45 protein-coding genes (2 of these 45 cut by a window edge) are annotated in these 57,671 nt (G+C 57.2%); 14 read left to right on the top strand and 31 right to left on the bottom strand.

The window, feature by feature from the left end; genetic code table 11:
* The 4 genes in view from pqiB to rlmKL are tightly spaced (at most 14 nt apart) and all read right to left on the bottom strand, a layout consistent with a single transcriptional unit that may run on beyond the window.
* Positions 1-569, bottom strand: the start of a protein-coding gene (pqiB, locus tag BHE81_RS20880) for an intermembrane transport protein PqiB (RefSeq protein WP_002898390.1). 1,069 nt of this gene lie to the left of the window's left edge; 569 of the gene's 1,638 nt are visible here — the first part of the coding sequence; its start codon is at positions 567-569; the stop codon falls past the left edge of the window.
* Positions 559-1,827, bottom strand: a complete 1,269-nt coding sequence (pqiA, locus tag BHE81_RS20875; protein ID WP_023302116.1) for a membrane integrity-associated transporter subunit PqiA — start codon at positions 1,825-1,827, stop codon at positions 559-561. Before pqiA ends, pqiB begins: the two co-directional genes overlap by 11 nt.
* Positions 1,828-1,841: 14 nt before the next feature.
* Positions 1,842-3,749, bottom strand: coding sequence for an ABC transporter ATP-binding protein (locus BHE81_RS20870; protein WP_004147848.1), 1,908 nt, complete (start codon positions 3,747-3,749; stop codon positions 1,842-1,844).
* A 12-nt stretch (positions 3,750-3,761) separates the two neighbouring features.
* Positions 3,762-5,867, bottom strand: coding sequence for a bifunctional 23S rRNA (guanine(2069)-N(7))-methyltransferase RlmK/23S rRNA (guanine(2445)-N(2))-methyltransferase RlmL (gene rlmKL / locus BHE81_RS20865; RefSeq protein WP_004147847.1), 2,106 nt, complete (start codon positions 5,865-5,867; stop codon positions 3,762-3,764).
* A 99-nt stretch (positions 5,868-5,966) separates the two neighbouring features.
* On the opposite strand from rlmKL, the gene BHE81_RS20860 reads away from it, so the two are divergent.
* Positions 5,967-7,076, top strand: a complete 1,110-nt coding sequence (locus BHE81_RS20860) for a YcbX family protein (RefSeq protein ID WP_002898310.1) — start codon at positions 5,967-5,969, stop codon at positions 7,074-7,076.
* Here the strand turns inward: BHE81_RS20860 and zapC are convergent.
* Together zapC and pyrD are read right to left on the bottom strand one after the other, a co-directional pair.
* Positions 7,073-7,615: a cell division protein ZapC gene (zapC, locus tag BHE81_RS20855; RefSeq protein ID WP_002898308.1), complete on the bottom strand. Its 543-nt coding sequence runs from the start codon at positions 7,613-7,615 to the stop codon at positions 7,073-7,075. The genes BHE81_RS20860 and zapC overlap by 4 nt on opposite strands.
* Before the next feature lie 169 nt (positions 7,616-7,784).
* Complete coding sequence (gene pyrD, locus BHE81_RS20850) at positions 7,785-8,795, bottom strand: quinone-dependent dihydroorotate dehydrogenase (protein WP_002898303.1); 1,011 nt, start codon at positions 8,793-8,795, stop codon at positions 7,785-7,787.
* 249 nt (positions 8,796-9,044) lie between these two features.
* On the opposite strand from pyrD, the gene ssuE reads away from it, so the two are divergent.
* The 5 genes from ssuE to ssuB are packed head-to-tail and all read left to right on the top strand — an operon-like array spanning position 9,045 to position 13,289.
* A complete protein-coding gene (gene ssuE, locus BHE81_RS20845) occupies positions 9,045-9,620 on the top strand; it encodes an NADPH-dependent FMN reductase (RefSeq protein ID WP_002898296.1) in 576 nt (191 codons plus the stop codon).
* Positions 9,613-10,575: a sulfonate ABC transporter substrate-binding protein gene (locus BHE81_RS20840; protein WP_004141753.1), complete on the top strand. Its 963-nt coding sequence runs from the start codon at positions 9,613-9,615 to the stop codon at positions 10,573-10,575. Before ssuE ends, BHE81_RS20840 begins: the two co-directional genes overlap by 8 nt.
* Positions 10,572-11,717, top strand: a complete 1,146-nt coding sequence (ssuD, locus tag BHE81_RS20835) for an FMNH2-dependent alkanesulfonate monooxygenase (protein ID WP_002898293.1) — start codon at positions 10,572-10,574, stop codon at positions 11,715-11,717. The genes BHE81_RS20840 and ssuD overlap by 4 nt, the downstream gene beginning before the upstream one ends.
* A 10-nt stretch (positions 11,718-11,727) precedes the next feature.
* Positions 11,728-12,519 carry an aliphatic sulfonate ABC transporter permease SsuC gene (ssuC, locus tag BHE81_RS20830; protein WP_004141755.1) on the top strand — a complete coding sequence of 264 codons (792 nt, stop codon included), beginning with the start codon at positions 11,728-11,730 and terminating at the stop codon, positions 12,517-12,519.
* Positions 12,516-13,289, top strand: coding sequence for an aliphatic sulfonates ABC transporter ATP-binding protein (gene ssuB, locus BHE81_RS20825; RefSeq protein WP_004150838.1), 774 nt, complete (start codon positions 12,516-12,518; stop codon positions 13,287-13,289). Before ssuC ends, ssuB begins: the two co-directional genes overlap by 4 nt.
* Before the next feature lie 204 nt (positions 13,290-13,493).
* Here ssuB and pepN read toward each other — a convergent pair whose 3' ends face one another.
* Entirely contained in the window at positions 13,494-16,109 is a 2,616-nt protein-coding gene (gene pepN, locus BHE81_RS20820) for an aminopeptidase N (RefSeq protein WP_002898220.1), read from the bottom strand.
* A gap of 326 nt (positions 16,110-16,435) precedes the next feature.
* On the opposite strand from pepN, the gene pncB reads away from it, so the two are divergent.
* Positions 16,436-17,638 (top strand): nicotinate phosphoribosyltransferase, encoded by a 1,203-nt coding sequence (pncB, locus tag BHE81_RS20815; RefSeq protein WP_002898217.1) that lies wholly within the window; start codon positions 16,436-16,438, stop codon positions 17,636-17,638.
* Between the two features lie 42 nt (positions 17,639-17,680).
* Here the strand turns inward: pncB and BHE81_RS20810 are convergent, their stop codons facing one another.
* The 4 genes from BHE81_RS20810 to dpaL form a co-directional block, all read right to left on the bottom strand.
* On the bottom strand, positions 17,681-18,847 hold the full coding sequence (locus BHE81_RS20810; RefSeq protein WP_004147828.1) for a M20 aminoacylase family protein: 1,167 nt from the start codon (positions 18,845-18,847) through the stop codon (positions 17,681-17,683).
* Positions 18,848-18,865: 18 nt separating this feature from the next.
* Complete coding sequence (locus BHE81_RS20805; RefSeq protein WP_004141764.1) at positions 18,866-20,104, bottom strand: Zn-dependent hydrolase; 1,239 nt, start codon at positions 20,102-20,104, stop codon at positions 18,866-18,868.
* 24 nt (positions 20,105-20,128) lie between these two features.
* Positions 20,129-21,418, bottom strand: coding sequence for an aromatic amino acid transport family protein (locus BHE81_RS20800; RefSeq protein ID WP_004176676.1), 1,290 nt, complete (start codon positions 21,416-21,418; stop codon positions 20,129-20,131).
* Positions 21,419-21,540: 122 nt separating this feature from the next.
* Positions 21,541-22,752 (bottom strand): diaminopropionate ammonia-lyase, encoded by a 1,212-nt coding sequence (gene dpaL / locus BHE81_RS20795; RefSeq protein WP_023302117.1) that lies wholly within the window; start codon positions 22,750-22,752, stop codon positions 21,541-21,543.
* Between the two features lie 311 nt (positions 22,753-23,063).
* Here dpaL and BHE81_RS20790 point away from each other — a divergent pair, with 311 nt between their 5' ends.
* From BHE81_RS20790 to BHE81_RS20775, 4 genes are all read left to right on the top strand, one after another.
* Positions 23,064-23,525: an Lrp/AsnC family transcriptional regulator gene (locus BHE81_RS20790; protein WP_002898209.1), complete on the top strand. Its 462-nt coding sequence runs from the start codon at positions 23,064-23,066 to the stop codon at positions 23,523-23,525.
* Positions 23,526-23,700: 175 nt separating this feature from the next.
* Entirely contained in the window at positions 23,701-25,101 is a 1,401-nt protein-coding gene (gene asnS, locus BHE81_RS20785; RefSeq protein ID WP_002898206.1) for an asparagine--tRNA ligase, read from the top strand.
* Between the two features lie 591 nt (positions 25,102-25,692).
* Positions 25,693-26,772, top strand: coding sequence for a porin OmpK35 (gene ompK35, locus BHE81_RS20780; protein ID WP_004141771.1), 1,080 nt, complete (start codon positions 25,693-25,695; stop codon positions 26,770-26,772).
* 187 nt (positions 26,773-26,959) lie between these two features.
* On the top strand, positions 26,960-28,150 hold the full coding sequence (locus tag BHE81_RS20775; protein WP_002898202.1) for an amino acid aminotransferase: 1,191 nt from the start codon (positions 26,960-26,962) through the stop codon (positions 28,148-28,150).
* Between the two features lie 68 nt (positions 28,151-28,218).
* Here BHE81_RS20775 and BHE81_RS20770 read toward each other — a convergent pair whose 3' ends face one another.
* The 7 genes from BHE81_RS20770 to cmoM all read right to left on the bottom strand — a co-directional run bounded on the left by BHE81_RS20770 (position 28,219) and on the right by cmoM (position 38,977).
* Positions 28,219-28,866 (bottom strand): MBL fold metallo-hydrolase, encoded by a 648-nt coding sequence (locus BHE81_RS20770; RefSeq protein ID WP_002898200.1) that lies wholly within the window; start codon positions 28,864-28,866, stop codon positions 28,219-28,221.
* 13 nt (positions 28,867-28,879) lie between these two features.
* Positions 28,880-29,431, bottom strand: coding sequence for a YcbK family protein (locus tag BHE81_RS20765; protein ID WP_002898198.1), 552 nt, complete (start codon positions 29,429-29,431; stop codon positions 28,880-28,882).
* A gap of 302 nt (positions 29,432-29,733) precedes the next feature.
* A complete protein-coding gene (gene ldtD / locus BHE81_RS20760; RefSeq protein ID WP_004211429.1) occupies positions 29,734-31,524 on the bottom strand; it encodes a L,D-transpeptidase in 1,791 nt (596 codons plus the stop codon).
* A 200-nt stretch (positions 31,525-31,724) separates the two neighbouring features.
* On the bottom strand, positions 31,725-36,173 hold the full coding sequence (mukB, locus tag BHE81_RS20755; protein WP_023302118.1) for a chromosome partition protein MukB: 4,449 nt from the start codon (positions 36,171-36,173) through the stop codon (positions 31,725-31,727).
* Positions 36,173-36,877, bottom strand: a complete 705-nt coding sequence (gene mukE / locus BHE81_RS20750; protein WP_004150840.1) for a chromosome partition protein MukE — start codon at positions 36,875-36,877, stop codon at positions 36,173-36,175. The genes mukB and mukE overlap by 1 nt, the downstream gene beginning before the upstream one ends.
* On the bottom strand, positions 36,858-38,180 hold the full coding sequence (gene mukF / locus BHE81_RS20745) for a chromosome partition protein MukF (protein WP_002898189.1): 1,323 nt from the start codon (positions 38,178-38,180) through the stop codon (positions 36,858-36,860). Before mukF ends, mukE begins: the two co-directional genes overlap by 20 nt.
* Positions 38,177-38,977: a tRNA uridine 5-oxyacetic acid(34) methyltransferase CmoM gene (cmoM, locus tag BHE81_RS20740; RefSeq protein ID WP_002898187.1), complete on the bottom strand. Its 801-nt coding sequence runs from the start codon at positions 38,975-38,977 to the stop codon at positions 38,177-38,179. The genes mukF and cmoM overlap by 4 nt, the downstream gene beginning before the upstream one ends.
* A 121-nt stretch (positions 38,978-39,098) precedes the next feature.
* On the opposite strand from cmoM, the gene elyC reads away from it, so the two are divergent.
* On the top strand, positions 39,099-39,878 hold the full coding sequence (elyC, locus tag BHE81_RS20735; RefSeq protein WP_004141786.1) for an envelope biogenesis factor ElyC: 780 nt from the start codon (positions 39,099-39,101) through the stop codon (positions 39,876-39,878).
* On the opposite strand, the gene BHE81_RS20730 is transcribed toward elyC, so the two are convergent.
* The 13 genes from BHE81_RS20730 to BHE81_RS20670 form a co-directional block, all read right to left on the bottom strand.
* Entirely contained in the window at positions 39,855-40,748 is an 894-nt protein-coding gene (locus tag BHE81_RS20730; protein ID WP_004176684.1) for a YcbJ family phosphotransferase, read from the bottom strand. The two genes, elyC and BHE81_RS20730, sit on opposite strands and share 24 nt — an antisense overlap.
* A gap of 137 nt (positions 40,749-40,885) precedes the next feature.
* Entirely contained in the window at positions 40,886-41,632 is a 747-nt protein-coding gene (kdsB, locus tag BHE81_RS20725) for a 3-deoxy-manno-octulosonate cytidylyltransferase (protein WP_002898180.1), read from the bottom strand.
* Positions 41,629-41,811 carry a protein YcaR gene (gene ycaR / locus BHE81_RS20720; RefSeq protein WP_002898177.1) on the bottom strand — a complete coding sequence of 61 codons (183 nt, stop codon included), beginning with the start codon at positions 41,809-41,811 and terminating at the stop codon, positions 41,629-41,631. Before ycaR ends, kdsB begins: the two co-directional genes overlap by 4 nt.
* A gap of 63 nt (positions 41,812-41,874) precedes the next feature.
* The gene (locus BHE81_RS20715; RefSeq protein ID WP_004147814.1) at positions 41,875-43,104 is read right to left on the bottom strand and encodes a winged helix-turn-helix domain-containing protein; all 1,230 of its coding nucleotides are present in this window, start codon (positions 43,102-43,104) and stop codon (positions 41,875-41,877) included.
* 54 nt (positions 43,105-43,158) lie between these two features.
* The gene (gene lpxK, locus BHE81_RS20710) at positions 43,159-44,139 is read right to left on the bottom strand and encodes a tetraacyldisaccharide 4'-kinase (RefSeq protein WP_002898174.1); all 981 of its coding nucleotides are present in this window, start codon (positions 44,137-44,139) and stop codon (positions 43,159-43,161) included.
* On the bottom strand, positions 44,136-45,884 hold the full coding sequence (msbA, locus tag BHE81_RS20705; RefSeq protein ID WP_002898170.1) for a lipid A ABC transporter ATP-binding protein/permease MsbA: 1,749 nt from the start codon (positions 45,882-45,884) through the stop codon (positions 44,136-44,138). The genes lpxK and msbA overlap by 4 nt, the downstream gene beginning before the upstream one ends.
* 36 nt (positions 45,885-45,920) lie before the next feature.
* On the bottom strand, positions 45,921-48,185 hold the full coding sequence (locus tag BHE81_RS20700) for a ComEC family protein (protein ID WP_023302119.1): 2,265 nt from the start codon (positions 48,183-48,185) through the stop codon (positions 45,921-45,923).
* A 205-nt stretch (positions 48,186-48,390) separates the two neighbouring features.
* Positions 48,391-48,678: an integration host factor subunit beta gene (ihfB, locus tag BHE81_RS20695; protein WP_002898165.1), complete on the bottom strand. Its 288-nt coding sequence runs from the start codon at positions 48,676-48,678 to the stop codon at positions 48,391-48,393.
* A gap of 151 nt (positions 48,679-48,829) precedes the next feature.
* Positions 48,830-50,503 carry a 30S ribosomal protein S1 gene (gene rpsA, locus BHE81_RS20690; RefSeq protein WP_002898162.1) on the bottom strand — a complete coding sequence of 558 codons (1,674 nt, stop codon included), beginning with the start codon at positions 50,501-50,503 and terminating at the stop codon, positions 48,830-48,832.
* Positions 50,504-50,636: 133 nt separating this feature from the next.
* Positions 50,637-51,320, bottom strand: coding sequence for a (d)CMP kinase (cmk, locus tag BHE81_RS20685; RefSeq protein WP_002898160.1), 684 nt, complete (start codon positions 51,318-51,320; stop codon positions 50,637-50,639).
* Between the two features lie 174 nt (positions 51,321-51,494).
* Positions 51,495-52,778 carry a 3-phosphoshikimate 1-carboxyvinyltransferase gene (gene aroA / locus BHE81_RS20680; protein WP_002898157.1) on the bottom strand — a complete coding sequence of 428 codons (1,284 nt, stop codon included), beginning with the start codon at positions 52,776-52,778 and terminating at the stop codon, positions 51,495-51,497.
* Positions 52,779-52,851: 73 nt separating this feature from the next.
* Complete coding sequence (gene serC, locus BHE81_RS20675) at positions 52,852-53,940, bottom strand: 3-phosphoserine/phosphohydroxythreonine transaminase (protein WP_002898155.1); 1,089 nt, start codon at positions 53,938-53,940, stop codon at positions 52,852-52,854.
* Between the two features lie 188 nt (positions 53,941-54,128).
* A complete protein-coding gene (locus tag BHE81_RS20670) occupies positions 54,129-54,821 on the bottom strand; it encodes a DUF421 domain-containing protein (RefSeq protein WP_002898152.1) in 693 nt (230 codons plus the stop codon).
* Between the two features lie 115 nt (positions 54,822-54,936).
* Between BHE81_RS20670 and ycaO the strand changes: the two genes are divergently transcribed.
* Complete coding sequence (gene ycaO / locus BHE81_RS20665; RefSeq protein ID WP_004150842.1) at positions 54,937-56,697, top strand: 30S ribosomal protein S12 methylthiotransferase accessory factor YcaO; 1,761 nt, start codon at positions 54,937-54,939, stop codon at positions 56,695-56,697.
* Positions 56,698-57,082: 385 nt separating this feature from the next.
* On the top strand, positions 57,083-57,671 hold the 5' portion of the coding sequence (focA, locus tag BHE81_RS20660; RefSeq protein ID WP_002898150.1) for a formate transporter FocA. 269 nt of this gene lie beyond the right edge of the window; only the first 589 of its 858 coding nucleotides appear in the window; its start codon is at positions 57,083-57,085; its stop codon lies off the right edge, out of view.

Here is a 57,671-nt window from a genome sequence, read left to right as displayed (position 1 = left end):
GTGCTGGTTTCCACTGACCCCACGCGATAGCCGCGGAACAACACCGGATCGCCCGGCGACAGCTGGCCCGCCTTGCTGCTTTCCAGCAGAATACGGATCCCCTTGGCATCCGGCGAGGCCAGCGGCGGAGAATCCAGTAGCGGATACTGCGCTGGCACCGAACCTTTCGTTCCCGGCTGCAGTTCAATATAGGCCCCGGACAACAATGTCCCAAGACCGCTGATCCCCTCGCGCCCAACCTGCGGCTTTACCACCCAGAAGACGGAATCGTTGTGCAGCAGCTTCTGCATCCCGGAATTGAGGCGGGCTTTGATTTCCACGTGGGTGAGATCGTCGGTCAGCGTCGCGCTCTCCACCACCCCAACGTCTACGCTGCGGCTCTTGATCCGGGTTTTTCCCCCTTCAATCCCTTCCGCATTGGTGGTGATCAGCGTGACCTCAGGCCCCTGATGGCTGTAATGATAAAACAGGATCCATGCCCCGATCAGCGCAGTGACGATAGGGAAGATCCACACCGGTGACCAGTTCTTCACCTTCTGCACTTTCGCTTCTCCGCTCTTATTTTCCATGTTGTTGTATTTCCTCATGGCTTGAATCTGGCTCACGATCCCACAGTAAACGGGGATCAAATGTCATGGCTGAAAACATGGTCATCACCACCACCAGCGCAAACATGACCGCGCCGATGGCTGGATAGATATTCATTAACCCTCCCATGCGGACCAGCGCAGAGAGCACGGCGATGACAAAAACGTCAATCATTGACCAGCGGCCAACAAATTCCACCACCTCATAGATCAGATGCATGCGCTCCGAATCTCGCACGCCGTTGCCGTTGGCGTTCCAGCACAACCAGGCGATAGCGATCATCTTCAGCGTCGGCACCATAATACTGGCGATAAAGATCACCAGCGCCACCGGATAAGAACCTTCGCTCCACAGTAAAATCACCCCGGCCATAATGGTCGATGGCATTTTATCGCCCAGCAGATCGGTGATCATGATCGGCATAATGTTGGCAGGGAGATAAAGGATAAATGACGTCACCAGCAGCGCCAGCGTCCACTGCAGGCTATTTTTGCGCCGCGCCGTTCCTTTACTGTTACAGCGCGGGCAGACGGTCTGATCGACCGGCAACACCGCCGTACAGCAGGCACAGGAGCGCAGCCCCTGACGGATACCGGTCACCCCGACCTTCAGCGGCTGGGTAATGGCCGGCATGGGGGCAATATCATCCCATAGCCAGCGGCGGTCGACGCACTGAAAAGTACGTAACTGCAGCAGGCAAAACATACACCAGGGAACAAAGCTCAGACCGATGCCGATATCACCGTAGGCCATCAGCTTGACGAAGCTCACCAGTACGCCGGCAAGAAAGATCTCCGCCATGCCCCAGGTTTTCAGTTGAAAGAGAATTCGCGCAAGGAACGTCTTCAGGCCGGCAGGCATTCTGACCCGATTAACCAGCAGCAAAATGGTGACCAGGCAAAACGCCGGCACTAATTGAACAAAGAGTAAAAAGAAAGTCCCGAGACTGGCGTAATCCTCGGTAAACAGTACGTTGGGAATTTCCAGCAGCTCTATTTCGCTACTGATGCCGCCCACTTTCATATAGATAAAAGGGAACAGGTTGGCCAGCAGCAGCATAAACAGCGCGACCAGCGCATACGCCGTGGGACGCTGGCGAGGCGCGTCCCACGTGGTGGTTAACGTTGTACCGCAGCGCGGGCAGGCGGCTTTCTGGCGATGCTCAAGCTGCGGCAAAGCCACCAGCAAATCACATTGGGGACATAGAATATGTCGCGCAGCATGATGATGATCGCACATGACAACTCCTCGGCTCAGGCGCCGTTCTTTAATCCTTCGAGATATTCCCAGCGTTCAAAGGCCGCTTCCAGCGCCTGCTCCGCTTCGGCCAGCTGCGCCAGCACCTGCTGCGTGCGATCGTGCGGTTGCCCGAAGAAATCGGGATCGGCAACCTGATCCTGCAGCGTCTGCAGTTCGGCCTCGAGAGCCTCCAGCTTCTGCGGCAGTTGTTCCAGCTCGCGCTGCAGGTTATAGCTTAGTTTGTTCCCGCCGCGTTTGACAGTTTCTGCTTTTGGCTGAGCGACTTCCGTCGTTTTTTTAACGACCGTCTGCTTTTGCGCCAAAGACTGGGCCTGCTGACCGCGGGCGTCGTGATAGCCGCCGACGTACTGGCCAATACGACCGCCGCCTTCGAAGATCCAGCACTCGGTCACGGTATTGTCGACAAACTGACGATCGTGGCTCACCAGCATCACGGTCCCCTGATAGCCATCGATCAGCTCTTCCAGCAGCTCCAGCGTTTCAACATCGAGGTCGTTAGTCGGTTCATCAAGGATCAGCAGATTGCTGGGTTTCAGGAACAGCCGGGCCAGCAGCAGGCGGTTACGTTCCCCTCCGGAAAGCGCACGTACCGGGGTCATCGCTCGTTTTGGATGGAACAGGAAGTCCTGTAGATAACCCAGCACATGGCGTGGTTTACCGTTAACCATTACCTCCTGTTTGCCTTCCGCCAGGTTGTCCATCACCGTTTTATCCGGATCCAACTCCGCGCGGTGCTGGTCGAAGTAGGCGACCTCCAGCTTGGTGCCAACATGGATCCGCCCGCTGTCGGCCTGCAGCTGGCCGAGCATCAGCTTCAGCAACGTGGTTTTCCCGCAGCCGTTGGGGCCGATCAGGGCGATCTTGTCGCCGCGCTGGATCTGTGCGGAGAAATCCTTCACCAGCACTTTGCCGTCAACCTGATAGTTGACGTTTTCCATCTCAAAGACGATTTTGCCGGAACGGGAAGCCTCCTCAACCTGCATCTTCGCGCTGCCCATCACTTCCCGACGCTCACCGCGCTCGCGGCGCATCGCCTTCAGCGCGCGGACTCGGCCTTCGTTACGGGTCCGGCGCGCTTTGATACCCTGACGGATCCACACCTCTTCCTGGGCCAGCTTGCGGTCAAATTCCGCATTCTGCAGTTCTTCGACCCGCAGGGCTTCTTCTTTATCGAGGAGATACTGATCGTAATTTCCCGGATAGGTCACCAGCTTGCCACGATCGAGGTCGACAATGCGCGTCGCCATATTGCGGATAAAGGAACGGTCATGCGAAATAAAGATAATCGTGCCTTTAAAGGTTTTCAGGAAACCTTCCAGCCAGTCGATGGTTTCGATATCGAGGTGGTTAGTGGGCTCATCCAGCAGCAGCACGCGCGGCCCACTGACCAGGGCGCGGCCCAGCGCCGCTTTACGTAGCCAGCCGCCGGACAGCGACGCCAGCTGCGCATTGGCGTCAAGGCCCAGCTGCTCAATCACTTCGTTAATGCGGCTGTCCAGCTGCCATAGTCCCAGGTTATCGAGCTGCTCCTGCAGGCGCGCCAGTTCATTTAAATTTTTGTCGCTCGGATCGGTCATCACCTGATGCGACACGTCATGGTAGGCTTTCAGATAAGCCGCCTGCTCGGCGATCCCTTCGGCGACAAAATCGTACACCGTACCAGCAACGTTCCGCGGCGGATCCTGCTGCAGACGCGCCACGATCAGGTCCTGTTCATAAATGATGCGTCCGTCATCCAGCCCCTGCTCGCGGTTGAGGATCTTCATCAGGGTAGATTTACCGGCGCCGTTGCGTCCGACGAGGCAGACGCGTTCGTTATCTTCAATATGCAGCTCGGCATTATCCAGCAGCGGCGCATCGCTGAAGGAAAGCCAGGCGCCGTGCATACTAATCAGTGACATTATTTATTCCTTTCAGGCTGCGGTAATCAGCCAGCAGTTGTGGATCTGACGGTTGCGGGCAAAATCCTGCGACAGCGTTTTTTGCGAAATCTCTTGCGCCTTCAGGCCAAGCGCCGCCAGCCCGTCATGATCCATACGGAAACCGCGTTTGTTATTCGAGAACATAATGGTGCCGCCTTTACGCAGCAGACGTTTTAGATCGGTCATCAGGCGAATGTGATCGCGCTGGACGTCAAACGCATCTTCCATTCGTTTGGAGTTGGAAAAGGTCGGCGGATCGATAAAGATCAGATCGAACTGCTCGGTGCTCTCCCGCAGCCAACCCAGCACGTCCGCCTGCATCAGGCGATGCGCGCGGCCGGTCAGGCCATTGAGACGCAGGTTGCGTTCCGCCCACTCCAGGTAGGTGCGTGACATATCCACCGTGGTGGTGGATCGCGCACCGCCGAGGCCTGCGTGGACGCTGGCGCTGCCGGTATAGGAGAACAGGTTCAGGAAGTCCTTACCTTTACTCATCTGGCCGAGCATGCGACGGGCGATACGGTGGTCGAGGAACAGACCGGTATCCAGGTAGTCGGTGAGGTTGACCCACAGGCGCGCGTTATACTCCTGTACCTCAATAAAGTCGCCCTTCTCCGCCATCTTCTGATACTGGTTTTTCCCCTTCTGCCGTTCACGGGTTTTCAGCACCAGCTTGTTAGGCGCCATGTCCAGTACGGCGATAGTCGCAGCGATGATGTCGAACAGACGCTGGCGCGCCTTATGCGCGTCGACGGTTTTCGGCGGGGCATACTCCTGGACCACCACCCAGTCGGCATAGCGGTCAATGGCCACGTTGTATTCCGGTAGATCAGCATCGTACAGGCGATAGCATTCGATTCCTTCCTGGCGGGCCCATTTTTCAAACTTCTTCAGGTTTTTACGCAGACGGTTAGCAAAATCCTCCGCCAGCATCGCCGGCTTGCCGCCTTCGCTCTCCGCCAGGTGATAATTCTTCTGCACGCAGTCCAGCGGGCCGTTCTTGGCTTTAAACTGCTTGTCGGCACGCAGCTGCAGGCAACTCAGCAGCTCCGGCGAAGCGCTGAATACCGACAGGTTCCAGCCGCCGAACTGACTTTTCATTATCCGGCCAAGCAGGCTGTGCAGAGCGATCAGCGCTGGCTCGCTTTCCAGACGTTCGCCGTACGGCGGGTTACTGATCACCGTCCCGTACGGGCCTTTCGGCAGCGGGTTGTTCAGTTGGGCGACGTCTTTCACGTCAAAATCGATCAGCTCGCCAATGCCGGCGCGGCGGGCGTTGCGGCGCGCGCGCTCGATTACGCGCGCGTCGACGTCTGAGCCGTAGAAGCGTGACTCATACGCTGCCAATCCCTGACGAGCGCGGGTTTGCGCTTCCGCCTTCACCTCTTTCCAGATGGCGTCATCGTGCTGCGCCCAGCCGCCAAAGCCCCAGTGGCCCCGGTGCAGGCCCGGCGCGCGGTCGGTCGCCAGCATCGCCGCTTCAATCAGCAGGGTACCGGAGCCGCACATCGGATCGAGCAGCGGCGTACCTGGTACCCAGCCAGAGCGCATGACGATCGCCGCCGCGAGGTTTTCTTTGATCGGTGCCATTCCGGTACCATCGCGATAGCCGCGCAGGTGCAGGCCTTCGCCGCTCAGATCCAGCGAGATGTGCGCCGTCTCTTTGTTCAGCCAGACGTTGATCCGCAGATCGGGCGACTCACGATCGACGTTCGGGCGCGGTAGATTCTTACGGGTGAAGCTGTCGACAATGGCGTCTTTAACCTTCAGCGCGCCGTACTGGCTGTTACGGATCTCGTCATTGAGGCCGCTAAAATGCACCGCGAAGGTGGCGCCAGGGTTGAACATCTCCGTCCACGGAATGGCCTGTACGCCGAGGTACAGATCCAGATCGCTGTATACGCGACATTCGCCCAGCGGCAGCATGATGCGCGAAGCCAGCCGGCTCCACATCAGGCTTTGATACAGCAGGCGCGTATCCCCCTGAAAATGGACCCCGCCCTGGACTACCTGGCAGTCCGTCGCGCCAAGCCCTTCCAGTTCAGTTTTTAACAGCTCTTCCAGCCCACGAGCCGTACTGGCAAACAGAGAATTCATATCGTCACTTTTACTTAAAGAAAATTGGTGCGCATTATAGCCAATATGTGCCCTATGTCATAAAGTTATAGGCTTATTTTTGGAACCCGGAGGCAGCGTATGGTAACGCTATCGCGACTTTTTATTCATCCTGTTAAATCCATGCGCGGCATAGGCCTGACCCACGCCTTTGCTGATATCAGCGGCCTGGCCTTCGATCGCCTGTTTATGGTCACCGAAACCGACGGGACCTTTATTACCGCTCGCCAGTTTCCGCAAATGGTGAAATTTATTCCGGCGCCGCTGCATGATGGCCTTCACCTGACCGCACCGGACGGCAGCAGCGCCGTGGTGCGTTTTAGTGATTTCGCCACGCAGGCCGAGCCGACCGAAGTCTGGGGCAACCATTTTACCGCCCTCATCGCGCCCGCCGCCGTTAACCAGTGGCTCAGCGGCTTTTTCAAGCGCGATGTCCAGCTGCGCTGGCTGGGGCCGCAGCTAACCCGCCGGGTAAAGCGCCATGATGCGGTGCCGCTCTCCTTCGCCGACGGCTACCCTTACCTGCTGGCTAACGAGGCCTCCCTGCGCGATCTGCAACAGCGCTGCCCGGCCAGCGTAAGCATAGAACAGTTTCGCCCTAACCTTGTGGTCACCGGCGCGGCGGCCTGGGATGAAGATAGCTGGAAAGTGATCCGCATCGGCGAGGTGGTGTTTGATGTCGCTAAGCCGTGCAGCCGCTGCATTTTTACCACCGTCAGCCCGGAGCGCGGTCAGAAGCATCCCGCCGGGGAGCCGCTGGAAACCTTAAAGCGTTTTCGTACCGCGCTGGACAATGGCGATGTCGATTTTGGCCAGAACCTGATTGCCCGCAACAGCGGGGTGATCCGGGTGGGAGATGAAGTGGAAATCCTTACCCGCGGCCCGGCGAAAGCCTACGGGGCAGGTGAAAGCGACGATACCCCGGCTCCCGAGGCGCAGCAGCAGGCTACGGTTGCCATCGAATGGCAGGGTCAACAGTTTACCGGCAATAACCAGCAGGTGCTGCTGGAGCAACTGGAACAACAGGGCATTCGCGTACCCTATTCGTGTCGGGCGGGGATCTGCGGCAGCTGCCGCATCCGGCTGGAAGAGGGAGAAGTGAGTCCGTTAAAGAAAAACGCGGTTGCCGGAGATGGCACTATTCTCGCCTGCAGCTGTGTACCGAAAACAGCGCTACGCCTGGCGCCTTAAACCGCCTGCCCCAGACTGTAGCTGACCGCGCTCTGCGCCGGCTGCAGTCTGTCATTCATGATTTTAATGACATCGCCCAGTTGCATGACGCGGCCGGCAAGGGTGAGACCCGGCTGAGCCAACAGACAGAGCGCGGCGTTATCGCCCGGTTCCACCACCAGTAAATTCACCTGCTCGCCGGTATCGCTCAGCCAAACGCAGGCGGCGTCGCCGCCGCTCGGCTGCCAGTGATGGGTATGGGCGATAAAGTGCCAGCTTTTCGGCATCTGCGGTTTGAGAAAACGGATGGCGGTGAGCGCGTTAAGGACTAATTCCGCCCGCTGCTCTTTCGATAGCTCGAGATCGCGACATTTTTCTTCAAAAGAGAAATAGAGCGCGGCGTCATCAACGCAAAATCCCGAAGGGGCAAAGGCATCCGGAGTCAGCATGCGCCGGGCGAAGCGCGAGCGAAATAACATGCCATTGGCCAGATCGAGCATCATGCGGTCGTGCTCTTCATCGTAATACCAACGCCAGTTATCGTCAGGTTTAATCCGCATTTTTCCCCCTGTCCCCTTTCATACGCCTCTGCAAAGTTGTTGCGACTTACCGCAGAATATTTTCTAAAATTAAGAAAAGTCTAAAATGTTTAAATAAGCAACAGTGAGGGAATATAAAACAACCAGGGCCGGAAATAAAGCCCTGGGTGGGATTCAGAGGAGGAAAAGATTAGATGTGGGTAACAATTTCTTTAATCAGCGGCGGACCTTTAAAAATAAATCCAGAATAGATCTGCACCAGCGATGCCCCGGCGGCAATCTTTTCCCGCGCGGCAATCACCGAATCAATGCCGCCCACGCCGATGATAGGCAAACGGCCATTCAGCTCAGCGGAGAGCATACGGATAATTTCAGTGCTTTTTAATTGTAATGGACGACCGCTAAGCCCGCCGGTCTCATCGCAATGTTTCATTCCCTGAACCAGGGAACGATCGAGGGTGGTATTGGTTGCAATCACGCCATCAATATTATGACGCACGAGGCTATCGGCAACCTGGATCAATTCCTCAGGCAAAAGATCCGGCGCGATCTTTACGGCGACCGGGACATATTTTTGATGCTTCTGCTGCAGCTCGAGCTGCTTATTTTTAATACCGGAGAGTAAATCATCCAGCGCTTCGCCGTATTGCAGCGTGCGCAGCCCTGGGGTATTCGGCGAGGAGATATTAATGGCGATATACCCGGCGTACGGATAGACTTTTTCCATACAAATCAGGTAATCATCTTTCCCGTGCTCAACCGGCGTATCTTTATTTTTGCCGATATTGATACCCAGCACGCCGTCAAAATGCGCCTTTTTCACATTCTCAACCAGGTTATCGACGCCATGGTTATTAAAGCCCATGCGGTTGATCAATCCCTCGGCATCAACCAGACGGAAGATCCTTGGCTTATCGTTGCCCGGCTGCGGACGCGGCGTCACGGTGCCGATCTCAATCGAACCAAACCCCATCGCGCCCAGCGCGTCAATGCATTCCCCATTTTTATCCAGCCCGGCCGCCAGACCCAGCGGGTTTTTAAAGGTTAGCCCCATGCAGGTGACAGGCCTTGCCGGTACCTTCTGGCGAACCAGCATTTCCAGCGGCGTCCCGGTGACACGGCGTAATTGTTGAAAGGTAACTTCATGAGCGCGCTCAGGATCGAGCTGAAAAAGGGCTTTACGAACGAAGGGGTAGTACATGAACTCTCCTGGATTCCCGGTGTGCAAACCGGGGGCGTATTATGTGCGATCTGTTGCGGAAAGGGAATTGACCTGCGACAAAAAATCCCCCATCAGCGCAAACGATTACCTACCTCTCGCGCCATTATGCGCTTTTCGGCTATCTAACCGCGGATAAATCATTTAGGGAAATAATGGCCCTCTGTCACACTCACTATAAATGTTATCAATTATAGATAAATGCAAACATTTAGTTATAAGGAGAGAGAGATGCGCGTCATTACGCTTGCGGGCAGCCCGCGTTACCCTTCCCGTTCCAGCGCCTTGCTGGAATACGCCAGAGAGACGCTCACTGCCGCCGATATCGAAGTCTGCCACTGGCATCTGCAGAACTTTGCCCCAGAAGACCTCCTGTACGCTCGTTTTGACAACCCGGCGCTGCAGACGCTCAATGAACAGCTGGCCGGGGCTGATGGCCTGATCATCGCCACGCCGGTGTATAAAGCCTCGTTCTCCGGCGCGCTGAAAACGCTGCTCGACCTGCTGCCTGAGCGAGCGCTGGAGGGCAAAATCGTGCTGCCGCTGGCCACCGGCGGGACCATCGCTCACATGCTGGCGGTGGACTACGCGCTGAAGCCAGTGCTGAATGCCCTCAAGGCCCAGGAGATCCTCCATGGCGTCTTCGCTGATGACAGCCAGGTGACCGATTACCAGCATAAGCCGCAGTTTACCGCGAATCTGCAGCGGCGCCTTGATGACGCCCTGGAGACCTTCTGGCAGGCGCTGCATCGCCCCAGCAGCCGTGCGCCGTCGTTAACATCTCTGCGTGGGGTGGAGCATGCTTAATCCTCTCCGCGCCCTGACTCTGGGCGGACTGCTGCTATTCTCTACGCTGGGTCACGCCGCCCCGGCGGCGCCTGACGCTCTGCGCATCGGCTACCAGAAAGGCAGCGTCAGCATGGTGCTGGCGAAGAGCCATCAGCTGCTGGAGCAGCGCTATCCGCAAACCCATATCTCGTGGATTGAGTTCCCGGCCGGTCCGCAGATGCTGGAGGCGCTGAACGTCGGCAGCATTGATATCGGCAGTACCGGCGATATTCCGCCTATCTTTGCCCAGGCGGCAGGCGCCGATTTGGTCTATATCGGCGCGGAGCCGCCCAAGCCCAAGGCGGAGGTGATCCTGGTGGCGCAGGGCAGCCCGATTCATAACGTTGCTGAGTTAAAAGGGAAAAAGGTCGCTTTTCAGAAAGGCTCCAGCTCCCACAATCTGCTGCTGCGCGCCCTACAGCTCGCAGGTCTGAAATTTAGCGATATTCAGCCGGTTTACCTTGCCCCCGCCGATGCGCGCGCCGCCTTCCAGCAGGGCAATGTCGACGCATGGGCTATCTGGGATCCGTACTACTCCGCCGCGCTGCTGCAGGGCGGCGCCCGGGTACTCACTGACGGAACAGATCTGAAACAGACGGGATCCTTCTATCTTGCTTCCCGGCCCTACGCTGAACGCAATGGCGCTTTCATTGAAGGCGTACTCGACACCTTTACTCAGGCCGATGCCCTGACCCACAGCCAACGCGCGCAAAGCATTACGCTGCTGGCGAAAACGATGGGCTTACCGGAGGCGGTGATCGCCAGCTATCTGGACCATCGTCCCCCCACCGCGGTTACCCCGGTGAGCGCCGAAACCGCCGCTCGCCAGCAGCAGACGGCAGACCTGTTCTACGAGAACAAGCTGGTGCCAAAAAAAGTTGATATCCGGGCCCGCATCTGGCAGCCCACCGCCACACAAGGAGCGAAATCATGAGTCTGAATATGTTTTGGTTTTTACCGACCCATGGTGATGGTCGTTATCTGGGTACCGAAGAGGGTGCCCGTCCGGTCGATTATGGCTATCTGCAGCAAATCGCGCAGACGGCGGATCGGCTGGGCTTCACCGGCGTGCTGATCCCGACCGGACGCTCTTGTGAGGATGCGTGGCTGGTCGCGGCCTCAATGATCCCGGTGACGCAGCGGCTGAAGTTCCTTGTCGCTCTCAGGCCAAGCGTGGTATCGCCGACGGTGGCCGCGCGTCAGGCGGCGACCCTGGACCGGCTGTCAAACGGCCGGGCGCTGTTCAATCTGGTCACCGGCAGCGATCCTGCCGAACTGGCAGGCGACGGCGTCTTCCTCGACCACACCGAGCGCTATGAGGCCTCGGCTGAATTTACCCACATCTGGCGTAAGCTGATGGAGGGAGAAACCGTCACCTTTAACGGCAAGCATCAGCGCGTTCGCGACGCCAAACTGCTGTTTCCGCCACTGCAGCAGCCGCGTCCACCGCTCTATTTCGGCGGCTCGTCTGAGGTGGCGCAGGAGCTGGCCGCTGAGCAGGTCGATCTTTATCTTACCTGGGGAGAACCGCCGGCCCAGGTGGCAGAGAAAATAGCTCAGGTGCGAGAGAAAGCCGCCCGGCATGGTCGCCAGGTGCGCTTTGGCATCCGTCTGCACGTGATCGTCAGGGAAACCAACGAGGAAGCGTGGCAGGCGGCGGACAGCCTTATCTCCCATCTTGACGACGAGACGATCGCCCGCGCCCAGGCGGCTTTCGCCAGAACCGACTCCGTCGGCCAGCAAAGGATGGCGGCCCTGCACAACGGGCGACGCGATAAGCTGGAAATCAGCCCCAACCTGTGGGCTGGCGTGGGTTTAGCGCGCGGCGGCGCCGGGACCGCGCTGGTGGGCGATGCCGCCACCGTTGCCGAAAGGATCAATGAATACGCCGCGCTGGGTATCGATAGCTTTATCTTTTCCGGCTATCCGCATCTGGAAGAGGCGTACCGGGTCGGAGAGCTGCTGTTCCCCCTGCTTGACGTCGCGGTGCCGTCCATCCCGCAGCCGCAAAACCTGCGTCTGCAGGGGGAAGCGGTCGCCAACGAGTTTATTCCGCGTAAAGTAGCGCAAAGCTGAGGAGACCGTGATGGCAAAATCAACCCATCCCCTGTTGTTACGCCTCGCCCCCTGGCTGCTGCCGGTAGGGACGGTCATTGTCTGGCAGCTGGCCTCGTCCGTCGGCTGGCTGTCGACGCGGGTGCTGCCCTCGCCGGAGGGGGTATTGAAAGCGTTCTGGACCCTCTCAGCCAGCGGTGAGCTGTGGCAGCATCTGGCCATCAGCTCGTGGCGGGCGCTGGTCGGCTTCGCCATCGGCGGCTCGATCGGGCTAATACTCGGCCTGATCAGCGGCCTGTCTCGCTGGGGCGAGCGTCTGCTGGATACCTCGATCCAGATGCTGCGCAATGTCCCGCATCTGGCGCTGATCCCGCTGGTGATCTTGTGGTTCGGCATCGATGAGACCGCCAAGATCTTCCTTGTCTCGCTGGGCACCCTGTTCCCGATCTATATCAACACCTGGCACGGGATCCGCAATATTGACCGTGGGCTGGTTGAGATGGCGCGCAGCTATGGCTTATCCGGCTTCGCCCTGTTCCGTCACGTGATATTACCCGGCGCCCTGCCCTCAGTTATGGTCGGCGTGCGTTTTGCCCTTGGTCTGATGTGGCTGACGCTTATTGTCGCCGAAACTATCTCGGCGAATGCCGGCATCGGTTATCTGGCGATGAACGCGCGTGAATTTCTGCAAACCGACGTGGTGGTAGTGGCGATCATTCTTTACGCCATCCTTGGCAAACTGGCCGACGTCTGCGCCCAGCTGCTGGAACGGCTCTGGCTGCGCTGGAATCCGGCGTATCATCTTCAGGAGGCTAACGCATGAACACTGCCCGTCTCAACCCAGGTATCCCGCTGCTGCTGAACGGGGTGACGAAACGCTATGGCGACAACACCATTCTTAACGAGCTGGATCTGCATATTCCCAGCGGCCAGTTTGTGGCGGTGGTGGGCCGCAGCGGCGGCGGCAAAAGTACCCTGCTGCGCCTGCTGGCAGGTCTGGAAAAACCAAACGCCGGCGAACTGCTGGCTGGCGCGACGCCCCTGGCGGCGATCCAGGACGACACCCGGATGATGTTTCAGGATGCGCGCCTGCTGCCGTGGAAAACAGTGATTGATAACGTGGGGCTGGGGCTAAAAGGCGCCTGGCGCGACGCCGCCCTGCAGGCGTTGGCCAGCGTCGGACTTGAAAGCCGCGCACAGGAGTGGCCGGCCGCGCTGTCGGGTGGGCAGAAGCAGCGCGTTGCGCTGGCCCGCGCGCTGATCCATCGCCCGCGCCTGCTGCTGCTGGACGAACCGCTGGGGGCGCTGGATGCCCTCACCCGTCTGGAGATGCAGGAGCTGATCGTCTCCCTGTGGCAGGAGCATGGCTTTACGGTCCTGCTGGTCACGCACGACGTCAGTGAAGCGGTGGCCATGGCCGATCGGGTGCTGTTAATTGAAGAGAAGAAGATTGGCCTCGATTTAAGCGTGGATATCCCGCGACCGCGGCGCACCGGTTCGGCGAAGCTGGCCGAGCTGGAGGCTGAAGTACTGGATCGGGTGATGAAACGCGGCGACAGCGAGCGTGCGCCGCGTTTGTTTAGTCATGGCTGACCGGCGTAACTGTCTGCTGTCTGAACGGGGGCATATCGTCATCCGACATGTCCCCGGCTCGCGCGTTGCACAGCCGGGCTACCAACGCCAAATCAGCCGTGTATTCCAGGTCGGGTAAGCATCGCGCCGCCCGACAACATCACCGCGCTAACGGGTAACCCGGACAGGGCGCAAGGCGCGCCGCAGCCCGGGGTTATGCCACCGTTACGCCAGCGCCTTACTGATTTTCTCGAACAGGTCGCCAGAGAGATTTTCCAGCCCCTTCAGCTGCTCCAGCGCGGCGCGCATCAGCGCCTGTCGCTTCTCATCATAACGCTTCAGACGAATCAACGGCTCAATCAGGCGCGACGCCACCTGCGGGTTACGCTGGTTAAGCTCGGTCAGCATCTCCACCAGGAACTGATAGCCGCTGCCATCTTCAGCATGGAACGCCGCCGGGTTGCTGCTGGCGAAAGCGCCGATTAACGAGCGCACACGGTTCGGGTTGCTCATGCTGAACGAACGGTGGTTCAGCAGACCGCGCACGGTTTCCACCACGTTGGCTGCCGGGCTGGTGGACTGCAGGATAAACCACTTATCCATCACCAGACCGTCCTGATGCCATTTGTCATCGTACTCCTGCATCAGCGCATCGCGGCACGGCAACTCAGCGGCAACCGCCGCCGACAGGGCGGCCAGCGCGTCGGTCATGTTATCTGCCTGGTGATACTGCGTCGCCACCAGCTTATCGCCCAGCGTCGGTTCCGCAAACGCCAGATAGCGCAGGCAGGTATTGCGCAGAGCACGTTTACCAATATCGGCGTGCTCCACCCGATAGCTGTCGAGCTTATTGGCGTTATAAACCGCGAGGAATTCGTCCGCCAGTTCGTTCGCCAGGGTGCGGGTGAGCGCTTCGCGCACGGCGGCGATGGCGATCGGATCGATAATCGCGAACATCTCGGCGATTTCGTTGGCTGACGGCAGGGTTAAGATCTCAGCGGCCAGCGCCGGATCAATCTTCTCATCCAGCAGGATGGCGCGGAAGGCATCCGCTACGTGCACCGGCAGCGACAGCGGCTGCCCCTGCTGATGGCGGTTGACGTTCAGCTTGATGTAAGTCGCCAGCAGGCTCTGCGCCGCATCCCAGCGCGAGAAATCATTCCGCGCGTGACGCATCAGGAAGGTCAGCTGCTGATCGCTCCACTTGTATTCCAGTTTCACAGGCGCTGAAAATTCGCACAGCAGCGCCGGCACCGGCTGGAAATAAACGTTATCGAAGACAAACGTCTGCTCGGCCTGGGTCACATTAAGCACCGGGTGTACCGGGTGACCGCCCTTCTGCAGGGGGATCACCTTGCCCTCGTTATCGTACAGCTCAATGGCAAACGGGATATGCAGCGGCTGCTTCTCGGCCTGCTCGGCGGTCGGCGGCGTACGCTGGCTGATGGTCAACGTATACTGCTCGGTCTCCGGATTATAGTCGTCATGCACGGTGACGATTGGCGTACCGGACTGGCTGTACCAGAGGCGGAAGTGCGACAGGTCGACGTTAGAGGCATCTTCCATCGCCTGCACGAAATCGTCGCAGGTGGCGGCGCTGCCGTCATGGCGTTCAAAGTACAGCTGCATCCCTTTCTGGAAGTTTTCTTCACCCAGCAGGGTGTGCAACATGCGGATCACTTCGGCACCCTTTTCATAGACCGTCAGGGTGTAGAAGTTGTTCATCTCGATAACCATATCCGGACGGATCGGGTGCGCCATCGGGCTGGCGTCTTCGGCAAACTGCAGCCCGCGCATGGTGCGCACGTTGTTGATGCGGTTCACCGCCCGTGAGCCGAGGTCGGAACTGAACTCCTGATCGCGGAACACGGTCAGCCCCTCTTTCAGGCTGAGCTGGAACCAGTCACGACAGGTGACGCGGTTGCCGGTCCAGTTATGGAAATATTCATGACCAATCACGCGCTCAATATCGAGGTAGTCTTTATCGGTGGCGGTATCGGTACGAGCCAGAACATATTTGGAGTTAAAGACGTTGAGTCCTTTGTTCTCCATGGCACCCATATTAAAGAAGTCGACGGCGACAATCATATAGATATCGAGGTCGTACTCGAGGCCAAAGCGCTCCTCATCCCACTTCATAGAGTTTTTCAGCGAGGTCATCGCCCAGGGCGCGCGATCGAGGTTGCCGCGATCGACGTACAGCTCCAGCGCCACTTCGCGGCCAGAGCGGGTGCGGAATGAATCGCGCAGGACGTCAAAATCACCGGCCACCAGCGCAAACAGATAGCACGGCTTCGGGAACGGATCCTGCCACTGTACCCAGTGACGACCGTTCTCCAGCTCCCCTTCCGCCATACGGTTGCCGTTGGAAAGCAGGAACGGGTATTTCGCTTTATCGGCGATAATTTTGGTGGTAAAGCGCGCCAGCACATCCGGACGGTCCAGATACCAGGTGATATGGCGGAAACCTTCCGCTTCGCACTGGGTGCACAGCGCTTCGCCTGACTGATACAGGCCTTCCAGCGCGGTGTTCGCCGCCGGGCTGATCTCATTGACGATGGTCAGGGTGAAATGCTCCGGCAGGCCGCCGATCACCAGCTGATTGTTTTCTTCTTTATAGTCACTCCACGGCTGGCCGTTCACCTGCAGAGCGATCAGGGTCAGATCTTCGCCGTCCAGGCGTAATGGCACATCAGACGCAGCCGCGTGGCGGGAGACCTTGCTCTCGGCCGTTACAACGGTTTTTGCGGCATCCAGGTCAAAGGTCAAATCGATATCGCTAATCAGATACTCCGGCGCACGATAGTCGTGGCGGTATTTGGCTTGGGGCTGTTGTGTCATAAAAAACCTTTAGCATCTTCGGTAAAGTGTCGTCCCAGTCTATTCCTGTTGTGTCAATCGCGCTATGCAGAATCTTCATCTTTTCAACGTGAAACACGGAAATCGCTACATTTTGTTAACACTCGCGGCACGAAATGCCCTCGACCCGACGCAAAGCTTGTGGTGTGATCCATGTTCAATATATTAAACTAGGCCTCGCAAATGACCGTCAGCGTCACCATTGCTCGCCATCGCGGGACAGAGTCGGGTAATAAAGGTATACTCCGCCTCCATTTTCCGCGTTGGTTTCGATGGAACGCTCCAGTGAGAGGATGCTACTGCGCACCATGACACAATTCACTTCTCCTGTACTGCACTCGCTGCTTGATACGGATGCCTATAAGCTGCACATGCAGCAGGCTGTCTTCCACCGCTACGGCGATGTGCATGTGGCGGCGGAGTTTCGCTGCCGCGGAGACGACCTGCTCGGCATCTATGCCGACGCGATCCGCGAGCAGGTGGAGTCCATGCGCGACCTGAGGCTGCGGGATGATGAATATCGCTGGCTGTCCACCCTTCCCTTTTTTCGCCAGGATTACCTCAACTGGCTGCGCGATTTTCGCTATGACCCGAGCCAGGTCACGGTCAGCAATGACAATGGTAAGCTGAACATTCGCCTTACCGGCCCATGGCGGGAAGCCATCATGTGGGAAGTCCCGCTGCTGGCGGTGATAAGCGAGTTGGTCCATCGCTATCGTTCACCAGAGATGGGCGTCGATCAGGCGCTCAACACGCTGGAACATAAGCTAGGCGACTTCGCCACCATGACCGCTGACCTCGATATGAGCGCCTTCCGTCTGATGGACTTCGGCACCCGCCGTCGTTTCTCACGCGAGGTGCAGGAAGGTATTGTGCGGCGTCTGCAGCAGGAACCATGGTTTGTCGGCACCAGCAATTACGATCTGGCGCGCCGTCTCAATTTAACCCCGATGGGTACCCAGGCCCATGAGTGGTTCCAGGCCCACCAGCAGATCAGCCCCAGCCTTGCCAGCAGCCAGCGGGCGGCCCTTGCCGCCTGGCTGGAAGAGTATCCCGACCAGCTGGGTATCGCGCTGACCGACTGCATCACTATGGATGCGTTCCTGCGCGATTTCGGTCCGGAATTCGCCACCCGCTATCAGGGGTTGCGCCACGATTCCGGCGACCCGGTGGAATGGGGAGAAAAAGCTATCGCCCATTATCAGAAGCTGGGTATCGATCCGCTGAGCAAAGTGCTGGTCTTCTCCGATAATCTCGACCTGGCCAAAGCCGTCGATCTGTATCGCCACTTCGCCTCGCGGGTGAAGCTCAGCTTTGGGATCGGCACCCGTTTAACCTGCGATCTGCCGCAGGTTAAACCGCTCAATATCGTGATTAAGCTGGTGGAATGTAACGGCAAGCCGGTGGCGAAACTCTCCGACAGCCCGGGGAAAACCATCTGCCACGATAAGGCCTTCGTCCGCGCCCTGCGCGAAGCGTTCGACCTGCCGCCGATTAAAAAGGCAAGCTAAAAAACATGGCCCGACGGCATTCTGCTATCGGGCCAATCAATATCACTCCTGCGGCAAACGGGCTCTGACGACCTCGGCAAAATACTCCGCGCCAGTTAGCAATATCTCATCATTAAAGTCGTAGCAGGCATTATGCAACGGTGTATTGCCCTGAGCATCTGAACTATCGCCGTTGCCTAAAAAGATGAAACAGCCGGGGATTTTTTGCAGAAAAGCGCCAAAATCCTCCGAAATCATCATCTGTGCGACGTTGCCGTCCACCTTCTCAGCCCCTACCACGTTAATCGCAGCGGTGACCGCCACATCAACGCATTGCTGCCAGTTCACCGTTGGCGCAAATTCATGGGTATAGCTGAACTGGCACGTCGCACCGTGCATCGCGCAAATCGCTTCGCTAATGGTACGCATTCGTTCTTCGAGCAGCATCTGCACCTCCGGTGCAAAGCTGCGCGTATCCCCTTTGATTTCGACGTGCGTCGGAATCGCATTGCGGATGCCATCGGTGTGCAGTTCAGTACAGGAAATGACCGCTGGCACGTTCGGATCAACATTTCGCGAAACAATTGTCTGCAAAGCCAGGATGATTTCCGCCGCAATGACCAGCGGATCTTTCGCCATATGCGGCCGCGCCGCATGCGCTCCCTGCCCTTTAATACGAATAATAAAGTTATCTTCACTGGCCATAATGCCACCGACTCGCGTGGCGATAGTCCCGGCTTTCATACCCGGCATATTATGCAGACCGTAGATTTCCTCTATGCCAAAGCGTTCAATAACGCCATCGTCCATCATCGCTCTGGCGCCATAGCCAGGTTCCTCAGCAGGCTGAAAAACAAAGCAGACCGTGCCGTTAAAATTCTGCCGCTGCAATAGCAACTGCGCCGCGCCCAGCGCAATGCAGGTATGACCATCATGTCCGCAGCCGTGCATCCGCTCGGCGGTCATGGAGCGGTAAGACCAGTCTCCCTGTTCGGTCAATTGAATGGCATCGATATCGGCACGAATAGCGATAACGCCCTTCCCGTCGCCGCATTTCAATCTCCCCACCACCCCGGTTTTGCCAATATCGCGGTGCACCTCAATGCCCATAGCTTCGAGCTTTTCGGCAATAAACCGTGAAGTATTCTGCTCCTCGAAGGCGCTTTCCGGATGGGCATGCAAATAGTGACGCCAGGCGATAAGCTGCTGCTTTAGCTGTTGCTGATTCATTCTCTGCTCCTGTAAACATTAGTCCATACGCTGGGCGCGCTGTAAAACCACCTGCAGCAGCACATTGGCGCCAGCAATCAGATCTTTGGCTGCGCTATGTTCTTTGACGTTATGGCTAATGCCATCGACGCAGGGGACAAAAATCATCCCGGCGGGACATACCGACGCCATAAATTGTGCATCGTGTCCGGCGCCGCTTGGCAAACGTCGGTAACTGAGCGCCTGACGCTCCGCCTCGGCTTCCACCGCATTGACGATCTCATCGGCAAAAATGACCGGATTAAAGCGCACCAGTGAGCGGCTGGTTATCTCCACGCCCTCTTCCTGCGACGTTTTCGCGACAAATTCGGCCAATTGCTGCTCCGCCAGACATAAGATCGCATTATCGGTATTGCGGAGATCCACTGACATGACGACATGGTTGGGAATGACGTTGATCAGATTAGGCTTCACGCTGAAATGTCCAACGGTAGCTACCTGATTACCACCAAGGCTTAGCGCCAGCTCACGGGCAAAAACAGCGATTTTCGCAGCCGCCAGCCCGGCATCACGTCTCATGGACATTGGGGTAGTACCCGCATGATTCGATACGCCTCTCAGGGTAAATTCCTGCCACGAAATACCCTGTACGCCGGTAACCACGCCAATATCAATCTGCTCTTTATCAAGAATTGGTCCCTGTTCGATATGCAGCTCAACGTAGCTATCTACCGCCATATCTCCCGGCTGACGTTCGCCTTTATAACCAATGTTACGCAGCGCTTCATCGAGCGTGATACCGTCGAGATCTTTTGCCGCGAGCGCCTGCGCCAACGGATACTCGCCGGCAAACACCACGCTGCCCATCATATCGGGCTGAAATCGCACCCCCTCCTCGTTAGTAAAGAAGGTTACCGCCAACGGTCGTCGGGTGCGGATCCCGGCATCCTGGAGGGTGGCAATCACCTCAAGGCCGGCCATAACGCCGTAGTTGCCATCGTATAACCCACCGGTGGCGACGGTATCGATATGTGACCCCATCATCACCATCGGCAACGTCTCCTCGCCGTGATAAACGCCGGTGACATTGCCGATAGCATCAATTGACACGCTCAGGCCCAGCGCCTTCATGCGGGCTACAACAAAGTCCCTGCCGGCTTTATCTTCGGCAGTCGCTGCCAGGCGGCATACACCGCCGCCTGGCAGCGCACCATGTTCGCCAAGTGCATACAGGGAATCGATAAGCCGTTGGCCGTTAATCTGCAGATAATGACTCATATAACATCTCGCTAATAATGGTGGTTATTGGAACATGCCGTAAAAAATGGCAGATACGGTGATAAGACCGATCAGGGTGACGAATACGTTGCTCGCTTTACCGCGCCAGGGGGCAAGCACCGGTAATTTATGAATGGCGTACATAGGCAACAGCAGCAGAATTGCCGCCCCGGTGGGACCGCTGATGCATTCGATAATACCGAGGATACTGGGGTTCTTGTACGCGGCGAACCAGCAGGTAAGCACCATAAACACCAGGATGACCGCGTCGACGAGGCGAATACCAGGTTTTTTCCCGCGTGCGGCGGCGGCCTCCAGAATCAGGTCGCGCAGCGATTCATAGGCGCCGATGTAGTGGCCAAGAAATGATTTAGTAATAGCGACAAAGGCGATAATCGGCGATAGCCAGGCAATAATCGGTGTATCGTACTGATTGGCCAGATAGGACAAAATCGACAGATTCTGGGCTTTGGCTTCCGCCAGTTGCTGCGGCGACAGGCTTAACACGCAGCTGAGAACAAAAAACAGCACCACCACCGTCATGAGCAGGATACCGTAGCGCTGGATCTGCGCACATTTACCCTCAGCGAGCGCCAGACCGTAACGCTGCTTCTGGCGCACCACCATCGGCGAAATGATCGGATAGTGGTTAAACGACATCACCAGTACCGGGAAGGTCATCCACAGGGATAACATGATCCCCTGCCCATCGCCCGTGGCGCTGAAGCTTACGGTTTGCAAAATTGCGCCGTTCCAGTGCGGAATCAGAAAAAGTGCCATAAAAATAAGCGAGATGATGAAGGGATAAACCAGGGTGCTCATCACCCGCATTATCAAACGCTGTCCGAAACGGACGATAAACATCAGCCCGAGGATCAGAACGATGGCCACCAGCGACCGGGGAGGCTCGGCCATCGCCAACTGGTGGGTGATAAAGCTCTGCGCGGTGTTGGTGATAGCCACCGCATACATAATCAGAATGGTATAGACGGCGAAGAAATAGATGACGGTAAATACTTTTCCCGCCAGCGCGCCAAAATGCTCGCCAATAACATCGGTAATACTGCTTTCCGGCGTATTGGAAGAGTAAATGAATCTCGCCAGACCGCGGTGAGCCAGATAAGTAATAGGAAAAGCGAGGACAAAAACAATCAGCAGCGGCCAGAAGCCGCCAATTCCGGCATTAATCGGCAGAAACAGCACCCCGGCGCCAATGGCGGTACCGAACAGGCCAAGGACCCAAACGGTATCTTCGCTATGCCACTTTGCGGGATCGGAATATCCTTTATTGATAATTATATTTTCAGTATTCATCGGTCAGGTTCTCTCTATGCATGACGCGAAAGCGCGTATGTTTTCGTTATGAGTCAGAACGCTTGTCATACCGAGGGCTTGTAGGGTAGGTAAGATGGCCCCCTTGTTATTGTCGATAGCGCTCAACCATTACGGCCAAACCAGACGATGTCTTCAAAGACATCGGGTGATGTATCTCCTTCCGTGCTGATTAACAGAACCTGTGCATCGGCATTCAGGCGCAGCGATTCGGCAAGCTCGCGATACGCCGGTTGAGTCATCAGCGCATAAAGCACTCCTGTGCCAATAGCGCCGGATTCCCCGGAGACAAAAGGTTCGTCAGTACCTGGTCGCGGCGCGGCCAACAGGCGCATGCCGTTGGCCGCCAGACAATCGTCGGCGGAAATAAAACAGGTGGCATGGTCGCGGAGCATTGGCCAGCTGGTGATGTTAGGTTCACCACAGGCAAGCCCGGCCATCAGGGTTGACATATCCCCGCCGACGCTGTGCGGCAGTCCGTCATTAATGGTTGCCGAGCGAAACAGGCAGTTCGCCTTGTGCGGCTCAACGATGATGATGGTGGGAGCCTGCTGCTGCATCTTTTCGATGAAATATCCCATGATGCTACCGGCAAACGACCCGACCCCGGCTTGTAAAAACAGATGCGTCGGCATCGACGCTCCGCTTTCTGCCAGCTGCTGCCAGATTTCAACAGCGAGGGTCATATAGCCTTGCATGATCCATGTGGGGATCTGCTCGTAGCCCTGCCAGGCGGTATCCTGGAGTAGAACCCATCCCTGCTCGCGCGCGGTTTTGGCCGCCAGCCGAACTGTGTCGTCGTAGTTCAGTTCAGTAATCGTGCATTCGGCGCCATGCCGGCGAATATTCTGCGCGCGTACCGGTGACGAGCCCTTTGGCATATACACCACCGCACGCAGCCCAAGCTGCTCAGCCGCCCACGCCACGCCACGTCCGTGGTTACCGTCGGTAGCAGTCACAAATACGATGTCCTTGATACGCGCCTTAATCACTGGTGAATTAAGCTCGGTAAAGCTCAACGTATTAATATCTCGCTCAAGCAGAGCGGCGAGATATTTCCCCATCGCATAAGATCCGCCTAATCCTTTAAACGCATTCAAACCGAATCGCTGCGCTTCATCTTTTATATGGATCGATCCCAGCCCCAGCCGCTGGCTTAAAAATTCCAGCTTACGCAGCGGCGTGACCCGGTAATCAGGAAATTTTTGATGGAATGCCAGCACTTCGTTCCCCACGCTTTCATTCAGCAGACTCAAGTCTACTCCCTGGCCATAGGGCTGCCGCCGGGCGTTAAGTTGATATTTAATTGTGTCCACTATTCAGGCACCTCTATTTTCATATCGTCCTGCGACGATAACGTTATTTGCGACCATTCCGCCTAAACAACGGGTGCACGGATCCGTGCGGCCTGAGACAGGACGGTCGCTTTAAATTGGTTAAGTCAGAATGTGAGAGGCTTTTTGTCGCGATATACCGCTTTCCCACTGCCTGTGATGGTACACTGCGCCCGGCGGTTAATTGGCGCAAAGTTGCCCATCGCGCCGCAATTTTCACTCTGTTTTATCATTCTCACGCAACAACGTTGCATTAGTGAGGTTGATCACAGGCTTGCAGGACGAGATATATGATGAAACTTGACGCATGGGATAAAAAAATTCTTACGCTCTTGCAGCGTAATAATCGCTTGTCGCAACGGGAGATCGCCGATCGGATCAGCCTGTCTCCTTCGGCAGTCAATCGGCGTATCGCTGCACTGGAGGATGCAGGAGTGATTAAAGGCAGTGTTAGCTTAGTGGACGCCAGTAAAGTGGGAAGACCAATCACCATTATGGTGCAGGTGACCATTGAGAATGAACGTCTCGATCTGCTTGAGGAGGATAAACAGCGTTTCGTAACCTGCCCGCAAGTGCAGCAGGTCTACTATGTCACTGGCGACTTCGATTTCCTGCTCGTGATCAACGTCCGTGATATGGCGGAATACGAAGCGCTAACCCGTGAACTCTTTTTTGCCTCGGGAAATATCAAGTCTTTCCGGACCATCGTGTCGATGCAAAATGCGAAGCAGGAAATGACGGTCATTATCGAGTAAGTCGTGTAAAAGTCGAAATGGGGAGCCAAAGAACGCCCCGGAGGTGTATTTATTTCCGAAATCCACCCTTCCCTGTGCGAAATCTACTTGTCTGATGGAAGATGACAGGTAACATAGATATCCCCCCGCTGTTGGGGGAAGAGACTTTTTTATTGGACTACATAGAGAGATTATTATGAGCGTTGTGCCTGTAGCCGACGTACTCCAGGGCCGCGTTGCCGTTGACAGCGAAGTCACGGTCCGCGGATGGGTGCGTACCCGCCGAGATTCTAAAGCTGGCTTTTCTTTCCTCGCCGTCTATGACGGTTCCTGCTTTGATCCTGTACAGGCCGTTATTAATAATTCTCTGCCCAATTACAATCAGGAAGTGCTGCGTCTGACCACCGGCTGCTCGGTGATTGTCACCGGTAAAGTCGTGGCTTCTCAGGGTCAGGGTCAAAGCTTTGAGATCCAGGCGACCAGCGTGGAAGTGACCGGCTGGGTGGAAGACCCGGACACCTACCCGATGGCGGCCAAGCGCCACAGCATCGAGTATCTGCGTGAAGTAGCGCACCTGCGTCCGCGCACCAACCTGATTGGCGCGGTAGCCCGCGTGCGTCACACCCTGGCGCAGGCGCTGCACCGCTTCTTCAACGAACAGGGCTTCTTCTGGGTTTCCACTCCGCTGATCACCGCCTCCGATACCGAAGGCGCCGGCGAAATGTTCCGCGTGTCAACGCTGGATCTGGAAAACCTGCCGCGTAACGATCAGGGCAAAGTCGATTTCGACAAAGACTTCTTCGGTAAAGAGTCGTTCCTGACCGTTTCCGGCCAGCTGAACGGCGAAACCTACGCCTGTGCGCTGTCGAAGATTTATACCTTCGGCCCGACCTTCCGCGCTGAGAACTCCAACACCAGCCGCCACCTGGCGGAATTCTGGATGCTGGAGCCGGAAGTGGCCTTCGCCAACCTGAACGACGTTGCCGGCCTGGCGGAAGCGATGCTCAAGTACGTCTTCAAAGCGGTACTGGAAGAGCGTGCGGACGACATGCAGTTCTTCGCCGAGCGCGTGGATAAAGACGCTATCGACCGTCTGCAGCGCTTTATCACCGCTGATTTTGCCCAGGTGGATTACACCGACGCCGTCACCATTCTGGAAAACTGCGGCAAACAGTTCGAGAACCCGGTGTACTGGGGCGTGGATCTCTCCTCTGAGCACGAACGTTACCTGGCCGAAGAGCACTTCAAAGCGCCGGTGGTGGTGAAAAACTACCCGAAAGACATTAAAGCGTTCTATATGCGCCTTAACGAAGACGGTAAAACCGTCGCGGCAATGGACGTTCTGGCGCCGGGCATCGGCGAGATTATCGGCGGTTCCCAGCGTGAAGAGCGTCTCGACGTGCTTGACGCGCGTATGGCAGAGATGGGGCTTAACAAAGAAGACTACTGGTGGTATCGCGACCTGCGTCGCTACGGCACCGTGCCGCATTCCGGCTTCGGTCTGGGCTTCGAACGCCTCATCGCTTACGTCACCGGCGTGCAGAACGTCCGCGATGTTATTCCGTTCCCGCGGACGCCGCGCAACGCGACATTCTAAATTTTTCTGACATCAATCTGAAAGGCCAGCGCAAGCTGGCCTTTTTTTATGTCAATTACTGTTAGTAAAATTCAACAACCTTAAACATCAAGACCCGGAAATCACAATTATGTTACGCACTGTTTCGGTGCATCCTGGTGATGTAGATCGCACTTTATGTTCATAACTGAGCAAAACCGCTGATAAATTTGCTCATTTTTTGACCTTTACCCGCACATCTTGCAAAGACAGAGACTGAATAAAAAGAATACGAATTCAATACACAAAATGAACGAATTGCCGCTTAGCCAAATTAATCATAAATAATTCATATAGATAGATAAGTAATGGCGTTTGCCCTTATCCGGTGGAACGGAATTTTGATTAAGTTCACAAAGTTCCGTTAAATACACATTTAGTTACATGATTTTTCGTTTTGTTACTCATATGAGATATTCGTAGCATTTTCCGGCTAGCGAAACGTTGTCGCGGATGGAAAGATGCCTTCAGACACCAAACTCTCATCAATGGTTCTGTAAGTTTTTATTGACAGAACTTATTGACGGCAGTGGCACGTGTTCATATAAAAAATATTAATGAGGGTAATAAATAATGATGAAGCGCAATATTCTGGCAGTGGTGATCCCTGCCCTGCTGGTAGCCGGTGCAGCCAACGCTGCAGAAATCTATAACAAAAACGGCAACAAACTGGACTTCTATGGAAAAATGGTCGGCGAGCACGTCTGGACCACCAATGGCGACACCAGCAGCGACGATACCACCTATGCCCGTATCGGCCTGAAAGGCGAAACTCAGATCAACGATCAGCTGATCGGCTACGGCCAGTGGGAATACAACATGGACGCGTCCAATGTTGAAGGTTCCCAGACCACAAAAACCCGTCTGGCGTTCGCAGGCCTGAAAGCGGGCGAATACGGTTCATTCGACTATGGCCGTAACTACGGCGCGATCTACGACGTCGAAGCGGCAACCGATATGCTGGTTGAATGGGGCGGTGACGGCTGGAACTACACCGACAACTACATGACCGGTCGTACCAACGGCGTCGCAACCTACCGTAACTCCGACTTCTTCGGTCTGGTTGACGGTCTGAGCTTCGCGCTGCAGTACCAGGGTAAAAACGACCACGACCGTGCGATTCGCAAGCAGAATGGCGACGGCTTCAGCACCGCAGCCACCTACGCGTTCGACAACGGTATCGCACTGTCTGCAGGCTACTCCAGCTCTAACCGTAGCGTGGATCAGAAAGCTGACGGCAATGGCGACAAAGCCGAAGCCTGGGCGACCTCTGCAAAATATGACGCTAACAACATCTATGCGGCCGTCATGTACTCCCAGACTTACAACATGACTCCGGAAGAAGATAACCACTTCGCTGGTAAAACTCAGAACTTTGAAGCAGTTGTACAGTATCAGTTTGACTTCGGCCTGCGTCCGTCCATCGGCTACGTACAGACCAAAGGCAAGGACCTGCAGTCGCGTGCTGGCTTCTCCGGCGGCGATGCGGATCTGGTTAAATACATCGAAGTGGGTACCTGGTACTACTTTAACAAGAACATGAACGTCTACGCTGCGTATAAATTCAACCAGCTGGACGACAACGATTACACCAAAGCGGCTGGTGTCGCCACTGACGACCAGGCGGCCGTGGGTATCGTTTACCAGTTCTAATCTGCAGTACACCCCTTCGTGATATGCCTTCAAAGCAGGACTTCGGTCCTGCTTTTCTGTATTCGTGAGACAAAGATCGTCTCTTTCGAAAACCTTCGCGCTTTTTGTCGCAAACGGTTGGCAATTCGTTATTCTCCCGTTAACCTGATAGCGGATTTCCCTTCAGTAATCACAATGGAACCTCGTCATGTTTGAGAACATTACCGCCGCCCCAGCCGACCCGATTTTAGGTCTGGCCGATCTGTTTCGTGCCGATGACCGCCCTGAAAAAATTAACCTCGGAATTGGTGTTTACAAGGATGAAACCGGTAAAACGCCCGTTCTGACCAGCGTCAAAAAAGCAGAGCAGTATCTGCTGGAAAATGAAACGACTAAAAACTATCTGGGCATCGATGGTATTCCTGAATTTGGTCGCTGCACCCAGGAGCTGCTGTTCGGTAAAGGCAATGCGATTATCGCTGATAAACGCGCCCGCACCGCGCAGACACCGGGCGGTACCGGTGCGCTGCGTGTCGCCGCAGACTTCCTCGCCAAAAACACCGACGTGAAACGTGTGTGGGTAAGTAATCCGAGCTGGCCGAACCATAAAAGCGTATTCACCTCTGCCGGGCTGGAAGTGCGCGAATACGCTTACTACGACGCGGCTAACCACGCGCTGGACTTTGATGGTCTGCTGGCCAGCCTGAACGAAGCCCAGGCGGGCGACGTGGTACTGTTCCACGGCTGCTGCCACAACCCGACCGGTATCGATCCGACGCTCGATCAGTGGCAGCAGCTGGCGCAGCTGTCGGTGGAAAAAGGCTGGCTACCGCTGTTCGATTTCGCCTACCAGGGCTTCGCCCGCGGTCTGGAAGAAGATGCTGAAGGGCTACGCGCTTTTGCTGCTCTACATAAAGAGCTGCTGGTCGCCAGCTCCTACTCGAAAAACTTTGGCCTGTACAACGAGCGCGTCGGCGCCTGCACTCTGGTCGCCGCGGATCAAGAGACTGTAGACCGCGCCTTCAGTCAGATGAAGTCGGTGATCCGCGCCAACTACTCGAACCCGCCTGCGCATGGCGCCTCCGTGGTCGCCACCATTCTGAGCAACGATGCGCTGCGGGCAATCTGGGAGCAGGAACTGACCGATATGCGTCAGCGCATCCAGCGTATGCGTCTGCTGTTCGTCAATACCCTGCAGGAGAAAGGCGCGAGCCGCGACTTCAGCTTTATCAGCCAGCAGAACGGCATGTTCTCATTCAGCGGCCTGACTAAAGAGCAGGTGCTGCGCCTGCGTGAAGAGTTCGCCATCTATGCGGTCGCTTCCGGACGTATCAACGTGGCCGGGATGACGCCTGACAATATGGCGCCGCTGTGCGAAGCCATCGTCGCCGTACTGTAAGCGATAGTATTCGGTATAAAGAAAAAGGCCGCGAATGCGGCCTTTTTTATGTGTTCGCGTCATGTCTGTTACCAGACCGGCATCTCATCCTGCAGAAACGGGTTATTACGGCGTTCCTCACCCAGCGTCGACAGCGGACCATGGCCGGGAATAAAGGTCACATCATCGCCCAGCGGCAACAGCTTTTCCTTGATAGCCGCAATCAGCTGCCCATGGTCGCCGCGCGGAAAATCGCTGCGTCCCACCCCGCCTTTGAAAATCACGTCTCCGGAGATCAGCAGTCGGGAGGCGTCATCAAAAAAGACCACATGGCCCGGCGTATGGCCCGGGCAGTGCAGCACCTGCAGCGCCACATTCCCCACATTGACCACATCGCCTTCATTGAGCCAGCGATCCGGACGCAGCGGTTGGCAATCCTCCAGGCCGAACATCCGGCTTTGCGCCGGTAATCCTTCCAGCCAGAACTCATCCTCTTTTTCCGGACCAATAACCGGTACGCCATAATGCTGCGCCAGTTCAGCCGCGGCGCCAACGTGATCGAGATGGCCATGCGTCAGCAGGATCTGCATCAGCGTGACGCCAGCCTCCGCCACCACCGCTTTGATACGTTCAGCATCGCCGCCAGGATCGACCAGCGCCGCCAGCCGGGTTTGCCCGCACCAGATAAGAGAACAGTTCTGCGCGAACGCGGTAACCGGAATAATACGATAGTTCATGACGCTCCTTTCGTTACCAGTGCCTTACGGGACCGGTATCAATATGCACAAAGTTACTACGTGGGTAATATCCTACACCACCTGCGCGCATAGATAACGCCGCTTTGCGAATATTGCTTAACGAAATACCTTCAATATGGAAATCCATCGCCTGCCCCTTGGTGTGATAGCTGTGTTTCGCTACACCACGGCTTCGTGCGCGAAGCTCATCGTTGGTATCGAGGGAACGATAGCCAGAGATAAGCTGGACAGGTTTGTTGGTGCCAAGTAGTCCCTGCAACCGATAAAGATGATCGAACAGATTTGGATCGATGGACTTAATTTTATTCGCGCGATAGTCACGGAAAAAATGGTTAAGTCTTGCTAATTCATCCTGAATATAGCCTCTGCCATCGAAAAACTCCGCCCTGAGCGATTCACCGGTATGCAGGTTATTCAGCGTCAAAATACGCGGACGGGGGGTCGAGAGGGTGGCAAATGCCGGCGCAGGGAGAATGGCGGCAGCACCCAGCGCAGCGCCACCCAACGCCAGCAATCTGCGGCGATTAGCGTCAAATTTGTCCATGATAATCAGGTCTACAGTCAATGAATCGTTATATACTTTTTCCGCTTTGCGCGATGCCAGGATCAGCTCGCTATCGCTCGCCACGACCGAGATGTTGCCCGGCAAAGGAGAGCGTTCGCGCTAACCGCGCTACGCATTGAGCGGAATGATATGTATATGCACTTCTGGCGCACGAAAGGCACCTTACCGGGCATTATTGCCAACGTCAAGGCAGCCTCACCCCAGGAAAATCGGGCGCTGCAGAGGTGCAGCGCCCTTTTTTACCCAGTGCTAGGACAACAAAATCCATTGAACTACTTCATTTACCTGATTAATTGTTCCGCTTTCGTCAGAATTTGTGCGCTGGATCGCGCGGTGATATCGTAATTGTAAATATCTGTTCGATATTGTGTACGTCCATCAGCGTCCACAAACGCCGTTAAGTAATATAAATTCACCGGTATATTTTGCCGAATATTGACATAGCGCGTATCCCCCTGCTTCAGGGCGTCGGAAATGCGCGTGTCATTCCAGCCCGCGTCCTGCAGCAGCATATTGGCCAGCTCCGAGGCTTTATTCACCCTGACGCAGCCGGAACTGAGCGCACGGACATCCTTCTGAAACAGATTATGGTTCGGCGTATCGTGCAGATAGATAGCATCCGAACTCGGCATATTAAACTTGTAACGCCCCAGTGAATTACGGGCCCCAGGCGCCTGCTGAAAACGGAACGGTAAATTGTTCTCGGTGATGGTTGACCAGTCAACCCGGTAAGGATCGATGGTCTCTTTACTGTTCCAGCCGCGCATCACGGTGTAGCCATGCTGCTCCAGATAGCCAGGATTATTACGCACCTTCGGCAGAATATCTTTGCGCGCCAGGGTGGGCGGTACGTTCCACGGCGGATTGACCACTACGTTGTTCAGCGCGCTGCTCATCATCGGCGTCTTGCGGTCCGGACGTCCGACGATCACCCGCGAGGCCAGTACCTGACTGCCGTCCTGGTAATAGACCAGCGAAAACGCGGGAATATTCACCATGATACCGGTCGATAGTTTGCCTGGCAGCAGACGTAGACGCTGAATGTTCAGCGCCAGCACGCCAGCGCGCTGCGCCGATGAGACATTGAGCCAGTCACGGGTGGATTGGCCGATGACCCCATCCGCCCCCAGTCCCTGCATGGCCTGAAAGCGCTTAACGCCCTCCACCAGTTGGCGATCGTACACACCGCGCGCCGCGGGCTTGCTCTTTTTCTTCGCCGAAGGACTCACCACGTCGCCGGGCAGAACGATATTGGCGGAATTTTCCAGCATCCCAGTACGCTGGAGGATCTCGCGCAGCGCGCCGATATCATTGCTCCATTCTCCCGGACGCAGCGAGCCGCTGCCGGTCATCTGCGGCCATGGACGTGAATCAGCCACCAGCGCCAGCAGCGACTGATGCATGGCCTCATACTGCGGATGACGCGGCGCCAGGCCGGCGATAAACGCCGGCAGGGAGCCATTATCCAGCGCCAGCTGCCACTGGTTAATCACCGACAGCGGCGGGGTCGCCATCTTGTACGGTGTCGAGCTATATAACCAGCGGGTCCCCTGGGTGGGGATGCCGCTGATAAAGTGCAGATAGCCCATCATGGCATCAGACAACACCACATCGCGCGCCATGCCGCTGACGGCAGGATCGGTCAGCAGACTGACCCAGGTGGTAAACTGCGGCTGAAAACCGGCGATGGCGATCTCCGCCAGCTGCTGCTGGAACGCCTGCACCGCCTCGCGGTTTTCCCACATCGGTTTCATATCCCTGGCGGCGTATAGCGAGACCAGCGGATTCATAAAGACGGGTTTGTAGCCAGCCGGCAATAGCGCTTCGATCTGGGCGCGACTGTTCGCCGCGGCTTCCATCGACAGCGGCTGCTCACCGGCCAGCTTCGCGACCGCCGGCGATTGCCCGTCGCTTTGCGACAGCGCGACGGAAAGCTCTCCAGGCGTAGCGGAGCTATCACCTGGTACGACTTCAGGCTCTGCGGCCTGGACATTGAACAGCGGAGCAAATGCCATTGCCAGGCTCAGACTGAGCGCTGACAATGGACGACCATACCGTTTCTTAAGCAACATCCCTTGCCCCCTGTTGTCACACATTGCCGCCCACAAATTCGTGGGCTTTAACACAGTATATAAAGACGAAAAGGCTTTTGCCTTACCTAATGTAAAGAAGCTTAAAGATTATACCACCCTGGCATAGCAAGCTGGATAGCAAAAAGGGCAACTTAACGTTGCCCTTTTCAGCGCTTACCCGCCAGTAGTGAGCTGCATCGTCAGGAGGCGTCGGCCGTTCCCGGCAGCGCTTCCGGCAGCGGCGCGGCAAACCCGCGCAGCCCCACGACGTGCACATGTTCGTGATTATTGAACACCTTACGCACCAGTTTATAGGTAGTGCCTTTTTCCGGACTGATGTTCTCCGGCGCTGCGATAATCAGCTGCATCTCCAGACGTTCGCACAGCTCGAACAGGGTGGCGATGGAGCGGGCGTCAAGACGCGCCGCTTCATCGAGGAACAGCAGACGGCAAGGCGAGATATCCTTGCCGCGCAGGCGACGGGATTCATCTTCCCAACTCTGCACCACCATCACCAGAATCGACATCCCGGTACCGATAGCTTCCCCGGTAGACAGCGCGCCGGACTCCGCGCGCAGCCAGCCGTCGGAGCCGCGGTTAACTTCCACTTCCATCTCCAGATAGTTGCGGTAGTCGAGCAGCTCTTCACCGATGGTTTGCGGCGTGCGCTGCCCCATGTCGATCTGTGGGTTGAGACGCTGATAGAGCTTGGCCAGCGCCTCAGAGAAGGTCAGACGATTGCTGTTAAACAGATCCTGGTGCTGCTCATGCTGCTCGGAGAGCACGTCGAGCAGCATCGAGTGGGTCTCACGCACATTGACGTTCAGACGCACGCTGTTGACCTGGCCGAAGGAGACGCTCTGCAGACCCTGGTTGAGCATCCGGATACGGTTCTGCTCGCGCTGAATGGTTTTGCGAATAATGTTGGCCACGCTGCGGGAACTGATCGCCAGCTTCTGTTCACGGTTGGTCAGCTCTTCGGTCAGGCGGCTGAGCTCGATCTCCATCTGCTCGATCGCTTCCACCGGATCATCGGTGCGAATAATATCCTGACGAATACGCTCGCGCAGATGCTGGTATACGGCAACGAAGAACTGAATTTTGCGCTCCGGACGCTTCGGATCTTCCGAGATACGCAGCACGTCACGCAGATGTTCGTTATCGGCGACCGCCAGACGCAGCGCCCCCAGCGCCTTATCCGACATTGAGCGCAGCTCATCGGCGGAGAGATAGGCCAGCTCGCGGCGATGCAGACGACGTTCGACGCCGTTGTCTTTCACCAGACGCATCACCGCGCACCAGCCCGCCTTGGCGGTCACCACCTGCTCGCGCATTTCGCAGTAATCGCGCTCCAGCTTGCGCAGTTTACGGGTCAGGTTGTCCATTTCCGCTTCGCAGAAGGTCAACGCTTTCTCCAGCTGATTGCGTCGGGAGCGGTTATTGCTCAGCTGCATGTGCAGCTCATCGCGACGCGCGCGAGCACGCTCTTCCGCGCCGGTGTCGGCGCGCACGCCAATGTCCTGCAACTCTTTATACAGATCGTTGAGCAGCTCTTTCTTGGTGTCATACGAGCTCTTCAGCGAGGCCAGCACCTGATTGTACTGACTAAGCTGCGCCGCATGGGCACGCATCGCGTCGCGCGCGCGGCTGCGTTCGGACTCCGCCTGCTCCAGACGCTGGCGCAGCTTCTCGTTGAGATCGCTGTTGCCGCTGAGCATTTCCGCCGAATCGGAGTAGCTGAAGTGGGCCCTGCGCTGCACAACTTCCGCCAGGGCAAAAGCCTGCTGACGCGCATCGCGCTGGGTTTGCTGCGCATAGGCGTAATCTTCTTTCAGCTGCTCAAACTGCTCCGGATCGCTCTGCAGCACCGAAACAATAGGCTCCAGCTTCGCCAGCTGGTTACCGTGCTGCTGAATAAAGCGCGCGGCCTCCTGCGCTTCGTCCAGACGTTCCTGGATCTCGTCCACGCGGTCGGCCAGCGTATCATCCGCCAGCAGGTTCAGGCGCGGCAGCAGGCGGTTGAGCGCCGACACGCCCTCTTTCGCCTGCTCGTACTGCACACGGTTCTGTTGGTTATCGCTTTCATGGGCGCTTAGCGCACGCTCCAGCTCGCCGCGGCGGCTGTTGAGTTTGCGGATCTCTTCTTCCGGATCGTCCTCGAAAGCCACCGCCAGATGGCTGCCGATAAAGCGGCTGAAGGCCTGGTGCAGGCGCTGGGTTTTCTGCACATCGAACGACAGGGTCGCAAAACGCTCTGACAGCGATTCACGCTCGGCATGCAGGGTTTCAATGCGGTTTTCACGTGCCGCGCGGCCAAACAGCGGCAGCGACGGGAAGCGCGAATAACGCCACTGGCGATCGGCGATCTTCACCACCACCGCTTTTTCCAGCTCGTCGACGCTGAATACGCTGTCGTCAAAGGATTGCGGATCGCCTTCGATCAGATAGAGATCTTCCGGGCAATCTTCCAGCCCCTCAAGCTGCTCGGCTACCCGCGACAGATCCGGAACCACGATCGCATGGCGCGACGGACCATACAGCGCGGAGAAGTACGGCGCATCGTCGAGGCTAACATCATCGTAGATCTCGGACAGCAGAACGCCGCCGAACCGTTCCGCCAGGGCGTTGAGGCGCGGATCTTCCGAACCGCCCGGCTGGCTGAGACGCTCGATTTCTTCGTCGATGGCGCGCTTGCGGGCGCCGACCTCGTCACGTTCAACGATAGCCTCTCGTTCACGCTCCAGCAGCTGCTGCAGGTATTCGGTGACCTCCTGGCCGGACGCAAACTGCTCGCCGCTTTGCTCGCACAGCTGGTTAAGGCTGTTCTGCGCCGCCAGCCAGACCGGCGCCCGGCGCATCAGCGTCTGGGTACGCGACTGCAGTTGCTCCAGCTCCTGACGCAGCGCCATGCGCTGCTCCTGAGCATTGGAGACGCTGTCGGCCAGCGACGCGATGCGCGCTTCCAGCTCCTGATGCAGCGTTTCCAGATCGTCGATATCGTAGCGTTTACCCTGGCGTTTGCAGAACTCGGCCAGCTGACGCTCAGCGTCCTGCTGCTCGCGCAGGCGCTGTTCAAGCTCGTTGAGGCGGCTGCGCAGCCCCTGCGCCTGCTCGGCCTGGTGGCGCTGGTTCACGCCGTCGCGCAGCAATTCGCGCGCCACGTCCCAGGCTTCATTGCGCGCCAGCGGGCCGTTAATCGCCGCCACCAACTGGTAAGCCTGTTCAAACTGGCTGTGCGCGGTTTGCGCCACGCTCATTTTCTGTTCCAGCGACAGCATTTTCTCCGTCGCTTCCTGCTCTTTCGCCTGGAAGGTTTCCAGCCACTCGTCGGCGCTCTCCGGGGTCAGATCCGGCAGATGGCACAGCGCCTTCGCGCGCTCCAGCGCCTGCAGCGCCTGGTTATACTGAATGGCGCGGGTCTGCTGCACATCGAGCGCCTGCTGATAGTCGGCGAGCTGGCTTTTCAGCTCATCCACTTCCAGCTCGGCGGCCTCAGCGCGGGCTTCGTTCTCTTCCTGACGATCGACGGCTTCCGCCACCACTTCATTCTGCTCTTCCAGACGGATCTGCAGCTCGTCGAGATCCGCTTCGTAGCGCTCGATTTTTTCCTGCTGACGCAGCGCAGTCTGCACCAGGTTCAGGTGATCGCTGGCGGCCTGGTAATCGGCTTCCAGATCGCCCTCCGCGCCGTTATGCTCCTGCAGTTCGCGCGCCATGTCGACGTGCTTATACTGCTCAGCCGCCAGCTGCGAACGCGAGGTGAAGAGATCGCGGCGATACTCCAGCGCCTTATCCAGGTGAATGCGCCTCTCGTTGGCGTGACGCATATAGTCCGCCGCCACGTAGTTGGTGGCTTCGCTGATCAGGTGTTTAAACAGATCGCGGTCGGACTGGGTAACGCGAATGGCTTCCAGCGTCATGCGGTTTTCCCGCAGCGCCGCTTCCATATCCTGGAACGCTTTACGCACGCCGCTGTTTTCCGGCAGCAGGTAGTCGCGCAGCGAGCGGGTAATGGTGCTGGAGATCCCGCCGTACAGCGAGGCCTCAATCAGGCGGTAGTACTTGCTACGATCGGAGGCGGAACGCAGGCGACGCGCCACCACGCCCAGATCGAACATTAGCGAGTGATATTCGGTGATCGAGTTGAACTGTTTAAACTGGACCCCTTCCATCGCCTCGAGTTTATCTTTCAGCTCGTTGAGGCTCACGACGCGCGCCTGGCGATCGTTCAGCGTTTCGGTCAACAGCTGGGTCGGCAGGATAGAGGTCGGCAGTCCCTGAATGGCGAAAGGTTTAATATCGACTTTACGATCGCGCCCGGCGACCTGCTGCAGGCGCACGCCGACCACCACGCGCTGGTGGCGGGAGTTGATCACATCGAGTACCGAGTAACACACCCCGGCGCGCAGCTTACCGTGCAGGCCTTTATCGCGTGAGCCGCTGGTGGCCCCCGCTTCGGTGGTGTTACGGAAGTGCAGCAGGGTTAAATCCGGGATCAGCGCCGTGACGAAGGCCGCCATGGTCGTGGACTTACCCGCGCCGTTCCCCCCGGAGAGGGTGGTCACCAGTTCATCAAGATCAAAGGTCCGGGCAAAGAAGCCGTTCCAGTTAACCAGCGTTAGCGAGCGAAACTTACCGCGTTCAATCATTACTCTTCCTCCCCGCTATCCGGCTGGTTTTCTTCATTCTCATCATTGAGCTGCAGGTGATTTTCCAGGGCCATCGCTTCCCCGTCGCGGATCAGACGGCGCTGCGCTTCGCGCGGGTCGTCGCCGGCGCGCACATCGGCGCCAAAGCGGAATACCGATTCGGTAATGCGAAACTTGCTGCTATCGTGGCCCATAAACCACACCATCCCCAGACGGCGTAAGCGGTTAAGCGAGGCCCGCATTTTTTCCTGCAGCTTCTGGCGGTCCAGATCCGAACCGGTGGAACGGTTGTTCACCAGCTTCAGCAGCCTGGATTCATCGGCCAGGGTCAGCAGCTCGTCATAGAGCTCCTGCTGGGTAAAAATCCCTTCGTTCGCCAGGCGCTCCGGGCTGAGATAGAGATAGCAAAGAATTTTGCCCACCATCATATCCAGCTCGGACAGTACCGAGCGCGAAATCAGCGTGGTGGACCGCGGGCGCAGGTAGAAGAATCCCTCCGGCGCGCGGATCAGCTCGACGTTATAGCGAGCGTAAAACTCTTCCAGGTAATCCTGAAAATCCATCAAAAATGCGTGATTATCCAGCTCGTCGAGACCGATATGACGGCCCGCGCGCAGGGCGCTGTCCAGCGCCGGAAATAACGGATTGGCCAACGCCTGCGCCAGCTTAACCGGCATCACTTGTTCAATATTTGTCAATGACATGCGCCTGTACCTTGGCTCCGTAATCATTAATCGGCTGCCATTTTGCCGGCAGTCCGGTGAAATCTGCCTGGGCGACGCCCAGCTGTACCGCCTGATCCACGACGATCCGCGCCACGTCGAAGTGACGCCCGCGCGGATACTGCGCCAGGAACTCCCGCGCCACCAGGCCGAGATCCAGCGGTATTCCTTTCTCTTTATAGACCGCCAGCTGCGCTTCGATCAGCGCCGCCAGCTGCTCGCGAATTTCGTTAAACTCTTCAAATTCGAGGTCCGCCGGCAGCTCGCCGGTGACCTCTTCATCGCGCAGGGCCATCTCTTCATCGCGCATATCCAGCAGGCGGTCGGCGTTGGCGTAAGTTAGCGCCCACGGTTCATCAAAATAGGTCTGTACCGACTGGCGCAGACGCTGGGCGAAGACGCGGTTCTTATCCATATCGATAGCGGTACGGATAAACTTGTGCACATGGCGGTCGTAGCCGATCCACAGGTCAATCGCCTGCTGACCCCAGCTGACGATGCGGTCGAGCTTGCTTTGCAGATCGAACACCAGCCGATCGACAAAATGGAGATCGTCGCGCGCCATGGTCGAGTCCTGAATGCGCAGCAGGTTCGCCTGCAGCTTATCCCCTGCCGCATCCAGCGTATCCTGCAGTTCGCGCAGGGTGCCGGAGGTTTCCGACAGCAGCAGTTCACAGCTGGAAATCGCCGCGCGCCAATCTTTATTCAACAACTGCGCGATATCGTCTTTCACCAGCTGCTGCTGCTCATCCATAATGCGCTGCGTCAGGTCGATGCTGTCGAAAATTTCCGCTACGGAATACTTCAGCGGCGCAAAAACGTTGCGATGCCAGTGGAATTCATCACCGCCCTCTTCCGCGGCGTCCGCCGCGCGCTTCAGCTCGCCGGCAACGATCGACAGCTGCATCGAGAGACGCAGCGTCGAGAATTCGCGCTGACGGATATAATAATCGGTGATCCCAATCCCCAACGGCGTCAGGCGATAGATCGCATTGCCTTCGGTAATTTCGCTGGTAAAGCGGTTCAGCAGACGCTGGCGCACCAAATCGTTGATCGCGTTATTGGCGCGCTGGCTGATGGTTTCGCTGGTCTGCTCAAACGCATCACTGACGTGGCGGAACGCATCCACCAGTTCACCCTCGCTCATTTCCCCTTCCAGTCGTTCACCATTCAGAGTGGCGATCGCCAGCAGGAAAGAGAGTCTGTCGACCGGTAGCGAGATTGAAAAATCATTTTTTCTGGCCCAGGCAACCAGTTCGGGGACTGTCTGGGAAAATTCACTCATACTTTATCCTTGCATCTGCGGCTATGAGCCTGGCTCTTAAGCGCGGTGACATGAATATAACGGCCCAGGCTGAGATACGGCTCCTGACGACAGTAGCGCGTCTCCAGCGCCAGCAGCGCCGCATAGCTGTCATGCTGTTGGCGTTTTTCACGCAGATAATCATGAAACACCCGCACGCCGGTTTTGCTGACGATCTGCCAGCCAATCTCTTCCAGCCAGTGATAAACCTGCTGTGGTTCACGCGGATAATCCGGCGACAGCGTGCGTTTTTTCTTTTTTGGCATGCCCAGTTGAACGTAATCAAAATTACCGGCAACCATATTGTGCATCAACAGGCCGTTAGCATTGTAGAACATCAATGACAGTCCACCGCCAGCACGCAGCGTCGACCACAGGGTATGCAGTATTTCCTGGGGCTCCGCCACCCACTCCAGCACCGCATGAAACAGTACCAGATCGACCGGGCTTTCCAAATGCTGCGCAATATCCTGAGCCGCGCATTGTACAAAATGCATGTTGTCGATCACACCTTTATCGGCGGCCGCCTGGCGGGCGCGAGCCACCATCTCAGCGGAGAGATCGCAGAGCGTCACGTGATGGCCCAGTTGCGCGACTTTGATGGCCGTTTGCCCTTCGCCGCCGCCGGCATCCAGCACCCTCAGCGGTCCCGGCCCCAGCTGCGCCAACAGCGGTTCCAGATCCTGCCAGAGGATCGCCTGACGCAACTGGCCTTTTGTGGTGCCGTAAATATTGCGCGAAAACTTTTCAGCAATGTCATCGAAATTGCGATCCTGCACGAGTGACTCCACAAGCCAACACAAAACCGCTATTTTGTCATACCCGCGCCGAGAATGAAGCGATCTGTTATAAGATCCGAACATAACTTTGGTTATATGGTTAAAAAAGGAACCATCTGGCATGCTTTTCACGCTAAAAAAGATCGTCGGCGGCCTGCTGTTGCCGCTACCCGCCTTACTGTTGCTGATCGGTATCGGGATCGCGCTGTTATGGTTCAGCCGCTTTCAGCGTACCGGGAAGCTATGCGTGAGCCTCGGCTGGCTGCTGCTGACGCTGCTGAGCCTGCAGCCCGTGGCCGACAGCCTGCTAAAACCGATTGAAGATACCTACCCCACCTGGCGCGGCGAGCAGCCGGTGAACTACGTGGTGGTGCTGGGCGGCGGCTATACCTGGAATCCGGAGTGGGCGCCAAGCTCTAATCTTATCAATAACAGCCTGCCGCGCCTGACGGAGGGCATCCGCCTGTGGCAAGCGAATCCCGGTTCGAAAATGATCTTTACCGGCGCGGCGGCGAAAACGAACCCCGTCAGCACGGCGGAAGCCGGGGCGAGAGTGGCGGAGAGCCTTGGCGTACCTCGCAGCGATATCATTGTGCTCGATCGGCCGAAAGATACAGAAGAGGAAGCGCTGGCGGTGAAGCGCGCCATCGGCGACGCGCCCTTCCTGCTGGTCACCTCGGCGTCACACCTTCCGCGGGCGATGATATTCTTTCGCCATGCCGGCCTGGATCCGCTTCCCGCGCCGGCCAATCAGCTGGCGGTGACCTCGCCGCTCAATCCGTGGGAGCGGGCCATTCCTTCTCCAGTGTGGCTGATGCACAGCGACCGGGTCGGCTATGAAACCCTTGGTCGCGTCTGGCAATGGCTGAAAGGCAGCTCAGGCGAGCCAGGGCAGGAGTGATTTTGCAGCGAGGTCAAAACGGGCGCGATCAAAGCGCCCGGTGTTGACCAGACTATCCACCTCATCCCACAGCAGATAAAGCCAGCGCCGCCAGACAAAGGCCTCGGAAACTGGCGCCTGCTGCAGGTAGCGCCACAGCAGCTGTTCCGCCTGGCCGCCTTCAGCAAGGCGGAACAGTTCATACTCGCGTGGCGCCCACAGCATCATCCCCGGCCCCACCATCGCCAGCAGCTGATCGCTGCGCGGATCTTTTAGCATGCTGCGCAGAGTGAAGTTGCCATGCACCAGCACAGCATTATCATTGAAATCGCGGAACAGCTCCGGAAGGCACTCGCGGGAGCGGAACAAAAGGCGCTTATCCTGCATGGTGAGACCGGTGTCCTGATACAGGTTCAGGGTGCTCCACAATATCTCTACCCGCTGGCGGTACCAGTTCGGCCACAGGTTTTCCTGGGTATTGTCGACCATTCCCACGCAGCCGCCACTGTCCTGCCGATGCCACGCCAGCAGCCCCTCGACGATTTGCTCCTGCAGTTGCTCCCAGCGCGCCGGGGTGCGCGTCGGCGCCTCCACCGGTACGCCGCGCAGGCGCTCAAGCAGCAGCACATCTGGTCCGGGATGTTCTTCGTGCGTCATGACGCCATAAACCACCGGCATACGCACCGTACCATTACGCGCCAGGGTCGAGATCTTCCATGCCAGCTGCCGCGCCACGCCGGGCGTGGTGAAACTTCGCGCCAGCAGCGGCATCGGGTTTCCCTGCGCATCGTACAGGAACCACAGCGCCGTAGCGGCTTGTTCACTGACACACTCCACCCGGCTTAGCTTTTCGCCAAGAAGATGACTGAGTTCGGTTCGCAACTGTTCCATTGTCGATTACCCCTATGAACACTACTGGTTTCATAATGAGCGCCCGCACCTGGGTTGTCATCGGATAAGATCAAAAAGGGGTAAAAAAAGCAAAAAACCGACGGGGATATCCCCTCCAGCAAGGTGGGGACAGAGGGCTAACGCAGCTCAGCGCGGACGCGCTCCAGATCTTCCGGGGTATCCACGCCGGTGCCGGGCACTTCGGCCGCCACGGCGACATGGATTTTCTCGCCATACCACAGCACTCGCAGCTGCTCGAGCATTTCAATCTGCTCCAGCGGGCTCGGCGCCCAGCTGACATAGCGGCGGATAAAGCCGGCGCGATAGCCATAGATGCCGATGTGACGCAGCAGGGAGTCACCGATGGTCTCGCGGGATTGGGCAAAGCGATCGCGATCCCAGGGAATAGTCGCGCGGGAGAAATAGAGCGCGTAACCCTTGGCATCCATCACCACTTTGACCGCATTCGGGTTAAACGCCTCTTCCGCATCATGGATCGGTACCGCCAGGGTCGCCATTCCGCTGCTGCTGGCAGCCAGATTCTCCGCCACCTGGCGGACAATCGCCGGGGGGATCATCGGCTCATCGCCCTGAATATTGACGATAATGGTGTCATCGCTGAACGCGCACTTTTCCACCACTTCCGCCAGCCGTTCGGTGCCGGACTGATGGTCGGCGCGGGTCATACAGACCTCGCCGCCGGCGGCTTCAACCGCCCGGGCGACATCTTCGTGATCGGTGGCGACAATAATGCGATCCGCGCCGGATTCGCGAGCGCGCTCCAGCACATGGACAATCATCGGCTTACCATTAATGTCCTGCAGTGGTTTTCCCGGCAGGCGCGTGGAGGCGAAACGCGCAGGAATAATGACCACGAAACTCATGAGTGACTCTCTTCTAGCGCCAGCGGACGCGCCTCTGTCTCCAGCAGCACCGGGATACCGTCGCGCAGCGGAAACGCCAGGCTATCAAGTTTGCAAATAAGTTCTTGCTTATCCTGACTGTAATACAGCTTGCCGTTACAGACCGGGCAGGCGATGATTTCAAGTAAACGGTGATCCATGTTTCCTCCTGATGGACCGGATAGATTTCTCAGCAGCATATCACAGGAAGGCAGGCGCCGGGATCAATCGGCGTCGATTTCCCACCCCTGCTCCTGGCCGACAAACAGCCCTTCCGGCAGGCGTCGGCACAGGATCCGCTCTGCCGATTGCCAGCGTGCGAAGTCGTTAATCGCCCGGCGCAGCCCCTGCTCCAGACCACGGGTGATCTTCACCCCCTCCTCCAGCCACAGAGCGAAGATCTCCAGCTCCCGGCTTTTGCGATGTATTTTACTGTCCATCCGCCCGACCAGTTTTCCCTGGTGCAGCAGAGGCAGTACGAAGTAGCCATACTGACGCTTCGGCGCCGGGGTATAACACTCCAGGCGATAGCTGAAGTTGAACAGCTGCTCAGCGCGTTTCCGATCCCAGACCACCGGGTCGAAGGGCGAGAGCACGGCGCTATGGCTGGCGGTCAGCTTACCGCCGGGCGCGGTCTCCAGCTGCGCCAGCGCCTCGTGATGCAGCCACATCTCGCCGAGTGCTTCCACGTTAACCGGCACCACCAGCCCCTCTTCCTGCCAGGCCGCCAGCAGACCCGGTAGCGCCGGCTGGCGCAAGCGATAGTAATCGGCCAGCCACTGGGCGCGGAAGATGCCGAGGCTACGGGCGCTATTGCGCAACATAATGGCCTCTGCGTCTTCGCGGGAGAGCGCGTCGCGCTCGTCGTCCCAGTCCGGCATCACCCGCCGGGTTAGATCATACACGCGGTGAAAATTGCGCCGCTCCACCACCATCACTTCGCCGGCGGTAAACAGCCCTTCCAGGTGGCGCTTATGCGGTTTCCACTCCCACCAGCCGCTGGCGCCTTTGCGCGGGTGGGTAAAATCCGCCGAGCGAACCGGGCCGTTTTGCCCGATATGCGCCACCAGCTCGGCAATACTCCCGGCATGCTCCTCCATCCACGCGCGATGGTATTTCCAGCCCATATTGTCGGGATTCAACATGCGATGGCGCACCAGGGCGAAATCGCTGCGCGGCAGAAAGCAGGCTTCATGCGCCCAGTATTCCATTAGCTCGCCGTTGCGCAGCGACTCATCCAGCCAGTGCTGCGGATAGCTGCCAAGACGGCTGAACAGCACCAGGTAGGGGCTGCGGGCCACCACGTTGATGGTATCGATTTGCAGCAGCGACATCTGCTGGATGGTGGAAAGAATGTCTTTCGGGCGAGCGCGACGTCGGGGCTTCTTTAACAACCCCTGCGCCGCGAGATGGAGGTGGCGCGCCTCGTTAAGCGATAGTTGCAATACCGACATGCAGGTTCTCCGTCAGGAATTCCAGCACAGCGGCGAGCAAAGCCGGCGCGTCAGTTAACGTTGCGCCAACGTCGCTAAGTCCGCAAGCAACCGCTGTGCGCGTTCATCGGCCATTATGGCGTCGACCGGTAAATACCACCAGTTTGCAGCGGCGAAATCGCGACATTTCACGGCATCTTTCTCGGTCATCAGCAGCGTCTGATCGGCGGTCACCAGGGCGGCGACATCAGCCTGGCTCAGCGCCTGATGGTCCGCCAGCGCCACGGTTTTGACCGGCTGGACGCCGCAGCTTTCGAGGGTGGCGAAGAAGCGCGGCGGATGGCCGATGCCGGCCATCGCCACCACGTTCGTGAAGGTGGAGACATCGCGACGTTCGCCGGTAAGCAGGTTAACCGCCATCCCTGGGCGCAGCCGCATCGGGATCTCACCCGGACGCGCCACGCCGCCGTTAACGATAACCGCATCAACGCTTTGCAAGCGCGACGCCCGCTCGCGCATCGGCCCGGCAGGCAGCCACCAGCCGTTGCCAAAGCGGCGCACGCCGTCAATAACGACAATTTCTCTGTCCCGCGCGAGCTTATAGTGCTGTAAACCATCGTCGGTCACAATCATCTGCAGATCGTGCGCGCTGAGCAACGCTTTTACCGCGTCGCTGCGCAGCGGGGCGACAGCGACCGGGGCACCGGTACGCTGATGGATCAACACCGGTTCATCACCCGCCTGCGCCGTACTGGTCCTGTCGTCCAACACCAGCGGATAGCGGTCGGCTTTACCGCCGTAGCCGCGAGACACGACGCCAACGCGAATACCGCGCTGCTGCAGCTGCTCCACCAGCCAGATCACCACCGGCGTTTTGCCATTGCCGCCAGCGGTCAGGTTACCAACCACCACCACCGGCACCGGCGCGCGCCAGGCTTTTTGCCACCCCAGCTGATAGCTGAGGCGAATCACCCCGCTCACCAGGCCATACAGCCAGGAGAGCGGCAGCAGCAGGCGCCACAGCGGCGATTCCCCGGACCAGATGCGCGCGATCATTCGCCGAATTGCATCTTATGCAGCTGGGCGTACACGCCCTTATGCTCCAGCAGGTCATGGTGCGTTCCGCGCTCCACGATCCGCCCGTCTTCAACCACCACGATTTCATCAGCCTGCTCAATGGTCGACAGACGGTGAGCGATAACCAGCGAGGTACGGTTTTTCTGCAGCTCATCCAGCGCCGCCTGAATAGCACGCTCGGACTCGGTATCCAGCGCCGAGGTGGCTTCATCGAGGATCAGGATCGGGCTGTTACGCAGCAGCGCGCGGGCAATAGCAATACGCTGGCGCTGGCCGCCGGACAGCATCACGCCATTCTCGCCGATGATGGTATCCAGACCATTATCCATCTTGTTAATGAAATCCATGGCGTAGGCCATGCGCGCGGCCTCTTCAATCTGCTCGCGGCTGTACTCTTCGGTACGGGCATAGGCGATATTGTTGGCGACGGTATCGTTGAACAGATGCACGTTTTGTGAAACCAGCGCCACCTGGTCGCGCAGCGAGCTCAGCTTGTACTCGCGCAGGTCGTGGCCATCCAGCAGGATCTGCCCCTCGTCGACATCGTAGAAGCGGGTGATCAGGCTGGCAATGGTCGATTTACCCGACCCTGAGCGCCCCACCAGCGCCACGGTTTTCCCTTCCGGGATATCGAGATTGATATTGCGCAGCGCGGCCACTTCGCGACCCGGGTAGGTAAAGGTGACGTTCTCGAACTTGAGATTGCCTTTCGCCCGCTCAATGACCCGCGTACCTTCGTCTTTTTCCTGCTCGGAATCGAGGATCGCAAACAGCGTCTGGCACGCCGCCATCCCGCGCTGGAACTGGGCATTGACGTTGGTCAGCGACTTCAGCGGACGCATCAGCGCAATCATCGAGGAGAAGACCACGGTAATGGTCCCGGCGGTCAGGGTGTCCATCACGCTCGGGAAGCTGGCGGCATACAGGACAAAGGCCAGCGCCAGGGAGGCGATAAGCTGAATGATCGGGTCGGAGATAGACGAGGCGGAAACCATCTTCATCCCCTGCAGACGCATTTTATTGCTGACTTTATCAAAACGTTTGGTTTCCACTTCCTGGCCGCCAAACATCAGCACCTCTTTGTGCCCTTTCAGCATCTGCTCGGCGCTGGTGGTGACCTGCCCCATCGTGTTCTGCATATTCTTACTGATATTGCGAAAACGCTTGGAGACCACGCGGATCGCCACCGACACAATCGGCGCCAGTACGATCAGGATCAGCGACAGCTGCCAGCTGTAATAGAACATCATCACGAACAGACCGATAATCGATGCCCCTTCGCGGACCACGGTGATCAGCGCGCTGGAAGAGGAGGAGGCGACCTGCTCAGAATCATAGGTGATGCGTGACAGCAGCGTTCCGGTAGACTGCTTGTCAAAGAAGGCCACCGGCATACCCATCATGTGGCCGAACAGGCGACGACGCATGGTCATCACCACTTTGCCGGAAACCCAGGAAATACAATAGCTCGAGATGTAGCTGGTGATCCCACGCAGCACCATCAGGCCGATAACCACCAGCGGCATCCATAGCAGCACTGAGCGATCCGTTTTACCAAAACCATCATCCAATAACGGTTTAAGAAGCGATAACATGAAGGTGTCACTGCCCGCGTTAAGCACCAACGCCACCGCCGCTACGATTAGCCCGGCTTTAAACGGCGCGATAATCGGCCAAAGTCGGCGGAAGGTCTGCCACGTGGAGAGATCTTTATCGTTCTGCATTCAATAAACCAGCTTGTGTTGAAATAGTCGCATATTCTACCCGTTATCGGCGGGCGCGCCAAACCACTGATGATACCAACGCGGTAAAACTTGATCCCGTAAGCTATGGATTTGCCACCCTTCTGCGGAAAAAACCACCGTTATCTGCCCCTGCTGCGGCGTGGCGAACCAGCGATAACCCCGCTGGCGGTAGCGCTGAACCACCTTGTACGAGGGCATCCGCCACGCATTGTAGCGCGAAGCGGAGGCCAGCGCGGCCGCGCCATCCACCCGGCGGATCAGCAGCGCGCTGGAGGAGGTATTGCTGCCGTGGTGGGGAACCTGAATAAGTGTAGACGTCAGATGCCGCCAGTAACGGCTGATCATCGCCTGCTCCGCCTGACGTTCTATATCGCCGGTGAGCAGGATGCTGGAGCGACCATCATCGATCCGCACCACACACGAATGATTGTTACCCTTTGCCGTGCTGCCCGGCAGCGGCCACAGGGCCTGGAAGTTGAGTCCCTGCCATTGCCAGCGCTCACCGCGATGACACGGCAGATGATGCGCCCAGCCTAACGGGCTGCGCACCCAGGCCTGCGGCCATGCCTGCAGCACTGAATCAAGGCCGCCGCGATGATCCAGATGTTCATGGCTCAGCATAATCCCTTGCAGCTGCAGATGGTGCCAGCGCAGCCACGGGATAATCACCTGTTGACCGCTATCACCCTGCGGCCAAGCCGGCCCGGTATCGTAAAGCAATGCCTTACCGTGACGCTCGATCACCATCGCCAGCCCCTGCCCGACATCCAGCATCGTCACCCGCCATTCGTCCGCAGGCGGTTGTCGGCTGAATGGCCGCGTCAGTAAAAACAGCACGCTGAGACACAGCGCCGGTGAATGCCGCCAGCTCTGAAAACGCCAGCCCATCACCAACAGCCACGGCAGGATACTGATCCACAGCCAGCGAGTATCCAGCGTCAACCAGCCGTCCGGTAAACGTCGTAATCCCCAAAACAGTAGCGCCAGCACGCGATCGGCCGCCAGCCAGAGCAGCGACTCCACTATCTCCGGCCCCGAGAGATGCACCAGCATCGCGGTCAGAATAAGCGGCACCGCCAACAGGGTGACTAACGGTACCGCCAGCAAATTAGCCGCCATCGACGTCAGGCTGACTCCATGGAATAGCAACAACTGCAGCGGCAGCAGCAGCAGCGTCACGCCAGCCTGCAAATGAACAAGAGCAATTATGGTCTTCCACGGCCAGCGCCAGCGGCCGGCAGGCAACGGGAGCCACTGGAACCAGAAGATAAGCCCCGCCACGGCGAAGGCAGATAGCCACAGGCTTTGCGACAGGACCGCCAGCGGGTCGGCAACCAGTATCGCTCCCAGACAGCAGAGCCACACCTGCCACGCCGTCCAGCGTTGACCCGACAAACGTAAAGCACAACAGACCGCAAGCCCTAAGCAAGTGCGCAGGGCCGGCGGCTGCATACCGGTCAGCCAGGCATAGCCGACGGCGCCGGCCAGCCCGGCCAGCAGCGGCAACCGCCAGCCGATCCAGCGGCCCGGGAGAATATACTGCACGCCGCGCAGCAACAGCATGATAAGAGAAGCCGCGAGAGCGATATGCAGACCCGAGATAGCCATCAGATGGGAAGTGCCCGTGTTCTGCATCAGGACCTTTATCTCCGTCGGCAGAGACAGCCGCTCCCCCATTCCTAATCCCAACATCACCGCGCGCCAGGGATAAGTCTGCAGTCGCCGGGTCAGCGACGTCAGATAGCGGGCGCGCAGACTGCAGCGGGCATCCAGCGCGGAAGCGGCGACGATCCCTCCGCTCAGCGGTCGGTGCTGCGCCAGCGCATAGCGCTGGCTGTCGAAGCCCCCGTCATTGAGCTGCCCGTGCACCGGGCGCAGGCGCAGCGTCATCAGCCAGTGTTGACCCGCACAGGCTGGCGCAGGTGCAAGTTCCCCGTACAGCGTTACGCCTACCGGGGGAAACAGATAGCGGCCCCGCAGGCGCACCATTTGTCCACGGTGCAAGGTCTGGCCATCCGTCTCGCTAAGGATCACTTCCGCTTGCCGGATGGCGCCGGTAAGGTGCCGGGTCGGCCACAGCGCCTGATGCGCGCTCAATACTCCCCAGACCACCAGCAGAAGCGTCATCGCCACTCCGGCGACGGCCCTTCCATGCAGACGAATCAGCGCCAGCGCCAGTGCGCTCGCGCCCGCCAGACTGCACGGGCCCGGCAAAACGGGTAGCCAGAGAAGCGGCAGCATTGCAATGATGGCGCATCCGGCAAGCCATGGTAGACGCATAAACACCTCCCTGTGAGTGGGCAGTGTTACGCAAAGCGGTGCTGGCGTCCTGGAGGCGAATTCAGGCTTGCGCGGCGCATTCCAGACAATCGCCTCGCTTGCAGCCGGGCACGCTTTTTTTGTGAGGATGGCCGTAAATGGCGGGCACAAAAAAAGCACCCGAAGGTGCTTTCTTTATCGTCAGGCAGGCTGCACGTCGTGCAACTCACCCTTCATAAATATTGGCGCGGTCACGTAATTCTTTCCCGGGCTTAAAGTGCGGAACGTACTTACCTTCCAGTTCGACTTTATCACCAGTTTTCGGGTTACGTCCGGTGCGAGGTGCTCGATAGTGCAGAGAAAAGCTGCCGAAACCGCGGATTTCAATGCGCTCACCTTGAGCAAGCGTTGAGGCCATATGTTCCAGCATTTCTTTAACAGCATCTTCCACCGCTTTCGCCGGAATGTGAGATTGCTGGCTGGCAAGTCTTTCAATCAATTCTGACTTGGTCATTATTCCTCCGGTTTCCTTCAAGGCAAAAATTAGCTAACAGCTTAAACAAGGGCGGCCGTAGCCGCCCTTTGTGCTTGATTACAGGACGAATCCTGCAATCTGTCAAGTAAACTCGTCGCTATTCAGGTTGTTATTACCTGAATGACAAAGATTACTCGCCTTTCGCTGCTTTGAACGCTTCAGCCATAGCGTTGTTGGAGAAGTTCGCGTCTTCCTGCTTGTTCACGGTAGCGATAGCGTCTTTTTCTTCCGCTTCGTCTTTCGCACGTACAGACAGGCTCACTACGCGGTTCTTACGATCCACGCCAGTGAATTTCGCTTCAACTTCGTCGCCAACGCTCAGAACCAGAGTTGCGTCTTCAACGCGGTCACGGGATGCTTCAGAAGCACGCAGGTAACCTTCTACGCCGTCAGCCAGTTCTACGGTTGCGCCTTTAGCGTCAACTGCAGTCACTTTACCAACAACGATAGCGCCTTTCTTGTTCAGAGCAACGTAGTTGTTGAACGGATCTTCCGCGAGCTGTTTAACGCCCAGGGAGATACGCTCACGCTCTGCGTCAACCTGCAGAACAACTGCTGCGATTTCGTCGCCTTTTTTGTATTCACGAACTGCTTCTTCGCCTGCAACGTTCCAGGAGATGTCAGACAGGTGAACCAGGCCGTCGATGCCGCCGTCCAGGCCGATGAAGATACCGAAGTCAGTGATAGACTTGATTTTACCTTCAACACGGTCGCCCTTGTTGTGGGTTTCCGCGAACTGCTGCCATGGGTTAGATTTGCACTGCTTCAGACCCAGGGAGATACGACGACGCTCTTCGTCGATATCCAGAACCATTACTTCCACAACGTCGCCAACGTTAACAACTTTGGACGGGTGGATGTTTTTGTTGGTCCAATCCATTTCGGAAACGTGAACCAGGCCTTCAACGCCCTCTTCGATTTCAACGAAGCAGCCGTAGTCGGTCAGGTTGGTCACGCGACCGGTCAGTTTGGTACCTTCCGGATAACGTTTAGCGATAGCTACCCACGGATCTTCGCCCAGCTGTTTCAGGCCCAGGGATACACGGGTACGCTCGCGGTCGAACTTCAGCACTTTAACAGTGATTTCGTCGCCAACGTTTACGATTTCGCTCGGATGCTTAACGCGTTTCCAGGCCATATCGGTGATGTGCAGCAGGCCGTCAACGCCGCCCAGATCAACGAATGCACCGTAGTCAGTGAGGTTCTTAACGATACCTTTGACTTCCATGCCTTCCTGCAGGTTTTCCAGCAGCTGATCGCGCTCTGCGCTGTTTTCGGATTCGATAACGGCACGACGAGAAACAACAACGTTGTTACGCTTCTGGTCCAGCTTGATGACTTTGAACTCAAGCTCTTTGCCTTCCAGGTGCAGCGTGTCGCGCACCGGACGAACGTCTACCAGGGAACCCGGCAGGAACGCACGAATACCGTTCAGCTCAACAGTGAAGCCACCTTTAACTTTGCCGTTGATAACACCGGTAACAGTTTCAGCGTCTTCGTAAGCTTTTTCCAGCGTGATCCAAGCTTCGTGACGTTTAGCTTTCTCACGGGACAGCAGAGTTTCACCGAAGCCGTCTTCTACTGCATCCAGAGCAACGTCAACTTCGTCACCAACCTGGATTTCCAGCTCGCCCTGGGCGTTTTTGAACTGCTCAGCCGGGATGGCGGACTCAGATTTCAGACCGGCGTCAACCAGTACTACGTCTTTGTCGATAGCAACAACAACACCACGAACGATGGAACCCGGGCGGGTTTCGATTTCTTTTAAGGATTCTTCAAACAGTTGAGCAAAAGATTCAGTCATGTTTAATCTTCAGGTTAATATTAACGTCCACCTGGCTCCGTGCCGGATGGGGTTGTTTCACATACCCGCTGACCATCCATTGCCGCGGGGTACTGCTATAATTCGGAGGCTTCGGCGCGTTACCGGTTAAGGCCTACGCAACGGCCAATTTTTCGCGCGCATATTGTAGCGCTTTTTCAATCACTTGCTCAATGTTTAGTTCGGTTGAATCGAGAACTAATGCATCGGCAGCCGGGACAAGCGGCGCCACCGCGCGATTTCGGTCGCGATCGTCACGCTCTTTTATCTCGGACAAAAGACGTTCAAAGTTAACATCAAAGCCCTTTTCCTGCAACTGCCGCATGCGGCGATGCGCCCGCTCATCGGCCGAGGCATCGAGGAAAATTTTCACCGGTGCGTCCGGGAAAACTACCGTTCCCATATCGCGACCGTCGGCGATAAGCCCCGGCAGTTCGCGGAAGGCGCGCTGGCGGCGCAGCAGCGCTTCGCGAACGCGCGGAAAAGCCGCCACTTTCGAGGCCGCGTTCGCGACCTCCTGAGTGCGAATTTCGCTACTGACATCTTCCCCTTCCAGCACCACTTCCAGGTTGCCGTCAGTAGAAATAAAACGCACGTCAAGATGGGCAGCCAGGGGCACCAGCGCCTCTTCGGACTCCACGTCGACATGATGATGCAGCGCCGCCAGCGCCAGAACGCGGTAGATCGCGCCTGAATCTAACAGATGCCAGCCCAGCGCTTCCGCCATTGCCTTGCACAACGTACCTTTACCCGCACCGCCAGGCCCATCAATGGTGATTACCGGAATATTCGCCGTCATCTTTTTCTCCTTCAGCAAGGCGCATGGAATATAAACGCCGCGCATTATACGCATCAATACGCCGGAAAGTGAGCATTGCTTGTAAATTACGGACTACAGGAAATGAAAAGCAGAAGTTTTGCGCAATTATAGCGGGCTGACAGGACATCAGCCCGCGGGATGACAAAGTTTTACTCAGGCGAGGGTACTGATCCGCGCCAGCTGCTCAAAGTAGTCAGGGAACGTTTTGGCCGTACATTTGGGATCAAGGATGGTCACCGGCGTATCAGACAGCGCTACCAGCGAGAAGCACATCGCCATCCGGTGGTCGTTATAGGTGCCGATTTCTGCGTACTTCAACTTTGCCGGCGGGGTGATGCGGATATAATCTTCCCCCTCTTCCACCTCGGCGCCCACTTTACGCAGCTCGGTCGCCATGGCGAACAGACGGTCCGTCTCCTTGACCCGCCAGTTGTAGATATTGCGCAGGGTAGTGGTCCCTTGCGCGAACAGCGCGGCGGTGGCGATGGTCATCGCGGCGTCCGGGATATGGTTCATATCCATATCGACCGCCTTGAGCTCGCCGTGGGTGCAGGCGATGAAATCGTCGCCCCAGGTGACGGTGGCGCCCATTTTCTCCAGTACGTCGGCGAAACGAATGTCGCCCTGTACGCTGTTGCGGCCGATACCGGTGACTTTTACCGTGCCGCCCTTAATGGCGCCAGCGGCGAGGAAATACGAGGCCGAGGAAGCATCGCCTTCCACCAGGTAATCTCCCGGCGACTGATACTGCTGCTTGCCGCGCACCACAAATCGCTGATAAGACTGATTGTCCACCTCAACGCCGAAGGTTTTCATCAGGTGCAGCGTAATGTCGATATAGGGTTTCGACACCAGATCGCCCTTAATGACGATGACGGTATCCTGCGGCGCCAGCGGCGCGGTCATCAGCAGCGCGGTCAGGAACTGGCTGGAGACGCTGCCGTCAACCTCGACGTTGCCGCCCTGAAAACCGCCGCGCAGGCGCAGCGGTGGATAATTTTCCTGCTCCAGATAGTCGATCTGAGCGCCGCCCTGACGCAGGGCATCCACCAGATGGCCGATCGGACGCTCTTTCATCCGCGGTTCGCCGGTCAGCACGATATCGTTGCTGCCAAGGCACAGGGCCGCCGCCAGCGGACGCATCGCGGTACCGGCGTTGCCAAGGAACAGCTCCAGCGCCGCGGCAGAGCGCAACGGGCCGCCGTTGCCGGTCACTTCGCAGCGGGTGCGGTCGGCAGACAGGGTATATTGAACCCCCAGCGCACTCAGGGCATTCAGCATATGGCGCACATCGTCGCTGTCCAGCAGGTTGGTCAGCACCGTCGTGCCGCGGGCCAGGGCAGCCAGCAGCAGCGCGCGGTTGGAGACGCTTTTCGAACCTGGCAGGTTCACGGTGCCCTCTACGCGTGCGATGGGTTGTAACGTCAGGGATTCCATCAAACTTCACTCTCAAACAAACAGAATAAAAACCCCGCAGACAGGCCGCGGGGAGGAAGAAAGAAACAGGCGATTAACCGTGGCGGCGTTCGAAGTCCAGCATAAAGTCGGTTAACGCCTTCACGCCGTCCAGCGGCATGGCGTTGTAGATGGAAGCACGCATGCCGCCCACCACCCGGTGGCCCTTCAGCGCGTGCAGCCCGGCAGCAAACGACTCTTCGAGGAACAGTTTGTCCAGGGCGCTGTCCGCCAGCTGGAACGGTACGTTCATACGCGAACGGTTGGCCTGCGCCACATCGTTACGATAGAAGCCGCTGTTATCGATCACGCCATAGAGCAGTTCGGCTTTCTGCTGGTTGATTTTATCCATCGCGGCAACCCCGCCCTGCTGCTTCAGCCACTTAAACACCAGTCCAGCCAGATACCATGCGAACGTCGGCGGTGTGTTAAACATCGAGTCATTCTCGCTTAACACGGTGTAGTCAAGAATTGACGGGCAGGCCACGCTGGCTTTGCCCAGCAGATCTTCACGCACGATGACCAGCGTCAGCCCAGCCGGACCGATATTCTTCTGCGCGCCGGCGTAGATTACGCCGAAGCGGTTGACGTCAATTTCGCGGGAAAGAATGGTGGAGGAGAAATCGGCGGTCACGATGACGTCGTCGCCGAAGTTCGGCGTCTCATCAATCGCGATACCATCAATGGTTTCGTTCGGGCAGTAGTGCAGATAGGCCGCTCCCGGGGTCAGCTGCCACTCGCTCATCGGCTTCACAGCGCGCTTGCCGTCGACGGTGATTTTCGCGTCGATAACGTTCGGCGTGCAGTATTTCTTCGCCTCTTTGACCGCGCTGGCCGCCCAGTAACCGGCGTCCACATAGTCAGCGACCTTTTTATCGCCGAGGATGTTCAGCGGGATCCCGGCGAACTGGCCGCGGCCGCCGCCGTGGCAGAATAAAACTTTATAGTTGGAAGGGATGTTCAGCAGAGCGCGGAAGTCCTGTTCTGCCTCTTCTGCCACCTGGATAAACTCCTTACCACGGTGACTGATCTCCATGACCGACGTCCCCAGACCGTGCCAGTCGCACAGTTCCTGCTGCGCCAGTTTGAGTACTTCCGCCGGCAGCATTGCCGGGCCCGAACTGAAGTTATAGACCTGAGCCATTTCCCCTCACCACGTTGCTATGTTGTTTTGCCCGCGAACCGCCGCGAGCATAAGTTATTCCTGTGGCTATCGGTTTTATCATTCAGTGACACGGTCCGCAATGGCTAAAACTCGCCGACGGTAAAACGCGGCCGCCGTCACACAACAGAATCTATCGGCTTGACGTAATAAAACCGACATATTTGCTGTCAGGTAAGCCGTTTCGCCCGGCTGGCCTTCGACCATTCTGCATTTGCGCAGCGCGGACATATTCGTTTTTCTCCCGCCTGCATCGCCATTACGATGCTGCAGCGCACGCAGGCATAGATCCCCTCTTGCGGAATGGTGGTATAGCGTGTGGTACAATGCGCTGGAAGGATCGATAATCCGGCCCTCACCTCTTCATCGGGATAATAAAACACGCTGATCTGCCCGTTGGTTTCGAGGATTGCCAGCCGGACCTGGCCAAGCTGCTCGACGCTGTTGACCCGCAGCTCCATAAAAAATTCGAATTCGGTCATGTTTTCCGCATGCAGCTTCTCCCAGGCCAACTGTCCCTCTTCCACCACTACGATAGGTTTCCCCTCCAGTAGATCCTCCAGCTTTTCGCTATGCCCCATCAGCCACATAATGCCGCGATACAGTAGCGCCAGCGTAACGAAGACCACCAGCACCGGCAGCAGCGGCACATCGTCATAAAACGCCACGTCACCCGCCGCCGAGCCGAGGGTCAAAATAATCAGCACCTCGAACAGCGACATCTGCCGCACGCCGCGCCGTCCGGTAATCTTGAGGAAAATAAAGACCAGAACGAAGGTATAGAGGCTGCGCAACGCCACCTCCGCCAGGAATTCCACCGGTACTTTATCGAGCGCCATCCGCTGCCAGTCAAAGGCTTTCATTTTCCATCTCCCTGTGTATTAAAGATGCCTCTAAGCATAGCCAGATGATGGAGATAGCACCTGTCAGATAAAAGCCGTATCATTGCGCGCTTTCCGTACGACAAAAGTGATCGCCATGACCCAAACGTTTATTCCCGGCAAAGATGCCGCCCTGGAAGATTCCATCGCTCGCTTCCAGCAGAAATTGCTCGACCTCGGATTTGATATCGAAGAGGCCTCGTGGCTGAACCCGGTGCCGCACGTGTGGTCCGTTCACATTCGCGATAAAGCGTGCGCGCTGTGCTTTACCAATGGTAAAGGCGCCACCAAAAAGGCAGCCCTGGCCTCCGCGCTGGGCGAATATTTCGAACGTCTGTCCACTAACTATTTCTTCGCCGACTTCTGGTTAGGCGACACTATCGCTAACGGCCCGTTTGTTCACTACCCGAACGAAAAGTGGTTCCCGCTGACTGAGGATGATGAAGTCCCGGAAGGTCTGCTGGATGCCCGCCTGCGCGCGTTCTACGATCCTGACGATCAGTTAACGGCCAGTATGCTGGTGGATCTGCAGTCGGGTAACGATGAGCGCGGCGTGTGCGGTCTGCCTTTTACCCGCCAGTCCGACGGCGAAACCGTCTATATTCCGATGAATATTGTCGGTAACCTGTACGTCTCCAACGGCATGTCCGCCGGTAACACCCGCAACGAAGCGCGGGTACAGGGTCTGTCAGAGGTCTTTGAACGTCACATTAAAAACCGCATCATCGCTGAAAGCATCAGCCTGCCGGAGATCCCGGCGGAAGTCATGGCGCGCTATCCGGGCGTCGTGGAATCGATCGCCAAACTGGAAGCTGAAGGTTTCCCGATCTTTGCCTATGATGGCTCGCTCGGCGGCAAATATCCGGTTATCTGCGTCGTGCTGTTTAACCCGGCTAACGGCACCTGCTTCGCCTCCTTCGGCGCCCACCCGGACTTTGGCGTGGCGCTGGAGCGAACCGTCACCGAACTGCTGCAGGGCCGCAGCCTGAAAGACCTCGATGTCTTCACGCCGCCAACCTTCGATGACGAAGAGGTCGCCGAGCACGCGAACCTCGAAACCCACTTTATCGACTCCAGCGGCCTGATCTCCTGGGATATGTTCAAGCAGGACGCCGACTATCCATTCGTTGACTGGAGCTTCTCTGGTACTACCGAAGAAGAGTTCGCCACCCTGATGGCCATCTTCAAGGCCGAAGATAAAGAAGTGTACATCGCCGACTACGAGCACCTGGGCGTTTACGCCTGCCGTATCATCGTCCCGGGGATGTCGGACATATACCCGGCGGAAGACCTGTGGCTGGCGAACAACAGCATGGGCGCTCATCTGCGGGACACCATTCTGTCCCTGCCGGGCAGCGAGTGGGATAAAGAAGATTACCTGGCGCTGATCGAGCAGATGGACGATGAAGGTCTGGATGATTTCACCCGCGTTCGCGAACTGCTGGGGCTCGCCACCGGAAAAGACAACGGCTGGTATACCCTGCGCGTCGGCGAGCTGAAAGCGATGCTGGCCCTGGCCGGCGGCGATCTGGAACAGGCGCTGATCTGGACCGAGTGGACCATGGAATTTAATGCTTCGGTCTTCAGCGCGGAGCGCGCGAACTACTATCGCTGTCTGCAAACCCTGCTGCTGCTGAGCCAGGAAGAAGAGCGTCAGCCGCTGCAGTACCTGAACGCCTTCATCCGTATGTACGGCGCCGACGCGGTCGAAGCCGCCAGCGCGGCGCTGAGCGGGGAAGCGCCGTTCTATGGTCTCCAGGCGGTCGATAGCGATCTGCAGGCCTTCCCGGCCCATCAGTCGCTGCTGAAAGCCTATGAAAAACTGCAGCGGGCGAAAGCGGCGTTTTGGGCAAAATAAGCCCAGCTTGCGCCATCGTTCATGCTTACAACGGAGCCCTCAGCGGCTCCGTTATTTAACCCTGAGAAAGCGCCTCCTATAATTTGTAGTTGTAAAGTTAATTAATGTTAAATAACGCCATTTCATCATTTATCAATTGTTAAATTTAATAAAAATACTCCATTTTAATTAACTCAAAAATGGGGGTAAAAAAGAAAAAATTCAACATTATCTATAAAATTTAAAAATTATTTTCTCTATACATTTCATTGGCTTACTGATAATTTCAATAAAAACCACACACTAAAAAGGCATATAGTTCCGGTGAGATATGATCTATATCAATTTCCCTTCTATAATGCTTTGTTAGTATCTCACCGCCAACTTATATAAAGAGAGAGTTAGTGTGAAAGCTGACAACCCTTTTGATCTTTTGCTCCCTGCCGCGATGGCGAAAGTCGCCGAAGAAGCAGGTGTCTATAAAGCAACGAAGCATCCGATGAAGACGTTTTATCTGGCGATCACCGCTGGCGTTTTCATCTCCATCGCTTTCGTATTCTATATCACCGCGACCACCGGCACTGCCGCGATGCCTTATGGGATTGCCAAACTTATCGGTGGGATCTGTTTTTCTCTGGGTCTGATTCTGTGCGTTATCTGCGGCGCTGACCTCTTTACCTCTACGGTACTGATCGTGGTGGCCAAAGCCAGCGGTCGAATTACCTGGGGGCAACTGGCAAAAAACTGGCTCAACGTCTATTTTGGTAACCTGGTGGGCGCGCTGCTGTTTGTGCTGCTGATGTGGTTATCAGGCGAATATATGACTGCCAACGGCGGCTGGGGGCTAAACGTTCTGCAGACCGCCGACCACAAAATGCACCATACTTTTGTGGAGGCCGTGAGCCTGGGTATCCTCGCTAACCTGATGGTTTGTCTCGCCGTATGGATGAGCTATTCCGGTCGTAGCCTGATGGATAAAGCGATGATCATGGTCC

It is taken from the genome of Klebsiella sp. AqSCr, assembly GCF_008452795.1.
Taxonomy (GTDB): Bacteria; Pseudomonadota; Gammaproteobacteria; order Enterobacterales; family Enterobacteriaceae; genus Klebsiella; species Klebsiella pneumoniae.
Note: the sequence above shows the minus strand (reverse complement) of the source record. Positions and strands in the feature narration are given on the sequence as shown.

What these genes read in the sequence shown, in the direction of transcription:
- pqiA (WP_023302116.1), bottom strand. Translation starts at nt 1,827, where the DNA reads ATGTGCGATCATCATCATGCTGCGCGACATATTCTATGTCCCCAATGT.
- BHE81_RS20870 (WP_004147848.1), bottom strand. Translation starts at nt 3,749, where the DNA reads ATGTCACTGATTAGTATGCACGGCGCCTGGCTTTCCTTCAGCGATGCG.
- rlmKL (WP_004147847.1), bottom strand. Translation starts at nt 5,867, where the DNA reads ATGAATTCTCTGTTTGCCAGTACGGCTCGTGGGCTGGAAGAGCTGTTA.
- BHE81_RS20860 (WP_002898310.1), top strand. Translation starts at nt 5,967, where the DNA reads ATGGTAACGCTATCGCGACTTTTTATTCATCCTGTTAAATCCATGCGC.
- zapC (WP_002898308.1), bottom strand. Translation starts at nt 7,615, where the DNA reads ATGCGGATTAAACCTGACGATAACTGGCGTTGGTATTACGATGAAGAG.
- pyrD (WP_002898303.1), bottom strand. Translation starts at nt 8,795, where the DNA reads ATGTACTACCCCTTCGTTCGTAAAGCCCTTTTTCAGCTCGATCCTGAG.
- ssuE (WP_002898296.1), top strand. Translation starts at nt 9,045, where the DNA reads ATGCGCGTCATTACGCTTGCGGGCAGCCCGCGTTACCCTTCCCGTTCC.
- BHE81_RS20840 (WP_004141753.1), top strand. Translation starts at nt 9,613, where the DNA reads ATGCTTAATCCTCTCCGCGCCCTGACTCTGGGCGGACTGCTGCTATTC.
- ssuD (WP_002898293.1), top strand. Translation starts at nt 10,572, where the DNA reads ATGAGTCTGAATATGTTTTGGTTTTTACCGACCCATGGTGATGGTCGT.
- ssuC (WP_004141755.1), top strand. Translation starts at nt 11,728, where the DNA reads ATGGCAAAATCAACCCATCCCCTGTTGTTACGCCTCGCCCCCTGGCTG.
- ssuB (WP_004150838.1), top strand. Translation starts at nt 12,516, where the DNA reads ATGAACACTGCCCGTCTCAACCCAGGTATCCCGCTGCTGCTGAACGGG.
- pepN (WP_002898220.1), bottom strand. Translation starts at nt 16,109, where the DNA reads ATGACACAACAGCCCCAAGCCAAATACCGCCACGACTATCGTGCGCCG.
- pncB (WP_002898217.1), top strand. Translation starts at nt 16,436, where the DNA reads ATGACACAATTCACTTCTCCTGTACTGCACTCGCTGCTTGATACGGAT.
- BHE81_RS20810 (WP_004147828.1), bottom strand. Translation starts at nt 18,847, where the DNA reads ATGAATCAGCAACAGCTAAAGCAGCAGCTTATCGCCTGGCGTCACTAT.
- BHE81_RS20805 (WP_004141764.1), bottom strand. Translation starts at nt 20,104, where the DNA reads ATGAGTCATTATCTGCAGATTAACGGCCAACGGCTTATCGATTCCCTG.
- BHE81_RS20800 (WP_004176676.1), bottom strand. Translation starts at nt 21,418, where the DNA reads ATGAATACTGAAAATATAATTATCAATAAAGGATATTCCGATCCCGCA.
- BHE81_RS20790 (WP_002898209.1), top strand. Translation starts at nt 23,064, where the DNA reads ATGAAACTTGACGCATGGGATAAAAAAATTCTTACGCTCTTGCAGCGT.
- asnS (WP_002898206.1), top strand. Translation starts at nt 23,701, where the DNA reads ATGAGCGTTGTGCCTGTAGCCGACGTACTCCAGGGCCGCGTTGCCGTT.
- ompK35 (WP_004141771.1), top strand. Translation starts at nt 25,693, where the DNA reads ATGATGAAGCGCAATATTCTGGCAGTGGTGATCCCTGCCCTGCTGGTA.
- BHE81_RS20775 (WP_002898202.1), top strand. Translation starts at nt 26,960, where the DNA reads ATGTTTGAGAACATTACCGCCGCCCCAGCCGACCCGATTTTAGGTCTG.
- BHE81_RS20770 (WP_002898200.1), bottom strand. Translation starts at nt 28,866, where the DNA reads ATGAACTATCGTATTATTCCGGTTACCGCGTTCGCGCAGAACTGTTCT.
- BHE81_RS20765 (WP_002898198.1), bottom strand. Translation starts at nt 29,431, where the DNA reads ATGGACAAATTTGACGCTAATCGCCGCAGATTGCTGGCGTTGGGTGGC.
- ldtD (WP_004211429.1), bottom strand. Translation starts at nt 31,524, where the DNA reads ATGTTGCTTAAGAAACGGTATGGTCGTCCATTGTCAGCGCTCAGTCTG.
- mukB (WP_023302118.1), bottom strand. Translation starts at nt 36,173, where the DNA reads ATGATTGAACGCGGTAAGTTTCGCTCGCTAACGCTGGTTAACTGGAAC.
- mukE (WP_004150840.1), bottom strand. Translation starts at nt 36,877, where the DNA reads ATGTCATTGACAAATATTGAACAAGTGATGCCGGTTAAGCTGGCGCAG.
- mukF (WP_002898189.1), bottom strand. Translation starts at nt 38,180, where the DNA reads ATGAGTGAATTTTCCCAGACAGTCCCCGAACTGGTTGCCTGGGCCAGA.
- elyC (WP_004141786.1), top strand. Translation starts at nt 39,099, where the DNA reads ATGCTTTTCACGCTAAAAAAGATCGTCGGCGGCCTGCTGTTGCCGCTA.
- BHE81_RS20730 (WP_004176684.1), bottom strand. Translation starts at nt 40,748, where the DNA reads ATGGAACAGTTGCGAACCGAACTCAGTCATCTTCTTGGCGAAAAGCTA.
- kdsB (WP_002898180.1), bottom strand. Translation starts at nt 41,632, where the DNA reads ATGAGTTTCGTGGTCATTATTCCTGCGCGTTTCGCCTCCACGCGCCTG.
- ycaR (WP_002898177.1), bottom strand. Translation starts at nt 41,811, where the DNA reads ATGGATCACCGTTTACTTGAAATCATCGCCTGCCCGGTCTGTAACGGC.
- BHE81_RS20715 (WP_004147814.1), bottom strand. Translation starts at nt 43,104, where the DNA reads ATGTCGGTATTGCAACTATCGCTTAACGAGGCGCGCCACCTCCATCTC.
- lpxK (WP_002898174.1), bottom strand. Translation starts at nt 44,139, where the DNA reads ATGATCGCGCGCATCTGGTCCGGGGAATCGCCGCTGTGGCGCCTGCTG.
- msbA (WP_002898170.1), bottom strand. Translation starts at nt 45,884, where the DNA reads ATGCAGAACGATAAAGATCTCTCCACGTGGCAGACCTTCCGCCGACTT.
- BHE81_RS20700 (WP_023302119.1), bottom strand. Translation starts at nt 48,185, where the DNA reads ATGCGTCTACCATGGCTTGCCGGATGCGCCATCATTGCAATGCTGCCG.
- ihfB (WP_002898165.1), bottom strand. Translation starts at nt 48,678, where the DNA reads ATGACCAAGTCAGAATTGATTGAAAGACTTGCCAGCCAGCAATCTCAC.
- rpsA (WP_002898162.1), bottom strand. Translation starts at nt 50,503, where the DNA reads ATGACTGAATCTTTTGCTCAACTGTTTGAAGAATCCTTAAAAGAAATC.
- cmk (WP_002898160.1), bottom strand. Translation starts at nt 51,320, where the DNA reads ATGACGGCGAATATTCCGGTAATCACCATTGATGGGCCTGGCGGTGCG.
- aroA (WP_002898157.1), bottom strand. Translation starts at nt 52,778, where the DNA reads ATGGAATCCCTGACGTTACAACCCATCGCACGCGTAGAGGGCACCGTG.
- serC (WP_002898155.1), bottom strand. Translation starts at nt 53,940, where the DNA reads ATGGCTCAGGTCTATAACTTCAGTTCGGGCCCGGCAATGCTGCCGGCG.
- BHE81_RS20670 (WP_002898152.1), bottom strand. Translation starts at nt 54,821, where the DNA reads ATGAAAGCCTTTGACTGGCAGCGGATGGCGCTCGATAAAGTACCGGTG.
- ycaO (WP_004150842.1), top strand. Translation starts at nt 54,937, where the DNA reads ATGACCCAAACGTTTATTCCCGGCAAAGATGCCGCCCTGGAAGATTCC.